General features: G+C 58.1%; 50 protein-coding genes, 1 tRNA gene, 2 rRNA genes and 2 pseudogenes (2 of these 55 only partly in view). 22 read left to right on the forward strand and 33 right to left on the reverse strand.

The genetic code is table 11. The features are described from left to right. The 4 genes from ACN6KF_RS27570 to ACN6KF_RS27585 all read left to right on the forward strand — a co-directional run. A 23S ribosomal RNA gene (locus ACN6KF_RS27570) occupies positions 1-725 on the forward strand; it begins 2101 nt to the left of the window's first position. An 86-nt stretch (positions 726-811) separates the two neighbouring features. After that, positions 812-926 (forward strand): 5S ribosomal RNA (rrf, locus tag ACN6KF_RS27575). A 40-nt stretch (positions 927-966) separates the two neighbouring features. Continuing rightward, positions 967-1043, forward strand: a tRNA-Met gene (locus ACN6KF_RS27580). 7 nt (positions 1044-1050) lie between these two features. Then, a complete protein-coding gene (locus ACN6KF_RS27585; protein ID WP_434960105.1) occupies positions 1051-1290 on the forward strand; it encodes a hypothetical protein in 240 nt (79 codons plus the stop codon). A gap of 324 nt (positions 1291-1614) precedes the next feature. Here ACN6KF_RS27585 and ACN6KF_RS27590 read toward each other — a convergent pair. After that, a pseudogene (locus ACN6KF_RS27590) lies at positions 1615-2646 on the reverse strand (recombinase family protein); the annotation flags it as partial. A gap of 55 nt (positions 2647-2701) precedes the next feature. Here ACN6KF_RS27590 and ACN6KF_RS27595 point away from each other — a divergent pair. Further along, positions 2702-2836: a hypothetical protein gene (locus ACN6KF_RS27595; protein ID WP_434960106.1), complete on the forward strand. Its 135-nt coding sequence runs from the start codon at positions 2702-2704 to the stop codon at positions 2834-2836. Positions 2837-3043: 207 nt separating this feature from the next. On the opposite strand, the gene ACN6KF_RS27600 is transcribed toward ACN6KF_RS27595, so the two are convergent. Then, positions 3044-3697, reverse strand: a complete 654-nt coding sequence (locus ACN6KF_RS27600) for a hypothetical protein (RefSeq protein ID WP_434960107.1) — start codon at positions 3695-3697, stop codon at positions 3044-3046. Here ACN6KF_RS27600 and ACN6KF_RS27605 point away from each other — a divergent pair. Continuing rightward, positions 3696-4001, forward strand: coding sequence for a type II toxin-antitoxin system antitoxin (locus tag ACN6KF_RS27605; protein ID WP_434960108.1), 306 nt, complete (start codon positions 3696-3698; stop codon positions 3999-4001). The genes ACN6KF_RS27600 and ACN6KF_RS27605 overlap by 2 nt on opposite strands. 181 nt (positions 4002-4182) lie before the next feature. On the opposite strand, the gene ACN6KF_RS27610 is transcribed toward ACN6KF_RS27605, so the two are convergent. The 3 genes from ACN6KF_RS27610 to ACN6KF_RS27620 all read right to left on the reverse strand — a co-directional run bounded on the left by ACN6KF_RS27610 (position 4183) and on the right by ACN6KF_RS27620 (position 7424). Then, complete coding sequence (locus tag ACN6KF_RS27610; RefSeq protein ID WP_434960109.1) at positions 4183-5304, reverse strand: DUF6998 domain-containing protein; 1122 nt, start codon at positions 5302-5304, stop codon at positions 4183-4185. Between the two features lie 403 nt (positions 5305-5707). Further along, positions 5708-7150, reverse strand: a complete 1443-nt coding sequence (locus ACN6KF_RS27615; protein ID WP_434960110.1) for a P-loop NTPase family protein — start codon at positions 7148-7150, stop codon at positions 5708-5710. A gap of 19 nt (positions 7151-7169) precedes the next feature. Next, positions 7170-7424 carry a hypothetical protein gene (locus ACN6KF_RS27620; RefSeq protein WP_434960111.1) on the reverse strand — a complete coding sequence of 85 codons (255 nt, stop codon included), beginning with the start codon at positions 7422-7424 and terminating at the stop codon, positions 7170-7172. A gap of 329 nt (positions 7425-7753) precedes the next feature. Here ACN6KF_RS27620 and ACN6KF_RS27625 point away from each other — a divergent pair, with 329 nt between their 5' ends. Beyond that, positions 7754-8428, forward strand: coding sequence for a uracil-DNA glycosylase (locus ACN6KF_RS27625; RefSeq protein WP_434960112.1), 675 nt, complete (start codon positions 7754-7756; stop codon positions 8426-8428). A gap of 2 nt (positions 8429-8430) precedes the next feature. Here the strand turns inward: ACN6KF_RS27625 and ACN6KF_RS27630 are convergent, their stop codons facing one another. From ACN6KF_RS27630 to ACN6KF_RS27640, 3 genes are read right to left on the reverse strand one after another with little or no spacing between them, the layout of a single operon-like run. Further along, entirely contained in the window at positions 8431-9606 is a 1176-nt protein-coding gene (locus ACN6KF_RS27630) for a nucleoside triphosphate pyrophosphohydrolase family protein (protein ID WP_434960113.1), read from the reverse strand. A gap of 17 nt (positions 9607-9623) precedes the next feature. Further along, positions 9624-10307, reverse strand: a complete 684-nt coding sequence (locus ACN6KF_RS27635) for an Nmad2 family putative nucleotide modification protein (RefSeq protein ID WP_434960114.1) — start codon at positions 10305-10307, stop codon at positions 9624-9626. After that, a complete protein-coding gene (locus ACN6KF_RS27640) occupies positions 10282-10773 on the reverse strand; it encodes a TIR domain-containing protein (protein ID WP_434960115.1) in 492 nt (163 codons plus the stop codon). Before ACN6KF_RS27640 ends, ACN6KF_RS27635 begins: the two co-directional genes overlap by 26 nt. 140 nt (positions 10774-10913) lie before the next feature. Here ACN6KF_RS27640 and ACN6KF_RS27645 point away from each other — a divergent pair, with 140 nt between their 5' ends. Beyond that, on the forward strand, positions 10914-13523 hold the full coding sequence (locus tag ACN6KF_RS27645) for a patatin-like phospholipase family protein (protein WP_434960116.1): 2610 nt from the start codon (positions 10914-10916) through the stop codon (positions 13521-13523). Positions 13524-14058: 535 nt separating this feature from the next. On the opposite strand, the gene ACN6KF_RS27650 is transcribed toward ACN6KF_RS27645, so the two are convergent. Beyond that, a complete protein-coding gene (locus ACN6KF_RS27650; RefSeq protein WP_434960117.1) occupies positions 14059-16002 on the reverse strand; it encodes a UvrD-helicase domain-containing protein in 1944 nt (647 codons plus the stop codon). Beyond that, positions 15999-18284 carry an ATP-dependent nuclease gene (locus ACN6KF_RS27655; RefSeq protein WP_434960118.1) on the reverse strand — a complete coding sequence of 762 codons (2286 nt, stop codon included), beginning with the start codon at positions 18282-18284 and terminating at the stop codon, positions 15999-16001. The genes ACN6KF_RS27650 and ACN6KF_RS27655 overlap by 4 nt, the downstream gene beginning before the upstream one ends. 376 nt (positions 18285-18660) lie before the next feature. Between ACN6KF_RS27655 and ACN6KF_RS27660 the strand changes: the two genes are divergently transcribed. Continuing rightward, positions 18661-19293, forward strand: a complete 633-nt coding sequence (locus ACN6KF_RS27660; RefSeq protein ID WP_434960119.1) for a tyrosine-type recombinase/integrase — start codon at positions 18661-18663, stop codon at positions 19291-19293. A gap of 321 nt (positions 19294-19614) precedes the next feature. Here ACN6KF_RS27660 and ACN6KF_RS27665 read toward each other — a convergent pair whose 3' ends face one another. From ACN6KF_RS27665 to ACN6KF_RS27730, 14 genes are all read right to left on the reverse strand, one after another. Beyond that, the gene (locus tag ACN6KF_RS27665) at positions 19615-20496 is read right to left on the reverse strand and encodes a hypothetical protein (RefSeq protein ID WP_434960120.1); all 882 of its coding nucleotides are present in this window, start codon (positions 20494-20496) and stop codon (positions 19615-19617) included. A 506-nt stretch (positions 20497-21002) separates the two neighbouring features. Then, positions 21003-23837 (reverse strand): peptidoglycan-binding domain-containing protein, encoded by a 2835-nt coding sequence (locus ACN6KF_RS27670; RefSeq protein WP_434960121.1) that lies wholly within the window; start codon positions 23835-23837, stop codon positions 21003-21005. A 179-nt stretch (positions 23838-24016) separates the two neighbouring features. Beyond that, positions 24017-25081 (reverse strand): COG3904 family protein, encoded by a 1065-nt coding sequence (locus ACN6KF_RS27675; protein WP_434960122.1) that lies wholly within the window; start codon positions 25079-25081, stop codon positions 24017-24019. Positions 25082-25361: 280 nt separating this feature from the next. Next, entirely contained in the window at positions 25362-25604 is a 243-nt protein-coding gene (locus ACN6KF_RS27680) for a DUF3761 domain-containing protein (protein ID WP_434960123.1), read from the reverse strand. A 125-nt stretch (positions 25605-25729) separates the two neighbouring features. Beyond that, positions 25730-25978 (reverse strand): phospholipase D-like domain-containing protein, encoded by a 249-nt coding sequence (locus ACN6KF_RS27685; RefSeq protein ID WP_434960124.1) that lies wholly within the window; start codon positions 25976-25978, stop codon positions 25730-25732. Between the two features lie 181 nt (positions 25979-26159). Next, the gene (locus tag ACN6KF_RS27690) at positions 26160-26477 is read right to left on the reverse strand and encodes a Rossmann-fold NAD(P)-binding domain-containing protein (RefSeq protein ID WP_434960125.1); all 318 of its coding nucleotides are present in this window, start codon (positions 26475-26477) and stop codon (positions 26160-26162) included. A 6-nt stretch (positions 26478-26483) separates the two neighbouring features. Further along, a complete protein-coding gene (locus tag ACN6KF_RS27695) occupies positions 26484-27098 on the reverse strand; it encodes an NAD-dependent epimerase/dehydratase family protein (protein ID WP_434960126.1) in 615 nt (204 codons plus the stop codon). Positions 27099-27151: 53 nt separating this feature from the next. Further along, the gene (locus ACN6KF_RS27700) at positions 27152-28072 is read right to left on the reverse strand and encodes a LysR family transcriptional regulator (RefSeq protein WP_434960127.1); all 921 of its coding nucleotides are present in this window, start codon (positions 28070-28072) and stop codon (positions 27152-27154) included. A gap of 209 nt (positions 28073-28281) precedes the next feature. Then, complete coding sequence (locus ACN6KF_RS27705; RefSeq protein ID WP_434960128.1) at positions 28282-29544, reverse strand: CapA family protein; 1263 nt, start codon at positions 29542-29544, stop codon at positions 28282-28284. A gap of 64 nt (positions 29545-29608) precedes the next feature. After that, a complete protein-coding gene (locus tag ACN6KF_RS27710) occupies positions 29609-30454 on the reverse strand; it encodes a transporter substrate-binding domain-containing protein (protein WP_434960129.1) in 846 nt (281 codons plus the stop codon). A 32-nt stretch (positions 30455-30486) separates the two neighbouring features. Beyond that, entirely contained in the window at positions 30487-31623 is a 1137-nt protein-coding gene (gene alr / locus ACN6KF_RS27715) for an alanine racemase (protein ID WP_434960130.1), read from the reverse strand. Beyond that, complete coding sequence (locus ACN6KF_RS27720; RefSeq protein WP_434960131.1) at positions 31613-32344, reverse strand: ABC transporter permease; 732 nt, start codon at positions 32342-32344, stop codon at positions 31613-31615. Before ACN6KF_RS27720 ends, alr begins: the two co-directional genes overlap by 11 nt. 11 nt (positions 32345-32355) lie before the next feature. After that, positions 32356-33015, reverse strand: coding sequence for an ABC transporter permease (locus ACN6KF_RS27725; protein WP_434960132.1), 660 nt, complete (start codon positions 33013-33015; stop codon positions 32356-32358). Positions 33016-33028: 13 nt separating this feature from the next. Continuing rightward, positions 33029-33829, reverse strand: a complete 801-nt coding sequence (locus ACN6KF_RS27730; RefSeq protein WP_434961319.1) for an amino acid ABC transporter ATP-binding protein — start codon at positions 33827-33829, stop codon at positions 33029-33031. 376 nt (positions 33830-34205) lie between these two features. Between ACN6KF_RS27730 and ACN6KF_RS27735 the strand changes: the two genes are divergently transcribed. Continuing rightward, on the forward strand, positions 34206-35147 hold the full coding sequence (locus tag ACN6KF_RS27735) for a LysR family transcriptional regulator (RefSeq protein WP_434960133.1): 942 nt from the start codon (positions 34206-34208) through the stop codon (positions 35145-35147). A 1237-nt stretch (positions 35148-36384) separates the two neighbouring features. Next, positions 36385-36723 (forward strand): hypothetical protein, encoded by a 339-nt coding sequence (locus tag ACN6KF_RS27740; protein ID WP_434960134.1) that lies wholly within the window; start codon positions 36385-36387, stop codon positions 36721-36723. 215 nt (positions 36724-36938) lie between these two features. Here the strand turns inward: ACN6KF_RS27740 and ACN6KF_RS27745 are convergent, their stop codons facing one another. From ACN6KF_RS27745 to ACN6KF_RS27755, 3 genes are read right to left on the reverse strand one after another with little or no spacing between them, the layout of a single operon-like run. Beyond that, on the reverse strand, positions 36939-37835 hold the full coding sequence (locus ACN6KF_RS27745; RefSeq protein WP_434960135.1) for an efflux RND transporter periplasmic adaptor subunit: 897 nt from the start codon (positions 37833-37835) through the stop codon (positions 36939-36941). After that, the gene (locus tag ACN6KF_RS27750; RefSeq protein WP_434960136.1) at positions 37832-38047 is read right to left on the reverse strand and encodes a DUF1656 domain-containing protein; all 216 of its coding nucleotides are present in this window, start codon (positions 38045-38047) and stop codon (positions 37832-37834) included. The genes ACN6KF_RS27745 and ACN6KF_RS27750 overlap by 4 nt, the downstream gene beginning before the upstream one ends. After that, complete coding sequence (locus ACN6KF_RS27755; protein ID WP_434960137.1) at positions 38044-40158, reverse strand: FUSC family protein; 2115 nt, start codon at positions 40156-40158, stop codon at positions 38044-38046. The genes ACN6KF_RS27750 and ACN6KF_RS27755 overlap by 4 nt, the downstream gene beginning before the upstream one ends. 76 nt (positions 40159-40234) lie before the next feature. Here ACN6KF_RS27755 and ACN6KF_RS27760 point away from each other — a divergent pair, with 76 nt between their 5' ends. Then, entirely contained in the window at positions 40235-41053 is an 819-nt protein-coding gene (locus ACN6KF_RS27760; protein WP_434961320.1) for an AraC family transcriptional regulator, read from the forward strand. Between the two features lie 346 nt (positions 41054-41399). Beyond that, the gene (locus tag ACN6KF_RS27765) at positions 41400-41774 is read left to right on the forward strand and encodes a VOC family protein (RefSeq protein ID WP_434960138.1); all 375 of its coding nucleotides are present in this window, start codon (positions 41400-41402) and stop codon (positions 41772-41774) included. A 333-nt stretch (positions 41775-42107) separates the two neighbouring features. Here the strand turns inward: ACN6KF_RS27765 and ACN6KF_RS27770 are convergent, their stop codons facing one another. From ACN6KF_RS27770 to ACN6KF_RS27795, 6 genes and pseudogenes are all read right to left on the reverse strand, one after another. Then, a complete protein-coding gene (locus ACN6KF_RS27770) occupies positions 42108-43187 on the reverse strand; it encodes an OmpA family protein (RefSeq protein WP_434960139.1) in 1080 nt (359 codons plus the stop codon). Beyond that, a complete protein-coding gene (locus tag ACN6KF_RS27775) occupies positions 43180-44253 on the reverse strand; it encodes a hypothetical protein (RefSeq protein ID WP_434960140.1) in 1074 nt (357 codons plus the stop codon). Before ACN6KF_RS27775 ends, ACN6KF_RS27770 begins: the two co-directional genes overlap by 8 nt. 2 nt (positions 44254-44255) lie before the next feature. Beyond that, complete coding sequence (locus ACN6KF_RS27780) at positions 44256-45080, reverse strand: amidohydrolase family protein (protein ID WP_434960141.1); 825 nt, start codon at positions 45078-45080, stop codon at positions 44256-44258. Beyond that, positions 45061-46512: a hypothetical protein gene (locus tag ACN6KF_RS27785; RefSeq protein WP_434960142.1), complete on the reverse strand. Its 1452-nt coding sequence runs from the start codon at positions 46510-46512 to the stop codon at positions 45061-45063. The genes ACN6KF_RS27780 and ACN6KF_RS27785 overlap by 20 nt, the downstream gene beginning before the upstream one ends. 240 nt (positions 46513-46752) lie before the next feature. Continuing rightward, positions 46753-46947: pseudogene (locus ACN6KF_RS27790) on the reverse strand (CapA family protein); the annotation flags it as partial. Positions 46948-47012: 65 nt separating this feature from the next. Next, the gene (locus ACN6KF_RS27795; protein ID WP_434961321.1) at positions 47013-47762 is read right to left on the reverse strand and encodes a FadR/GntR family transcriptional regulator; all 750 of its coding nucleotides are present in this window, start codon (positions 47760-47762) and stop codon (positions 47013-47015) included. 475 nt (positions 47763-48237) lie between these two features. Here ACN6KF_RS27795 and ACN6KF_RS27800 point away from each other — a divergent pair, with 475 nt between their 5' ends. The 9 genes from ACN6KF_RS27800 to kdgD all read left to right on the forward strand — a co-directional run. Next, entirely contained in the window at positions 48238-48711 is a 474-nt protein-coding gene (locus ACN6KF_RS27800) for a RidA family protein (protein ID WP_434960143.1), read from the forward strand. Between the two features lie 39 nt (positions 48712-48750). Continuing rightward, positions 48751-49506, forward strand: coding sequence for an amino acid ABC transporter ATP-binding protein (locus ACN6KF_RS27805; RefSeq protein ID WP_434960144.1), 756 nt, complete (start codon positions 48751-48753; stop codon positions 49504-49506). Between the two features lie 12 nt (positions 49507-49518). Continuing rightward, entirely contained in the window at positions 49519-50187 is a 669-nt protein-coding gene (locus tag ACN6KF_RS27810) for an amino acid ABC transporter permease (protein WP_434960145.1), read from the forward strand. A gap of 9 nt (positions 50188-50196) precedes the next feature. Next, entirely contained in the window at positions 50197-50847 is a 651-nt protein-coding gene (locus ACN6KF_RS27815) for an amino acid ABC transporter permease (protein WP_434960146.1), read from the forward strand. A 35-nt stretch (positions 50848-50882) separates the two neighbouring features. Continuing rightward, positions 50883-51725 carry a transporter substrate-binding domain-containing protein gene (locus ACN6KF_RS27820; protein ID WP_434960147.1) on the forward strand — a complete coding sequence of 281 codons (843 nt, stop codon included), beginning with the start codon at positions 50883-50885 and terminating at the stop codon, positions 51723-51725. A gap of 171 nt (positions 51726-51896) precedes the next feature. Then, a complete protein-coding gene (locus tag ACN6KF_RS27825) occupies positions 51897-53987 on the forward strand; it encodes a hydantoinase/oxoprolinase family protein (protein ID WP_434960148.1) in 2091 nt (696 codons plus the stop codon). Positions 53988-54001: 14 nt separating this feature from the next. Further along, positions 54002-55639, forward strand: coding sequence for a hydantoinase B/oxoprolinase family protein (locus ACN6KF_RS27830; protein ID WP_434961322.1), 1638 nt, complete (start codon positions 54002-54004; stop codon positions 55637-55639). Between the two features lie 69 nt (positions 55640-55708). Continuing rightward, on the forward strand, positions 55709-56914 hold the full coding sequence (locus ACN6KF_RS27835) for a pyridoxal phosphate-dependent aminotransferase (protein ID WP_434961323.1): 1206 nt from the start codon (positions 55709-55711) through the stop codon (positions 56912-56914). Between the two features lie 74 nt (positions 56915-56988). Continuing rightward, a protein-coding gene (gene kdgD / locus ACN6KF_RS27840; RefSeq protein ID WP_434960149.1) for a 5-dehydro-4-deoxyglucarate dehydratase crosses the window boundary here: on the forward strand, positions 56989-57671 show its 5' portion. 223 nt of this gene lie beyond the right edge of the window; the window shows 683 of its 906 coding nt (coding positions 1-683); it begins with the start codon at positions 56989-56991; the stop codon falls past the right edge of the window.

Below are 57671 nucleotides of genomic sequence, written 5' to 3' on the forward strand. Positions count from 1 at the left end.
CCCTTGAAATACCACCCTTACGATCATGGATGTCTAACCGCGACCCGTCATCCGGGCCCGGGACAGTGTATGGTGGGTAGTTTGACTGGGGCGGTCGCCTCCCAAAGAGTAACGGAGGCGTGCGACGGTGGGCTCAGACCGGTCGGAAATCGGTCGTCGAGTGCAATGGCATAAGCCCGCCTGACTGCGAGACTGACAAGTCGAGCAGAGACGAAAGTCGGCCATAGTGATCCGGTGGTCCGTTGTGGAACGGCCATCGCTCAACGAATAAAAGGTACGCCGGGGATAACAGGCTGATGATTCCCAAGAGTCCATATCGACGGAATCGTTTGGCACCTCGATGTCGACTCATCACATCCTGGGGCTGGAGAAGGTCCCAAGGGTTCGGCTGTTCGCCGATTAAAGTGGTACGTGAGTTGGGTTCAAAACGTCGTGAGACAGTTTGGTCCCTATCTGGCGTGGGCGTAGGAGAATTGAGAGGATCTGTCCTTAGTACGAGAGGACCGGGATGGACGTACCTCTGGTGGACCTGTTGTGGCGCCAGCCGCAGTGCAGGGTAGCTATGTACGGTCGGGATAACCGCTGAAGGCATCTAAGCGGGAAACCCACCTCAAGATGAGTTCTCCCTCGAAAGCCGTGGTAGACCACCACGTTGATAGGCCGGGTGTGGAAGCGGAGCGATCCGTGCAGCTTACCGGTACTAATAGCTTGATCGGCTTGATCGCTCTCATTTATCAATACTCACTCGCGGTGAAAAATACCGACAGTGACCTGGAATATTCCATTCTTGCTTCAGATTTTGCTTCGCCGGCCTGGTGGCACTAGCGAGGAGCCTCAACCCGATCCCATCCCGAACTCGGCCGTTAAACTCCTCAGCGCCGATGGTACTATGTCTCAAGACCTGGGAGAGTAGGTCGTTGCCAGGCCTGCAAAGCAAAAATCTCGAATACCATGTAAATTACCTGCCGCGGGGTGGAGCAGCCCGGTAGCTCGTCAGGCTCATAACCTGAAGGCCGCAGGTTCAAATCCTGCCCCCGCAACCATCTTAACTTGCGATTTGCCCGCCTCTCCGGCGGGCTTTTTGCGTTCCAGGGATATGGCAAGGATTCCAGCCAGATCACCGCGAACGTCGATCTGAAGTTCGCCGTTCTCTGGCGTCAGCACGATCTCCTTTATCAACGAGCGGATCTGCTCGGCCGCCATTATGCGATGTCCCTGGGAATTGTCGTTGAGCGCCGCATAGAGATGCTCGACCTGGATCCGGTAATGCTTCGTCATGTTGGGATGTAGCAAAGGAGGTGGTTCAGCGGCGTCTTCGAGAAACTGCTGCAATTCCTTTTGCCGGCTCTCGAGTGCCAGCATTTTTGCGTTGAGCCGGTCAGCAGCTCCGCCCTTCAGGATCAGATTGACGAGCGTATCGAGCTCGCGGTCGATCTTGCGAACCTCGTCTTCTGCCGCGTCGATTGATGCCCGTCCTTGCGTGCGTAGCCGGTTCATCTCCCGGGTGAACTCTTCACAAAACTCTTTGAAGAGGGCTGGCTCCATTAGATGATGGCGCAGGCCATCAAGGACGCGGCTCTCGAGCCGGTCGCGCCGAATATTGTAGCGATTGTCGCAGGTGCCCTTGTTGCGGGCGGTCGAACAGCCGAGCAGGTCGGCCGAGATCATCGAATAGCCGCCTCCACAACAGCCACATTTGATCAGCCCGGAAAGGAGATATTTGGGCCTGCGCCGATCGCGGAAATGGTTCCCTGGCTGGGCATCGACGACGCGGAGGTCCTTTATGGTGCTCTGGCGCTTCTTTGCGGCTTGCCAGAGGTCGTCATCCAGGATGCGCAGTTCCGGTACGTCTTGCGTGACCCATTCCGACTGGGGATTGCCTCGCGCCTGACGCTTTCCCGTATCGGGATCCTTGATGAAGCGCTGCCGGTTCCAGACGAGCTTGCCGACATAGAGTTCATTGTTGAGGATGCCATTGCCGCGCTTGGGATTGCCGTTGATGGTGCTGGCCCCCCAATCGCCGCCACCAGGGCCAACAATGCCGTCCCTGTTCAACTCATGGGCAATGCGCTTAGCCGACTTACCGCCGGCGTAGTCGCGAAAGATGCGCCGGATTACCTGTGCCTGCTGTTCATTAATGGTGCGCTCGCCGCGGGCGAGTTCGCCGCCGTCGACCTTCCTGACTACGTCATAGCCATAGGCGTTGCCGCCGCCGACCTTGCCCTGCTCGATCCGGCCACGCTGCCCGCGCCTCGTCTTGTCGGCGAGATCCTTCAGGAACAAGGCGTTCATCGTGCCTTTGAGGCCGACATGCAGGTGCGAGACCTCGCCCTCGGAGAGGGTATGAAGCTTTACCTCCGAATAGGCCATGCGCTTGAAGAAGCCGGCGATGTCCTCCTGATCGCGCGAAAGGCGATCCATTGCCTCGGCAAGCACCAACTGGAAGCGGCCGTGGGTTGCGTCTGAGATCAGGGCCTGGATGCCGGGACGAAGGAGGGAGGCACCGGATATCGCATGGTCGGTATATTCCTCCTCGATCTCCCAGCCTTGCCGTTCGGCATGGCGGCGGCAGATGCGAAGCTGGTCGGCAATGGAAGCGTCGCGCTGGTTGTCGGATGAGTAGCGGGCGTAAATCGCGACCTTCAAGGATCAATCTCCCTCAGGATCAGGAGCGGGTTTTGCGGCGCCCCTTGAGTGTCTGTTGTTCGTAAACCTCGCGCGCGGCGTGACGAGCAAGCAAGCGGACCAGGTCGACCAGCCGGCGGTCGGGAACGGCGTCACGGCACTCCAAGCGCAGTTCCGGCTCGACGAGCCGATGTATATTAGCGTGCTGTGAACGAATATCGGAGACCATGGTTGCGCTGTTCCACGTCGATTGCAAGTTGACGGAACCAGGATCGATAAGAAGGAAAGCATAAGCAACTGAAATCAAAGAGAAATAGTGGACGGTTCCTGGTGGCCACAGGCATGCGTCGAGGAGATTGGCGCACGCCCGCGCGCTGTATCGAATGGAAAATGGGCGAGGGTTTGCTAGACATCCTATTCAGGCTGCCGCACCATTGTGCCTTCGATACATATGAATGAGTTCAGCACGTATGCGCCGAAGTTGTGGCCACGGCCGCTCATCCGCGTCCTCGCTAGGAGCATCGAGAGCAATCAAAGCCTCAAGCTTAGCGATAACACCGGGAATCGTGAGAGCATCGGCGGCGAATAGTTCAGCGGCGAGTCGTTCTTCGTGAGACAGGGCCAGTTCCTCCGCTCGCACAGCGGCTGAGTACCCGATCCGGCGGTCGGCTGCATCCCATTTGGCTTCTTGGGCAAACAGCTCCGCCTCGACGTAATTCCGCAAATACCTGATTGATGGTTCGGCCACCGCAAGGTCCTCGAAGGCTTCCACAGTTGCGATTTGGACCGGTTTGTCGAGTGTCGACAGGTTCAGGGTGATCGACGGAAAGCCAATCGTTCGGATGAGCTCTGTCTCCAGGCGCTGTTGCTTGCGACAGAGTGCGAGCGCTCTGCGTGAAGCTGTGTGCCAGGATTGCCAGGCGACGAGAGCTGGGTCTTGGCGCGGCGCCGTTAACATTTGCTTGGCACTCGGATGACCCACAGTAGCGCTGCTTACTGCGGCCGTTAAGGTGGAGAGAACGTCCCTCCGCGATAATCCGGGCAGACTCGTGCTAGTCTCAGAATCAACCATGATCCGAGCTCCTTACAGCTTGGGTGGTGGCCAGGCCGAACAAGGTGTTCCAGCACCGAGTTCGGCCGCACGTGCGATGCACGTGCATTTTTATGCTCTCTTCGAAAGTGGAACGCAAGCAAGAATGGCGATGGCAAAGAAGCCCTTCACAACAAGGATCGATCCTGAGATCCTCGTACTCGCCCAAAAAATTGCAGAAGCCGAGAGGCGTTCAGTCACTGCTGTTATCGAGCTTGCTCTGTTGGAATATGCCGCGAAGCGGGGGATAAACAGGGCAGAAAGCAAGGATACCTCAGGCGGCTGAGGTGAATAACGATTGCATTGCTAGGGATCAAGTCGGCGCAGCATACCCCAGACGTCAAGCGCGCGAATGACGTGCCCAGGTCGAGCGACCGCTTAGCGCCCAATGTGCCGGTTTATGGGTCCAGCAGAAAGCGCCAATAGCAGACATCCGATTGCCGACGAAGCGGCTGTCCCGCACGCCGTTAGCTGGCACGACCGGATGGTGTTTTTGCTATTAGGGCTCTGATAACTTCAGCACCCAACTGTCGGGTATTCAAGGGCGTCCCAAACTTGTTGAATAACGGAAGGCTCAATTCGTTTGCGATCGGACGTAAAAACCCCTTCACGTTTATGTTTTGGGGCATGCCAAGCCGCAAAATGCCTATCGCCAAGTTTTCATAGCGGACGATCTCGAAATCGCCGTAGTGCGCTCGTTCGAGTACCCGCAGACTTTCTGGAGCATCGACGTTTTCAGAGCGACGCCGCCTTTCCGGTACCCGATCCGATCCGAACTCCAGTACCTCTGAATTGGCAGCGAGCTCGCTACTGGCTTGGCGAAAGTCGGCCACGATCACATCGCCTTCTGGATCTTCTACTTCGGCGCGGTCGCAGAGGGCTCGAATGACATTGGCACCAAGCTGCTGGGTATTCAAACGAACACCTGAGTCCCGCTCGAGCGGTAGGCCGAGATCCAATGCGATAGGACGCAGGAACCCCTTTACGTTAATGTCCAAGGGTACTCCGTCTCGAAGAATTCTGATAGCGGCATTTTCGTATCTGACTATTTCGTACCCCTCATACGTCGCGCGTGCAGTGATACGCAGATCCCCCCGCTCGACGTTATCCCCCGAGTTATCTGGGTGCCCAATGAGGTATCGGAACAGTCCCTCTGCTTCGCGGCAAAGCGCTCTCGCTTCGGCTGCAGGCTTGTCAAGGAGCTCCTCGATCGAAATTCCCTCTTCCGGGTCCACATTCACGCGAAGAATAAGTACACGGTCTACCTCCCCGAAGGTGGAAGTGCGGAAACTCACATGAGACGATGAGGTGATTGTTTTGACGGAGATCCTGTGTCCTTCAGCCGACACGACGTCATAGCCTCTTTGATTGCTCGCCAGGGCCATCTGCCCCCGCGTGATCATGGCCGCGTAGAGCTCACCGATCCGCCCCGTCAACGCTCGCATTTCTGACGGACTTACGCCCCAGGTAATCTCCCGTTCAAACCAACTGAGAGCATCCGCGAGAGCTCGAATGATCTGAGTCTGAGACAATGTAGGCGTTTCCGGCATAAATCCCGCCTTGGTCATGGGGTGCAGTGCGACGAGCATGCTTCTCCCAGCAATCCTCCGCAACTCCTCTCGTCCCCGCTGGCAGTAGGTAAAGTCAACGACCAAACGCGAGCCGGCTGTCGAGCGCAAAAGGGAGCTTATCTAAGTGGTGTATACTTCTTCCTCAGCCGACAAGCCGGCTATGCGCCCCGTTTCAGTCGTTGAGTTCAAATTCGCCGTCAACCACAAGCAGATATTAGCGACGTGCATATGCAATCTTGTGAAGATGACCAATCCGCATATGTGGGCGATGGCGAAGCTTTAGGTCGCGGTCGTCCGAGCGGCGCCCGCTGGACATGACGGCGCGCCAGCGGTTGCTCTTGAGCGAGGAGACTCGGGCGCAGAGGTCCGCGGAGAAGTCGGTCGAAAAACACCGGTACAGCGCGATTGACAACTGGTTCCATCACCGTAGACTGCGAAATTGGTCGATCGCTTTGCAGATCGCGGCGGTCAGACCGATGGTCGCTATTTCCCAGCACGTGAAGAGCGAAGCCGTAATGTCCTGGGCTCCGTCGCTGACGGTGAGATCGCGGCTTCCCTCATGAATGACGATCGTCTGCGAGGACGAATCGATTTCAAGCTTCTGCCAGTTCCATGCGACCAGGGCGCCTTCGCCGGTGCGCATGACGCTCTCCGCGAGATGTGAATCGGAGGCCGACAAGCCGGGGGGCAGCGCCACGGCTTCCAGAACTGTTTCGAAGACGATAGTGCAGCGGCTGCATCCGACCCCATCCACTAGATGTTTGATAAGCTGCTCCCTCGTTTTCTTTTGATAGGGATCGTCGGGTCCGCCGATTTGATCCTCATCGAGCCAGGCCGTGTAGCCGAGCCGCGAGAGATCGTCGCGAAGTGCGCGCGCGGCGAACAGATGCTTGCGGATCTTGTAGCTGATGAAGGCGTCGAACCTCCATTCTGTACGCCAGTCTAGAGCTGGAAAGTCCCTCGGCCGGGTTCGGTCGCCGAGCAGAGGCGGGCCCGGTTCGGGGATCGACGGCGACACGCGCAGGCCCTGCGTCCCGCCGCCCTCGACGGCCATCCAGGTAAAGCGCGGATCTCTGTAATCAAGCAGCAGCGTCCGGCCTGCCGCGCGAAGCGATTCAACGAGCTCCTCATCACGAAAGGCGCGGCCGACTTGCAGCCTGAGCTCCAAGCTGAGATCGCGCGCGTTGTCCTGCGCCGCCAGGCTCCGAGCTGCCGCGTGGCTCACAACAATAGCGATGCCGGTGCGTTTGGCCAAGCCATCCGCTTCCCGCCTGACGATTTCTGCACGGTCGTCGAGGCTGAGCGGTTCCAGCTGTATCGCGGCGTCCAGCGCGACGGCGATGTTTGGAAACTTCGCCGCTAGCGCCCGACTCCAGTCACCGGGCGCGATCCGTTCCGCTTCCGCGAGTTTCTCGGAAAAATCGTGCGACGCGCTGAGGATCACGAGCGAATCCGGAAAAGCTCTCGAGTGTCCGTTGCCGAGCAGGAGGCCACCCGTGGCGAGCAAGAACTCGACCGCTTCCAGATTATGCTCGGCGAAATCGAAAAGCTTAAGGAAGAGAACGAGCGGCTCGGCGTTCGCTACTCTGAGATCGCGATTGAGATGCAGCTGACCATCGTATCCGACACAGGAATGTTTGACGAACCGGGAGGAGAACAACGTGTTAGCGATGCTCGCGGCGAGGAGCTCCTTGCCGACGGACGTAGGCCCGGCAAACAGCAGGCGCAACGGAAAGCGCGGCCCCGGTTCGCCACGCCAGGCGGCAATGCGCTCGCTCACCATGGCGATGGCTCGCCGCTGTCCCGCGATTGCGCGCGAAAGCGCTTCGGCGATTTCGAACGCTTCGCCCTGCAACGTCGGCATCGAACCGCCCCCGACCAAGTTAAGTCTGAAATACAGTGCGCAGACGAACTATACCCAGCCCGTCGACGCGCGCAATTGTTGTGGAATTGATCCGCGGGCACGGCTTGCCGAGTCCCTCGACCAGTGCCAGTCCTGACGAGACCTTGAACTGTTCCTCTTCGCACCAGAACGTCGCTATCACCCCCGGTTGAGCCAAGATCAGCTGAGCCGCCAGATGGCAGTTACTCTGATTATAAGCCTCTCCATCGGCGGCATCGATGGTGGCCTGAAACATCCGATACACGTGAATCTGCTATGAATGATCTAGCATGGTTTATTGGAATTAATGGTCAACGCCCTGAGAAGGACTATAAGGGGGGTCCTGATAATCTGTGAGCTCTTCCCGTCGAGCAGATCAAATACCTGCTGGACGCCCATGCTGGCTTCTGGCCTCTAGCGGTTTCCCACCCTAAGGCCGAATCCAATTCTCGCGAACGTCGCAATACCCGATTCCTTCGCCGGCTGCCTTGTGTCATAGATCGGGCCAACATTCGATGCTGCTTCATGGCGGTCAAAGTTTGAGCAGTCAGTACCGCCTTATTCGCTGGAAGGGAGATCGATAACGTGAATATCAACGATTTTATCGATGAACTTTCAAGGCTTAGCTTTCCTCACGCCTTCAATCCTTACCGTGAGAAGTGTGCCGTTCACGATATTGAAGAGGCCCCCGCTATCCGGCGCAAGAACCTGGAGGCGGTACTCATGGCCGCAACAACAAACGGAATCGATTCGCTCTGGATCGGCCGTGACCTCGGCTATCGCGGGGGCAGGCGAACTGGGCTTCCTCTGACAGACGAAGCCCATTTATCATCCCATGCTGCAATCTCCGGCTGCACCTCCCTTTCCCGTGCGACGAAAGGACCAATGGTAGCGGAACGCACTGCGACAATCATTTGGCGCATGCTGGAGACTATCGGGCTTCCCGTGTTTCTGTGGAACGTGTTTCCCCTTCATCCCCACGACCAAGGCGACCCCCTTTCCAACAGATGCCACACAAGGGCGGAGCGACATGCGTGCAGGAGCCTCCTGCTGTGGCTCCTACGGACGTTGAACCCACGGCATGTGGTTGCTATCGGTAAGGATGCGCAAAGCGCGTTAGCGGACCTCGATATCTCCGCCGTCGGCGTGAGGCACCCAAGCTACGGCGGGCAGACCGAGTTCATTACCGGGATCACTACGCTGTACAAACTACCGAAGGCCAGACGCGAGAGCCCGCAGCTGTCTCTGTCGCTAACCTAAACTCAAGGATTAGGAGAATAGGCGAGCGTTCTGTTTTCGAGATCCGCGGTGACAACACCGCCACGGTTGGCCTGGAGTTGGCGAAAGACGTCGTAGCCCGACAAGATGGCCTCCTCCCAAAGCCACAAGGGCATGCTCGCAACCTCGTATCCGTCTACAAATTCTCTTACCAACTTCAGAAGACCGTAGTCGAGCACGGGCATGCTCTCGAACAGGCTTAGCCGCTGCGCGTGGTTGAATACCCATGTGGAGACGCCCTCTTCGATCAACACCGCACGCGCACCATCCTCGACCTCGTCGATTTTCGCGATGCTCTTGCGCTTGCGTTTCAACAGGCGTCGTAGATTCGGCGACCATCCAAGCTTTGCCGCGAATGCCATATGAAAGGCATCGTGGAATCGATAGTCGTCATCTTCCATGCGGTTGTCCGTCAGCTTGTCACCGAGCGGGTTCCCTTCGTAGTAGGGCGTAACCTGTTTCTTCCCAGGTTCGCCGTTTTCGACGAGCGTCAGTGAAAACTTCCGAGGAAGCTGTTCGTGCTCAGGAAAATTCGCGTCCAGCAGCGCTGGATAGCGCTTCTGCTGTGGCCAGCGGTCATACGATTTCCTGAGATTTTCGGCTGCCGCATCCGCAAGACTGAGACCGGCTTCCTGCGCTGAATCCCTCAGGCAGCGCAGGATGGCTACGAGCCTGCCAACAATAGAGGCTTGATTGTCCTCCAGTCGGCCAGCCTGAAAATCAACGACTAGGAGACCGACCTCCGAGGCCAGTTTGAGCAAGCGCCGTTCGAACTGGCTGCTGGGTTCAGAGGCTTTGATTCCGACCGACTTCTGCAAATCGACAAACTTGAGGTCTTCGGGGGCAGAGAACTGCCAGTCTTCCACCGGTCGATCGATGTTATGCCCGATGTAGGCAAGGCTGATGTTTGACCTGCATGCGATCGCGTTCAGATACCATAACGTGTCGCCGAATTCCTCGATCACCGTCTTCTGGTAGCCTGTATAAGCGGTGCGATCCCGTTGCTTCTTTTTTACCTCGCTCAATATGCTTCCGGCTTCTCCGAAGATGCCGAGAAGGGGAAAGGACAGACCCCTGTCGGACTTGAAGAGCTTGTCCGTCTTGTGAGCGGCCTTCTGATACGCATCAAGCGTCAAAGTGCCTGCTGAAAACTCGCTCATGCGCAGTTAACCCCTTTCTATTCAACGACCTTGTCCATGCGCTTCGAGTAGCGCGAGCCGCTCTTCATGAATTGATATGGATCACCAACGACAGTGTTAATACATCCGTGGTATTGTTTTTGTATCCAGTGCAGCAATGGCTGAGCTTGATCCACAGTAAATTTTCGATGCCCTCTCCCGTTGTTGTATTTAAGTTGATCAAGAATCTTTTTCGGAAGCGCAGGAGCCGCTTCGCCAAAATAGAAAAAGTTGCGGGAGATCAATACCCGATCTGTCTGGGTATCGTTTTGAATGTTCGACGGTTCCGGTCTGCCGTCTATCTGGCTGTGATGCGAATCCTCCTGGACCCACGCGGTCGTTCCGACCGGGCGATGATAGATATTGTCGCCCATGATTGTCATGCGACTGCCGTTTCGAACGGGCCGTTTGCAGCGATACTCAGGATGATCCCAATACGCGTCGAAAGTGAGCGTGTCGGTCACTTGCATGAGATAGATGCATCGGCCGACCGCATTCAGTTTTGCACCGCCCATGCCAATGATCCAGTCGCCAACCTGAGCTTTGCGGCGGATCATGGGCTTACATGTCGCCAGAGTGCATACTCCGTGAAAAGGATTCGGAGCAAAGCCGAAGTCTCTCGCGACCACATACATATAGACGTTTGGCATAGGGCGTTCAGCACCGCGACGTTGGCGCGGCATGGACAGGCTCGCGCGGGGTACTGCTGCCTGGATCCTCGAACGGACTGTCTTTACCCTCGATGGCGTCGATGATGCTGTCCGAGTTCCAGTTCACGAGTGAGCTTCCGTAATTTTCCAAGGCAAGCGGGATGTCAGCCTTCGTACCTCCATGTGTGAAAACGCCTACAATCCGCTTCCCCAGCTCCTTCGCCTTGCGGATTTCCCAATCTACCCATGGGCGTTTATGTGTCTCTTTGCCAATCAATACGACCACGGCTCCCGCCCACGACATCTTCATCCGCAGCAGCCGCTTGAGTGTCCGCTCCGGAATTCTTCCGGCGTCCAGGCGGGCCTGGTTCGAAGGTTTCGCACGGATAGAGCTGTTGCGGATTTCGAAACCATTGCGGCCAAGCAAGCTGATCAGTTTGGTCACGTGATTATCATCAGCATGGTGGTGGCTGATGAATACATGCCGGCGTTTCGACATTTTTGACCTTCCTAAAGAGCTCTGTGAGCCCATACAAATTGTGTCACATTGTGTAACGAGTCGCGTACAAAGGCTAGTAAACCGTGCGGCGTCAGCACGAAAACTTCTGAAGCCTATGAATTGATGGGAGCACGAAAGCTTTGGCAGGCAAGAGCACGGAAACTTGGGAGAAGAAAATCCGGCCAGCGCTCTCATCCACCGCGGCGTTCGATGAGACGTTCTTCAAGGAGTATGGTGACCGGCCATGGGCTCCGAACGAGGCGGACCGCCGTGCCGCCCTATCGCTCCACATCGAACTTGTCTCGCGAGTCGCCACCCAGCCTCTCGACTACAGCCAAGGCGTCGAGGAGGCCGCCCTCACCAGCATTTTCGAGCTGTTCGGGAAGACCAGATCCTTCTGCGCGACTAGCCTGGGCTGCACCACTTTCGAAATAGTGGCGTGGCATGTACTGAACTCAAGAGTTCGCCCGTTTACCGCCCGGTGGCATGCTATCAGCCGATCAGGAGGGCTCCGCGCCCTAGACACCAGCGACGAGTTCCGGGCAGAGTTAGAGGTCATGCAGCAGGCTTTGCTCGACCTGGATAAAGCATTGCAGTTGATGGCCGGGTATGACGGTTACTCTGCGCCTCGAGCGTCAAATCCGTTGCATGCGGGCATTGATGAGGAGCTGCAACTGTCTCCGGTGTGGCGCCCCATGGGGCTTCGCAATGGCACTGAGGAGTTAGGGGCGCGGGAGCAGGACCTTGTCCTGGCCCGGCGACGTCAGTACCAGATAGACCCGGAACGGAGGTGGGCTGCGGGAATGGCGCTTTCCGGTGGGGGCATCAGAAGCGCAACATTTGCGATCGGCGTGCTCGCGGCTCTCGCGCGCAGAAATCTTCTGCCGCAGTTCGACTATATCTCCAGTGTTTCCGGCGGCGGATTTGCCGCGGGCTTCCTTACGCAGCTTCTCGGCGGACCGGACAATGACCCTCGCTTCGGACTGGATGCGAATAAACAGCCATTCGAGAGGGATGAAGGCGAGTCACTCATCCTAAGAAAAGTTCGTCATGGTGCCAGCTACCTGTCGGGTTCGTTTCTCGAACGCTTGGCGCTCGGGACGATCCAGGCGCACGGGATCTTCATAAATCTGTTGGTCATCACACTGTTGATCTCTATCTTTGCGTTTGGCGAGTTTGCTATCGGAAGTTCCATTCCCGGAAACGTTACGAGTATATTCTCGGCATTTCTGCCAATCGCTGCTGTGAGCGGCATTCTGATCATTCCGCTGGCCAGCAAGACGTTCTACCGCGACAACAAACCATCCTTTTTGATGTCGTTTTTCGGCTTGCTGTTTCTTTTGCCGCCGGCAGTTTTTTTCCTGCACCTGTTTCACGCTGCCGTGCGCTACCTCACAGGTCTATTTGTAGTCGGCATGCAAACGAGCTTCACCTACGCTCCGGTCACGCTGGGCGCCATCGTGACCTGGCTCGCACTCACCATCTCCGCTTTCGTCGCGGCGGGGGCGATAATCTCGCAATTCAATCGGCTGCGCCCAGCATTCCTGACGGCATTTTCAGTCTTATTTTTGCTGATGACCGAGTCTCTTTTTTACACCTTCTTTGTTGATGGCAGCACCTCGACCGGCATCATCTCTGCCGGGTTAGCGGCACTCATCCTTTTCTTCCTGTGGCTATTTCTCGACATCAATGTCGCGTCACTGCATCATTACTACCGCGCCAAGTTGTCGGATGCGTTTCTGCTTCGCCCTTCGGGTGAGCCCGCAGATCCGATGAATCTGAGTACGTTCGACGGGCGCCGGGCCCTGTTTCCTATCATCAACTGCGCGCTGAACGTTCCAAACTCAAAAGATCCAGTCATGCGCGGGCGTCTGTCGGATGTGTTCGTGATCACACCTGTGGCAGTGGGTGCGGGCGTCATTGGCTATCTCGAAACTTCCAGTTGGGAAAAATCCAATCCCAACCTCGATCTGGGATCCACCATCGCCTTGTCCGGCGCGGCGGTCTCACCGCAAATGGGCCTGCGGACAAAACGCTACGCGAGCTTCTGGCTCACGGCACTCAATCTTCGATTGGGCCTCTGGCTCAGTAGACCAGGGAATACGGCACGAGGGCCGGGGCTATGGCAACTGGTGAAAGAAATGACTGCCACGGCCGACGAGCATGGCGCATTTCTCAACATCTCCGACGGAGGCCATATCGAGAACCTCGGTATCTACGAGCTGCTGAAACGTCGATGCCGCTTTATCGTGGCCGTTGACGGCGAGAACGACCCGACGATGACATTCCACGCGCTGACAAACCTGCAACGGCTCGCCTATATCGATTTCGGGATCGTCCTCGATCTAAATTTGGACGACCTAAGGCTTGGAGAAACGGGCTATAGCCGGTCGCACTTTCAGCTCAGCCGGATATTCTACCCGCAAGGACCGGATCGGGCGTCTCGAGAAATCGGTTACCTGCTCTACATTAAGCTCTCCCTGACGGGCAACGAGGGAGAGTATCTCAGGCGCTACAAGCTCGATGAGCCGACGTTTCCACACCATTCGACCGCGGATCAATTCTTTTCCGAAACCCAATTCGAGGCGTACCGATCTCTTGGGGAACACGTAGGTGAAAAGCTGTTCCTGCCGGCGATCACAGGTCCGCTAGACCAGAAAGACGTTCCGCTGGAAGATTGGTTTCGTTGTCTTGGACATAGCTTGTTGCGGCCAATGCCTAGTAAGCAAGGTGATCAGACGTCAGTGTAGTCGAACAGCAACGTGGAAATATGCCTTCGTGGCTCTCCAGCGAGCAATATTCGCTGCTTGGCAGAAGCCACGTGATGGCAGCTTATTGGCGATTGCGAAACAATACCGGCCGGTCCGCTGTCGGCCCCCGAGTTGACGTGCGGTTCGACACCGCAATCTAAACGGCGGCATCGCGCCCCATCTCAGCCCTTGAGTTTGACTTTGCCGTCTCCCGACAGCAGACGTCACTTGCGGGAATGGGGGAGAACGTCAAGCGCAGTGAGCGGACGTTGGCGTAGCACCGGAAAGGGGCGTTGAGGGCGGCACTTGGAAGTTGGAGTCTGTACGCGAGCGCTCAGGGGCCTACGGGAGTAACTTGGCCAAGATCTGCGAAATCCTTGCTGGTTCAATTCAATCTTCAAGGATGCTTCGCCCAACAATTCCGAGATGTAGCTCGCCTTCCGGCAGTTGAAGAACTCGGACGAGTTAATCGCTGCCTGCGATCAAGAGGCTTGACTGTCCGATGAAATTAAGGTGTCCAGCAAGGGGCGACCTATCAGTTCAGGTCATTGAGTGTAAGGACATCGGTCGCTTCGAAGATGCCAGATGCCCGCACGGCTGCAACGCCAGCTTCGACGTTGGGCACAAAATACACGACGGCCAAATCTTTCAGCGCCCGAGTGCAACAGACATAGAGGAGCCTGCGGGTCCGATCAACGACAGTGTCATTGCCAGCCGCTGCATTTTTCCGGTCTGTGTCGGATGGTGCGGCTAAGCCAAAGAACTTGTCGTACGAGAATTGTTTGTGATCGCTGCCTTCCTCATCATCAAGAACCACAAGCACGCGCTCAAACTCGGCGCCCTTCACCCCCTGCTGGGTTGAGAACGGCGATTCATCTGTTACGTAGGTTTGGTAAGGCCACAGCTGAGTGGCAGGAGTGTTGAGAAACGACTCAACACATGCGGCCTCGGTGTCCGCGGAGTCATCCGGGGCCGTCTCTATCAGTGCGTCGTTCCCCCGACGTGGCGCGGCGCCGGCCACGTTGGCTACAGCGAGGTAAGATAAGAAGCGCGGATCGAGTTCTAGCAATTCAGTGGTGTTAACATGCTCTAATACTTGGCGAACTGTCGTTGTGGAACCGAGCCGCATCATCGGCTCGAGCGCCATGCTCGCAGCTCGAAGTTGAGCAAGGAGCTCGGCTACATTCTTCGAAGCAAGATCGTCCTTCTTCAGGAGCGGGCAATGTGCGCGAAGAAGGCTCAAAATCTCGAATTCGTCGGCCTTGGCCACCGCCGTGCAGATCGGCAGCACGAAGGTCATAAAGGGGCGAACTGGCCAAAGTGACGCCTCTCGAAACCCTTCCTTGAACGACTGAGGCGCGTTGTCGTTGAGTGCGCCGAACAGGTCTCCGAACCCTAACCGTGTTGCAGCCATCTTGTGAACCACGACAAGCATCTTCACACCTGCACCATGTCCCCTGGTCCACTCGGGGTCGTCGGTGTTCGCCGCGATCCAGTGTCGGATTGTCGCTACATACTCATCGCGCTTTCCGTCTGCTGGCAAAACGAAAACGCGGGCAGACCCAATCACTGGCCGCTCTTCGCCGCTGACGCACTCCATGCGGCCACGCGTTTGGACTAGGTTGTCGCCGCCTCGCCGAATAGCATTCGCGACCTTCAGTACCGTTTGCGAGCACCGAAAGTTCTCTTCTTTCGGGATGTCAGCCCACCCGTCACCGACCGCGATAGGGCCGATTCCAGTAGTATAAATCCGCTGCATGGGGTCGCCAAAAAACCCGAGGCAGAACTTTCCGCGGGCCTGCTCTTCTACGGCCTTGAGTGCTTCGACCACGCCTGAGGTTGTATCCTGGCTCTCATCAACAAAAACGAACGGAAATCGCTGTGCCAACAGTGTCCTGAATAGCGCCCGTTCCGTGAGGAACTGCGTTCCAATTTTGAGGATGTCATCGTGGCCTAATACGCCCTTCGGGAAATTACTGCCGGTGCCATAGTTGAATTTCGGCACAACCGCGATTTTTTCGCGATCTTTCTCATAGCGTTCGATGTCGCGCGCGTTTTTGAGCTTTGTCTTCTCTTGTACACGTGGACCAAAAGTTTCAGCGGCCGTTTTCAGCTCGTCAAGCTTCGCCTCGACGCGCTGAGCTACCCAATCCTTGATGTCGGTCTGAAACGGTCGGGCGAGCGTCCACAGGAAGCTGTGGATCGTCGAAACATGAAACAGCGATGTGGCACCGACTTCAGAGATGATCTCATTCGCCGCAATGTCAGTGTAGGTGATGCACGCAATCTTCTGTCGTCTCAGATTCAATGCTGCCCCATAATGGTCGCTGATGGCCGAGAGCGCTTTTATCAATGACGTGGTTTTTCCTGATCCAGCTCCTGCCTTCATGATGAAGCTCCGCTTGGTCGGAGCTTTCAGCAACTCAAAGAGGGCTTCGTCGGCGGGCGTATTCGGCTGACTAATCCGGCGAGTGCTCATTGGATGGCCTCGCCCAGATCAGCTTCGGCGACAGCTGCTTCTGCCAATGCGCCCGCCGCTGCTTCAACCTCTTCGGTCACCTCAAGGTCCACCCGTTCTTGCAACCAAACCAATCCATCTTTGATGTATGTGGGCACTTTCCAGTCGCCGTCGCGTCGGGTGAGGACGCCCAATGCAAATTTTGTCTTGTCGAAATTCTTACCGGTGACCCGCTTGTGCAGGCCGAGCGCAAGGGCGGCTGTATCGGCAGGAGCGGTTCGCAGCTTCAATCCTACTGACTTTTGTTCGGGCGCCTGAGACCAAGCGGCGTTTTCCAGACCAAAAGCTTCTTCGAGCGTCCGGCCGCAATGCTCACCCTGTGTACCATTCCAGCGCACCTGCACTGGGCCTTGATATGTGACGCGCACTTTGCCCTTCTCGCAGCCAGGAATGTCCTGCTGCTTGTCTGCTACTGGTGCCGCCCACAGGTCAGCGAGCGTGCGCTTCTTCGGCAGCCATTGGATCAGCGTCTGATTTGCGGTCATCGAGTCCGCTGCTGGCAAGCAGGTCCTGCCGAAGCGTTGAACAGGCGGAGCGCCCTCTCCTTCACCCGGAAGCTCAAACTCCTTGGGCGCGCCATCGTCGGGGTCTTCTTCCTGCGGCTCGTCAATCTCTGTGACGCTGTCGATGTCGGTGATGACTAAGGTAGTGATACCGAGAAATTCGATCAGCTCTTTGAAGCGGTGACCAAATGCGCCACCCACTTCCAAGATCGACAAAGCCACCGATGCGAGCCTCTTGGCCTCTTTCTCGATCATGAGTGGCAGCAATAGTCGTTCAACGTTCCCCTCGACCAAGATTACAGCATCCGCAAAAAACAGGTCGCAATGCGTGAGCTTTAGGTAGCGCTGAAGGAAGTCCCGATCCTTTGGATTCTCGCCTTTCTGGAAAGAAGACAAATTTAAAACGCGTGTTGTTTGATCGCCCACTGCCACCTCGCGGCGAAAGTAACGGATCGGCGAGAAGCCTCGCTCATACAGGAGGTGAGGCGAGTGGGTCGTAATAACCGCCTGGCTGCAGAACACACTGTCTTTCTCGTCGGGCTCATCGAGCAAGGCGAGCACGTTGCGTACAAAAACCTGCTGCATCTGCGCGTGTAGGTGCGCTTCCGGCTCTTCGATAAAGATCAAGTGCAGCGGTGGTCGACTCTCGTCTGCTTTCCAAGCGGCGTGAACGTCGAGAATTTCGACCACCATGTAGATGAGGTTTTTGAAGCCCAGCCCGTTGTAGGTGTCCGGCAGCCGCAGGCCGCCGTCGCTGTCGCCGAGGATGTAGTGAACTCTTGCGTCTTGGCTCATCACGTTTGTTGGATTGAGCCCCGACTTAATCTCAAGGCGGGGATTATAGAGGCCTGGATAGCCCAGCGTCGCGATCCTATCGAGCGTGTCCTTGAACACGTTCATGAGGTGGTCGTTTAAGCCGGCCTCTGAATCGAAAAGAGCCTTTAGGGCCGCGTGGTCCGCTGCGCGCTGCGCGAGATTTCTCTTGTAAAATCGGCTCAGCCTTTTTGAGAGATCCTCGGCACGCCCGCCACCACCCGCACCGATCCCAGATGCCGGGTCCGCAAGATGGCGTTGCGCACTCAAGCTATCAACGCGAACTAGCGTCTTGAGAAGGGTAGCACCGCCAGTTTCAGCGACGAGTGGAGCAGGCTTGTAATCGGGCTGTTCTTGGAAATGCTCATCGAACTTCGCCCGATCCAGAACAAAGTAGCGGAACTCGTATTCGCTCTGAAGCTCCCGCTCTAGGTAGTCCGTGAGATTCTTCGGCCAGGGTACATAGGCACCAATTCGTTTGCCCAGGGCTGCGGACTGCTGCTGCGCCTCGTGCCTGGCCGCGCGAAATTTTCGCATCAGTTCTTGCCCATTCTTCGGCGCAAACTCGATGCGAATACCAGCTACATCCACCGCATGCGCGGAGGTTGGCAGAATATTTAGCACGAGGTGAAGATCGATAGATTTTACGGCAAACCAAAGATCAATAGATATTGCAGGTATCGACGCGGTCTGGTCACCCGCAGCGTCGGCCTCACCGAGCGCATTCAACTCGCGCCAAGCGTGAGAACTGAAATCGAAGAGCGAGAAGCGATCCTTCCTTGCTGACAAAAACATCTGGATCGCTTGGGTTGCGGAGGTTTTTCCACTGTTATTGGCACCCACAAACACCGAAATGTCTTCTGCAAGATCGATCTGTACGTCACAAAGCCGACGGAAATTCTTCACGCGATATGTTTGAAGATACACCTAGCTCTCCCGAGATTTCAATCAAGCTAGAATAATCTGCGAGAAAAGTCGAGATAAGCAAATCTATTGGCGATGTCGATCTTAGAACGCTCCGTTTGCAGTGTCCGCCAGCAGCTTCAATGCTTGCATGCCGAAGTGCAGACGATTCTTCAGGGCTCTACGGGCAACGGAAGTACATCTAGGCATTACTACAGCGATTTCTGCCAGAAACCAGATCTTTTTCAAAGTCCCATGTGGGTTCGATTGAGCCGTGAACACCTGCTGAGCCGAATGTCCCTATCCATTCCCTGAACAGCAAAAGCCGTCAGTCAGCTTCCGGCCCCGTAGTGTCCGGCACCGTTTCTCCTCCGGCCAATCAAGGCCGAGGAGAACTCACATGGGCTATTCTCAATTTGATGATGCCAGCCGCGAGCGTGCAGCTTGGAACGCTGGCAAACAGGTCGGAACTAAGCGTCCACTCACACAGAAACAGATTTGGGCTGTCCGCTTCTTCCTCGATCGCGAGCGCCGCATTCGTGACCGCGCCCTTTTTGATCTTGCGATCGACAGCAAGCTTCGCGGCTGCGACCTGGTCAAGATCAGGATTCGTGATGTAGTCGCCGGCTCGGAGATCAGGACCCGCGCGATCGTCGTGCAGCAGAAGACAGGGCGGCCCGTCCAGTTCGAGATTACCAGCGACGTAAGAGCAAGCCTACTGGCTTGGCTTGAACGACGCGGCGGCGCCGTCGAGGATTATGCCTTCCCGAGCCGAATCGATCACGCGCACCATATGAGCACAAGGCAGTATGCACGCCTGGTTGACGAGTGGGTGACCGCGATCGGCCTGCGTTCAGAGGAGTATGGCACTCACTCGCTCCGTCGCACAAAGGCGTCCATGATCTACAAGGCGACGGGCAATATCCGAGCCATCCAGATCTTGCTCGGTCATTCCAAGATTGAAAACACGGTCCGATATCTTGGGGTCGACGTGGAGGACGCGCTGCTCCTAGCCGAGCGTACGGAAATCTGACGTCGAGCGGTCATCCGACGCATCACGGATGGCCGCTTGGGTACGCGGAACGGCGTGCCGCCCGAGCCACTAATGGGGTGGGTATCGACCTGTCTGCTCTTTGTTAGGGCGGCGCCACAACGGACGTTCTATGATCTCGCCGATGCGGCACACTATCGGGTCTGCTTCGCCCTCCGCGCCCTCAGCCCTCGGCTACAGTGGCATTGTGGACGCCGCCGTAACTTGCATTCCTGATTCCACGTTGAAAAGCGGGGGTCTTTGGCGGAACCAAACCGCGCAGCGACCTGAAATCAAACGCCGGTTGCGACCGTTGTCCGCCTTTCAAGCAGCTAGAAACTGGCCCGGAAATGCCCGTCTTATTTCCATGACTTCCTCGTTCATGGCATGACGAAGAACAGCATACATCTCGGCCTCATGCCCCTCCCACTCCGTTCTGTCGGTTAGCTTGATGCTTCGCCCGGATGGCTGACGCAGCGGGGAATAAACATATCCGGTACGCGCTTGGAGTAGGCACACGCCCATCACCGGAATGTCGCTTTCCGAATGAGGCATCACCGACAGCTGAAAATGTCCCTCGCCGGAATAGACCTCCTCTACCGATTGATGCGTCTCCTCTCCCCACTTTAAGGCCGGGAATTTGAAGGTGTAGAATCCCGAACAGCCGAGATAGCGGTGTCCCTCCGACGTGGCTTCAACAGCTGTGGGAAAACCGCCGATATGGTCGCCCAGGTCTTTGTTGGTCATTAGCCTGTCAATGAACCGCGACCGGAGGTCGCTACGCCCGAGGGGGCCGCCTTCCGTCGAAACTCGGGCGGCCTCAACACGCTCGTAGAATGGAGCGGCATCGCCGATTGAACAGATGTCGGGTACGTCTAAAGCTACCCCCCCACGTATACGAAGTAATCGAGCGCGCGGCTGATGGGAGGCAGTGATGAAGTCAATGTCGTGTTGACGGGACCATCCCTTTAGGCACTCGATGGCGCCCTCGAATTCCTTGGCCGAAATGAGCTTAGCCAATTGCCGTATGGCAATGTGTGCTGGATCGGCGGCGCCTGCGAACGCCACGGTAAAGCGATTACCTAGCGTCACGATCTTAAGTCGTCCTGGCATCGTGTCTGGCCCCGTTTCTTTGGGGTCTTCCACTTTTGTATCGGCTTGAACCAATATTTCCTCATTCCGGATTTGAGCGATTACAACGGACATTCCTGATTATCCCTTGAGGCTCACCTCGCATAAATCTATGCGGGCTATCGCGGTGGTAGCGCTCGTGAAGCCTGCGCATTTTGGCTAGATCAAGGCATTGCGGCGACTGCCAACAGTCAGGCACCTTTCGGGAAATATTCTGGCATGCTGGGAAGACCGCAACGGGGTCGGCAACAGAATGGCAGCTATCCGCTGAATAGCATTCCATACCCGACCGTCCGCTTGCGGCCCCATTTCGGAAATTCGATTAGGCCAACATCGATGATCGCTCTTAATCCATTGTGGATGTCCAAGACGTCGGCTTTCCGCCGATCGAGGCAAAACCGCGGACGTCCATTTTCAAGCTGATAGGAAATGATCAGCTTGTGGACCTCGTGGATTCAAATGGCGATCATTGCACAAAAGCGATGGATGAAAGGCGAATGATCTCCACAGATGAGCCCGCCGATTCCGACGCCCGACGGAGATGCCCTCGATGCGATCATCGGGAACCTGCGCACCACGCCTCACCGGGCGACCCATGAGCTCCTGAAGTCGTGACCTGTTAACCAGGCCGCCGAGGTGTCATCGCTGCAGGGGGCTTCGTAGGGATCACGAACCATCTGGAATTCGGTGTCGATCACAGTCCCGAAGATAAAGCAGGCGTCCTTATATTCGCCTCGCTCCGCACTTTTCATCTTCACATCTGCCTGCACGATGATCGCCTGCAGATTCCGGCCTTTCCAGTTGGCGCTGCCGTAGTCCTTGGTCGTGACAATGACGTCCGTGGGCTTCCAGGCATCGTGTTCCAAGCCCGCATTCCAGGCTGCAAATTTTGGAAAGCTGCTCGCGATATCGATTGATGGCCCCGTAGGCTGATTGCCGTTTTCATTCAGGACGGATTTGCGTAGCCCATATGATAGTAAATTCGAAAGGCCACTCGCGGCCGGGCCGTTCTGCTGCCGTAGCTGCAACTCTTGCGCCGCCTTTGATTTTTGATCCTCAGCGAGCTTCATCTCACTGAGTTTTTTTGCCTCCTCAGCGGCGAGACGCGCCGCCTCGGCGGTCTTGAGCTGGCTTTGCTTTTCCGCATCAAGCTTCGTCTGCTCGGCGGCGAGGCGAGGTTGATCGAACCAAACCGGTGCGTAGCTGAACGAAATCCCATCGCGCGACAGCGCCTCACCGATCTTCTTCAGCGTTTGGTCGGAACCATAGAGCACGCGGCATTGATCCCTACGCAAAGCCGCATAGGCCTCGTCAACGGCTGTGGTTCTCTGCCGAGGAGCAGAGATCGGGATGGACTGCACGATTTCGTCGATCGCTGGTTGGTGAACACGAAGGTCGCCATCGGCGACGATGCAAACGCCAAAAGAGGAGTTACTCAGAATGAGACCTGCGAACCCCGGTCGCGTGCCGGCTTCGACGTCATTCGCTATCTGTGCAACCCGCGCAGAATCCTGGTCGATAGCGGCCTTGAGATCGGCAAACTTGAAAGGCTCGAACGGCCGAAGCTTTTTCTTCTCGAGGGCATCGAGATAGATGACGATGTAATCGGCATTGGCTTCGATGAATTTCTTGCGCTGAAGGAGAAAGAGATCGGATCGATCGATATCTTCGACCGCGCACCCCGCCTTCACATGCAAGGTCTTACCACCCAGTGGACTCACCGCATGGCGAAGTGCGCGCTCGAGCGATGGATTGACCTCTACGCCCAGGACGCAAACCGAAGCCTCGTTGGTCGTGAACGAGAAATCGCCCGATAAGGTCCGCAAAAGCGAAGGCGCAGTCGGCCCGGCGTTGTAAAGGACGACGACGTCTTCCAGCGCTCCCTTCAAGATAACCCGGTTGAGCTCTGTCTCCTCGATCCGGGGAGCGCTGACGGCGCGGGTGGTTGGAGCAGTGCTGGCTGTTTCTGCCGCCAATTGTGTCAAGTCCTTCGACAGGCCCTGATTGGCGATCAGGGCGCGCAGGCCTTTTTGAGCCTCGAGAAGAGTGTCCAGATCAGTGGATGCGCTAACCGCGTCGAGATCCTTGACCTCGGCAACCACGGCCGGGAGACTTGGGGATGTGAGGTGTCCAGCCATCCACTTCTTGAGTGCCTGCTGGCCCGCAGTGAGTTCCGTGTGAATCTGTTCTCTTTGCTTCTCGATGGCGTCGGTTCGCTCCTTTTCGCGCGTCGCCAGGAAATCACCGTAGCCGTTCACCGCCAAAAGCAAGCTGTTCAATTGGCCTGTCGAGGTCGCCAGTGCGTCGGTGGACGTCGTCTGCAGTTGGGCATTAAGGGCTGACGCCTTGTCTGCGATATCAATCAGATTGGGGAGCTGCGGATTGAGGCGCAGAAAGGTCTGAGCGTCAGACAGCACAATTACCGCGGCATCCTTCGCTACCTTCAGCCGCTTGGATTCCGCCTTATCGTAGGAGGCTTTGTCGGCAAAGCCTTTCTGCATGGCAGCGCGATATTCATCGGGATCAGAAAAGCCCGAGGATTGGAATGCTGCGAGTTCGCGCTGCGTCGCGAAACCGAGCTTTTGGGCCGTCCTAAAATCTTGGGCGGAGGTAAACCCTGTGGTCTGTGCCTTTTGGAAATCCGCCTTGCTGGCAAAGCCGGCGGAGGTTGCTACATCGAACTCCCTCTGGGTCCTAAAACCCATATTCTTGGCCTGAATGAAGATATTCGCAGACGCGAAACCACCAGCCCTGGCTTCGTTGAATGACAATGCATCGCTGAAGCCTTGCGATTGCGCCAGGCTGCGTTCGGGATCGTTCCTGAAGCCGTCGCTCGCGGTGCGTTCGATCTGCGCCAGTGCGTCCATCGTGATGACATCGGTGTTCGGCATGCCAAATTTTGCCGCATAGGCGTTGAAGGCGTTGACGGTGGTCCGCCCGATCAGTCCGTCAACTGGACCTCTATAAAGTGAGAGCCTCGTCATGGCAGCCTGCAGACGCTGAACGACCCCGCGATAGGCCGACTGCGACATGAAATCGAGCGGCGTTCCCCTATCGAATCCAAGCCAAACGATGCGATCGAGATTTTCGCCGTGAGACAGAAAAGAGTCCTGCGGGATGATATGAAGATCCTTGAGCGTGATGAGATTGGGCTTCGCCTTGTCGAAATTCAAAGTGCCGGCGACAATTGCATAAAGTCCATTCTGACTCTGGACGACAAATATTGGCCCTATGGTCGCGGAATATGCTCTGGCCAGATCGACCGCTTCTTCCTGTGTCGGTCTGCTCGCCACAACAAGCCAAAAGGTGTTCGCTTGCGGCGGAATAAGGTTGACACGGACAATATTACCGTTGTCCCGATAGATTTGTTTCGGCGCCGGCGGTATCGGTTGAGCGCAGCTGGCTGAGCTATCCAAGAAGATTGCCGATATCGAAAAAATGAGACCAATAGTAACTCGACGCATTGCCTTCAATCCAACATGAGGATGTTGTACGATAGTTGTTCGTGGTAGCGAGGCATGGGATTGGTCTTGCTGTTTAGATTGCAAGATTCGGCCCCATGTCAAACGAAGCGAAAGGTTGGGTACTCCATCGATCAATTCTTCGTTCTGTTCCTCTTGAGTACGGTACCCTTTTCGCCAACGATCGTGGGCTTCGCGCCCGCGAAGGTCACGACGAATTGGTATTCCGCGACGCCTACTGACGTGATCGATGCGGCCGGATTGAAGGCTTTCCACTCCAGGGTGCCCGATACCGTGCATTGCACTGTGGCTACATTGCACGATGCACTGATTGTGCCAGGACGAGGCCGATAGTCTCTCGTCGGCCAACGTTGGGCGAACTTGGTCTTTTCTGCCATGACGTCAGCCTTTGACTTGACGCTTCCATAATAGTCAATCTGATCGCCATAGAGCGATCCGAGGTAAGGCAGCGCGCTAGTATTCTCCAAAGACCAGTTTCGCTCATACTCGCTGTAGAAAGCCATCGCCTGTTGCTCAAGAGACGTTGAGCTTGGTGGGCTCGAAGCCAAGGGCTCTTGCGCAGGTGCTTGATATTGGGCAGATGGCGAGGCAGGCCGGTCGTCCGCATCAAACGACTTTACATCAATGCTGACCCGCGATGCGTCTGAAAATGACAACCACTGAATATCATCCGGCCCAGCGCTCGTGACATAGACGATCGCGCCGTCAGAAAGGCCAAGTTGCGCCATGTACGCGCCAACCAGAGCGTTGCCGGTCGCCGTGGGGATCTTCAAGCCATCGTTGTCGAGATATGCCGCGTGGAAGCCAACGTGAGCACCAGCTGCCATGTATCGTTGCGGGCCACCGAGCCAAGCAATCGCGCAAGCCGAGGCACAAGTATTGCGTTCGAGAACGAGCGTCTTAAATCCCTTTAGCCGGATCGCCTTGCCAATGTTGATTCCGGCCATGAGGTTGCCGCCGTTGCTATCGAAAGCAACAATGGCATTGTCGATCGGCAGCGCTTCAGTCGTAAACTTCTTGTCGTCACCCGGGACTAAATCTCCGGCTATGCCAATAAGCCACAAATTCTCGGATATCTTCTTTGAAAAAAACTGCGAAGCGCTCGCGGACGAAGAAGCGAATACGCTCAAGATAGCGCCGAATGTCGAATACGCGATAGCTCTCAATTTGTAATTCATAACCGGTTCGGCACTAGACTTTGTATGACCTAATTTCCTGGAGCATGTAGGGAGCAGAGTAATTGGGATTACGCCCGGACCATATTGTTGCCTTAAAATGGCCCTTATATTGCCCAATATAGTTAGCGCAAATCTGGCCTTTCTAAAAGACCTTATGTGGCCTGATAGTCGCAGGCGCTCACCCACATTGAGATGATGTATTCAGTCGAACGGCGAAGTGGCTCGATGATCTGCTTCCATGCATGAGTAGCCCGCAAGGGCGCATGGGTGCCCCCGGTTGTTACGCTCTGAGCCACGTGCGCACCCCGCCATGGCGAGAGCGGGTACCTCGACGATGATAGGAATGGCTTGTCGTGCCATCCCTGCAAACGGCGACTTGATGTTTGCGGTCGCGATGGTTTGGGGCATGGACCCGCACGCTGTTGGAATTGATATAGGATCGATAGCGTGCCTCGGCCTGAACTATGCCGATTGTCAAAAAGACAAGAATTAGAACGAACAATTGTTTCAAGAACCTGCCCACCCAGGTTAATCCTCAAAGGTTATTCGCCCGGCGTTGCAAACCAATCAAGCGCAATCTACGGTTCAAAGCAGTTCATTTCACGTCTCTGTCACGTAAAGATGAACGGGTTGGACTTTGACACCTAGTCATTCGCATTTTTGCTCAAAACCGGATGCATCGTACGATCTTGATGCCTTGAATCGTGCGCTCCAGTTTGCTTCGAAGCGAAGTGCCAGGGGGCGACTCGTAATCAGAAGCAAGTTCTCAGCGTTCCTACTCTTAGCGGCTTTTGTGAAATTGTAACTCCCCGCCAGAACGACTTCCCGGTCAAAGATCTTCGCCTTTGTTGTGGACAATCCCCGTTGTGGTATCGATCCAGACGGGAATGCCGGCATTGCTGAGGATAGGTTGCGGCACTGTATCGGCCTCGGTCATTACTTTTGTCGAGAATGATGAGGACTTCGATGCCTCGGCCAGCCGCCGCTCTGACGGCCGAAATAATCGGACCGAGATAAAGCCGTAGGCCTGGATGAAAATCTGGCACTTGGCAGCTATAATGGCTGCCACGATCCTGGCTTAAGCGACAGCCCACGCATAAGTGCGTAGCTCGTCGATGATCGATGCCAGCGAGGGATTCCACCCGAGTTCACGCTTCGCCTTCTCGCCTGAGATGATCTGATCGGTGGCGATCGCATCGGCGAAATCCCATAGGACCTTGCGTGCCTCGTCGAGTGGCCATGCCGCTACCCGCCCCCCGGCACCGCCTAATTCGCTCGCTGCGCGTGCGATCTCGACGAGCCGCAGCGCCGAACCGTGCGCGCCGTTGTATACGGATCCCGCCGGTGCCCGCTCAAGCACGAGCGCATAGAGATCGGCCAGGTCGTCGGCATGCACGGTCGACTAGCGATTTTGACCGTCACCGACATGTAGAGCCGCGCCATGTTCCCTGGCAGCTGCGACCATCATCATCGCGGCGCCACCCCCGTTGCCATATACCCAGGCAGGCCGGATAACGACCGAATGGACGCCCTCGGCTTCGGCCGCGAGGATCTCGCGTTCTAGCGTCTGGCGCCAGCGGACCATCGCGACCGGCTTCAGTGGAGTGTCCGCGGTCGCCGACTTGCCGCCCGTAGAGCCGTAGACCAAGCTGCCACTGGTATAGATGAAGCGCTTACCCGTTCCACGCTGGACTTCAAGGATTGCACGCGACGCAATCTCGTCGAGAGACGCAGCGTTTCGGTCGTTCGGCGAAGCGGCATGGACGACGGCGTCCACACCCCGCACCGCCGAGGCTAAGCTCACCGGGTCAGCAAGCTCACCTATCTTCACCACGAAGCCTCGCTCAAGCAGCTTGGCCGCGCTCGCTTCCGACCGGGCGAGCCCCACGATTTCATGACCTCCCTCTTTCAATCGATGCGCTACCGCACCGCCGATCAAGCCAGTCGCGCCAGTTACCAAAACTCGCATGTCGATCACCCCTTCAATTTCGGTGAATTCAACAAAACGGAACGGCAATGCGGATGGAAATCGCGATTCCTGATGTGGCGCTATCGATCGTGCCGATGGTGTCAAGCCGAGGCGGCGATTTTGGTAATGATGCCGCGCAGCCAGGCGACAGCCCCGTGTGTATCCGCCCGCCGGAGCCACATTAAGTGCAGTGACCAGGTGGGCAGTTCGAGCGGCGGATCATACATTGCTATGCCAGCTCCGGTATCGGTGAACTTTCGTGCGACCCGGGAGGCCAGCGTCGCGACGAGGTCGGTTCCTGCGATCACGAAGGGTGCAGCCAGAAATTGCGGCAGGCTCAGCACGACGCGCCGTTCGAGGCCGAGGTCGGCAAGCCTTAGATCGACGATCCCGGAGCGGTCGCCTTCGGGAGAAATCAGGAGATGCGGCGCTGCTGCGAAAGCCTCCAGGCTTGGGCCACCGGCGAACGCCGGATGTCCCTCCCGCACGACGCAAGCGAAACTCTCAAAAAACAGCGGGCAACTGATAATGCGCGCCGACGTCTCGACGGGGAAACCAATCGCGAGGTTCGCCTCCCCGCTGTCGAGCGGAGTGATGGCTTCGTCTCGTTCGAACATCCCGTAGACACGCACGTTGATGTGTGGGGCATCGGCGCTGAGGCGGGCCATGAGCGGCGGCAACAAGACAAATGCCGCATAGTCGGTCATCGCGGGCGTGATGGTATTGTCCGCCGTCGCGGGGTCGAAGCTATCGGCCTGTAGCGCGCTCCGGAGAAGCCTGAGCGCATCCGAGACGGGACCAGCAAGATCATGGGCGCGGGGCGTCGGCTGCATGCCTGAAGGCGTTCGCACGAAAAGCTCGTCCCCAAGAAGCTCTCGCAAGCGCGTAGGGGCTCCGCTCATCGCCGACTGGCTGAGGCCGATCTGCGACCCGGCGCGCGTCACATGACGCTCCGCGTACAGCGCATCAAAGGCCTTCATCAAGTTAAGGTCGAAGCCAGCTATATCCATATGGCCGATCATAAGAGGATACGCTCAACGGCGATAGCGGCCGTGCGTCGAGCGCGCACCCTCTGACGGCCCCGATTGGCCTGGACCCGATCCGTCGAGGATGGCGTTCCGGCAAGTCATTCATCAACTGGCAGTCCGCACTTTCACAGCAGCGGACAGTCTGCTGGGCGCCCCTAAGCGGAGAACTGCAACTGCTCTTAGCTCAGATGCTAGATTTCCGATTAGCAGATCTTCTCAATTCCTGAGGAGTGACACTGATTTATCGTCCCACGATTGTTTTCGAAAGAAATCGACACCCCGTGTGCGTGTGAGCGGGCCGCTAGGTCCTCCATCATCTCGGTTGCCAGAACCTTGGGGGCTAGAACGGGCACGATGCGCTCATGATAGTTTTGGGCGCCCAAGTGCTCGCCGCCGATTACGATGGGATGGAGATCGATCGATTGGAGCTGAGCGTCGGCGTCGAAGCGGCATGTTGCGACGACACTCTTCCAAACCTCCGGCGCACTCCACACCACCTCGCCCTCATTGAGATGGAACAGGAAATTGCCGAGCCCGTAGAAGATCGGTGCACCACGATAGATCTCTATGGGCTGCAGCACGGGAGCGCCGTGGCTGACGAACACACCCGCACCCGCATCGATGCAGGTACGTGCGAAGGTCTGGACCCATACGGGGACATCACGCCAGCTTGGTTCCCAGTGGTGGTGGTGGAGATAGGCTATGACGAAGGCACCCTCCGCGGCGGCCCTGCGGATCGCCGACAGTTGATTTTCCAAGCTGGCTTCGTCCACGAGGATCCTGCGCCTGTTTTCGGACGCGCGGCGAAAGATCGTGCCATAGAAATCGATGTCGCCTGCTGATCGTAATTCAGGTGGATCGTGGGGCTGGGCATAATTGCCCCGTTCCATGGGACTGCTCTGGAACATTGCTTGAATGCCACTCAGGGCATCAAAGCTCGACCTGTCCACCTCGAACACCCTTGAAACCTCAAGGCCATTCACGCCGGGCCGTGCGGGTCTTCTGTCCGTTGCGTCGGCGGCATACATCGTCGCCGGCCCGGGCCCGGCATCCATTGCCACGAGTGCCACCGACCTCTCGCCGAAGGTCTTGATACCCGGCCGGCGTGCTTTGGATAAATCGGTGCCGATACCGGCATGAAGGAAGTCCCTGGCCGCAACCTCTTCGAGGGTAGACAGGATGCCGGGCGGACCCAGGTCGAAAGCATGGTTGTTGGAGAGCGCCAGGGCATTGAAGCCGATGTCCTGTAACGCATCCAGAACCACGGGCGCCGAGCAACCGAAATAGCTTCCCTTCATCGGCCATCCGCCGTGTCGGCCGAATATTGTGGTCTCGAAGTTCGTGAAGGCGATGTCGGCTCGCCGGATCAACGACTTGATCGCGGCAAACCCCTCGTCGGAAACCTGTCGAACATCATGATGAATCAGGGATTGCCCGGTCAGGGCGAGCGTGAACGGCGAAGACATGATACTTACCTTGGAGATGGGTTCGAAATGAGGGGCCATCAGGCCACCGGAAAGGGGGGAACGGTCACTTCCCGGTCTGCGGAGAAATATCGATCCCGAACCACTTCACGCTGATCCTGCCGAGCGACCCGTCCTTGGTGCTTGCCTCAATGGCTTTGTTGAAGGCCTGCGCGAGATCGGCGTCCTCCTTGCGAAGGCCGATCCCGACACCGGGACCCCATGTGCCTCCGGAAAGCTGGGGACCGAAGAAGTCGACAGCCTTTCCTTCCGGCGTTTCCAGGAACTGCTTCCAGACGAGATAGTCTCCCAAACCGCCGTCGATGCGCTCGGACGTGAGATCGAGCTTCAGATTTTCCTGGCTGTCATAGCTGCGCACCTGCGCGATATCGCCGAAGAGTTCCCGGACAACGGCCTCGGAATTCGAGGATCGAAGCACGCCGAGCGTCTTGCCCGTCAGGCTTTCCCTCAGCTTGCCGATGAGCGCCTTCTTTTCCGCGTCGATGTCCGTTAGATCAAGCTTGGCCTTGGTATCGCCGGGCGGCAGGCCAAGGTTGCGGCGCATGACGATCTGGTTTGGCCCCACCGCATAGGGAACGGAGAAAGCGATCGATTTCTTGCGCTTTTCCGTGATCGACATGCCGGCGATGATCGCGTCGTACTTCTTGACCAGAAGGCCGGGGATGATGCCGTCCCAATCCTGGGCGACGAAGGTGCATTGCAGTTTCATTCGAGTGCAGAGTTCATTGCCCACATCGATGTCGAAGCCAACAAGTGCACCGTTCGCGTCGATATAGTCCCAGGGCGGCGAAGCCCCTTCCGAGGCGATGGTGATCGCCTTGCTCTCCCCGGCATGGGCGAGGCTGCCGGCGAGCAGGATTGCCAGAACGGCCAAAGCCAGATGTCGTTTCATGGTGTTCCCCTTCTTCTTGGTTCGGTTCTTGATTATCCGCCGAGGTGTATCCGCCGCAGGTTCTCGCGGAGGCCGCAGGCGGCACCCGTTTCGTCCATGTCCCAGGCAGATGCGAGGTCCTGCAGTGTGATGCGCTCGGCACCCGCGGCGCCCAGTAGGATCGCCTCGTCCCCAAGCGCGGCTTCGGGAATATCGGTGACGTCGATGCGAAGGTGCTCGAGGTGGGCAGGCGGCACGATCGGAGCGCGCTGCCCTCGGAGGAGTACAGTGGCCTTCGGCCCGAGACGTCGTGGCACCCCATGCCCCCAGCCGATGCCCAGAACCGCCAGGCGCATGGCCCCATGGTATCCTGGAAGGTCCGGTGGCGTGCCCATGCTGTCGTCGCTCGCTTTAAGCGCGACGATGCGTGCCTTAATCGCTGACAGGGCAGGGCGGATAAGCAGCCCTCGGCGACCTGCATGGGCACCGGTTAGTCCGAAAAGGAGCGCACCCGGATCGACCGCATCCATGTCGAACTCCGGATGGCGAAGCAGGCTTTCGCTGCTCGACACCATGACCGCCGCGGGACGGTGGCCTGTCGCCTCGAGTCCCTTGAGAAGAGGTGTGAGGCGCGCAACCTGCTCTTGCGCCGAGGCTCCAGCCTGGCCGAATTCGCTGAGATGGGCATAAAGACCCTCGACCACGATATTGGCCTGCGACGTGCACAGATCGATCAGGGACCGAAGGCCCGAGGGTGCCACGCCCGCGCGCCAGAAACCTAGATCCACCTTCACGAAGATCTTGAGGGGCACGCCGGTCGATAGCCAGCCACGCAGATCCTCCTCACCGGAAATCGAAATCGTCAGATCGAGCTCCCGGACAAGCTCGATGGCGTTCGGTCCAATGCCCGGATACATCAGGATAGGCTTTCGCGGCGCCGCCTTTCGTACCGCCAGGGCATCGGCGATCGACACGACGCCGAAGGCATCGACGCCAGCCGCACACAAGAGGGCGGCCACCTCTTCCGCCCCGCATCCATAGGCATCCTGCTTGAGGCAGGCGATGATTTTCGTGTTCGGGCCGATCGCTGTTCGAATGGCGCGGTAGTTGGAGGCAATCGCCGACAGATCGATCTCGCGCCAGGCGGTCTCGCCGAGCTGAAGCGGACTTTGGTGAGACCTATTGTTCATGGGCCACCTGCGCGAGGGCGACCCGGCCCGGTTCGGATTTGGTCCGCGGCGCACCGTTCAATCGCGTTTCCAGCAGGTGGAAAGCACCGGTCAGCACGAATGTCAGGCCAAGATAGAGCAAGCCGGCGGCGATGAAGATCTCGTAGGGCGCGAAGGTCTCTGCAACCAGCTTTCGCGATAGCCCAGTGATCTCGAGTAGGGTCACCGTGCTGGCCAGCGACGTTGCCTTCACCAGGCTGATGACTTCATTGGCGTAGGAGGGAAGAACGCTTCGGAAGGCGATCGGGAAGATGATCCGGCGCTTGATCTGCAAGGGCGACATGCCGATCGCCTGTGCCGCCTCGACCATGCCAGGGGCGACGGCCTGGATCCCGCCGCGAAAGATCTCCGTCGTGTAGGCGGCGCCATTGAGCGAAAAGGCGAGCAGACAGCACCAGAACGGATCGCGCAGCAGAACCCACAGGATGCTCGAGCGGATGAGGCCAATCTGGCCGAGGCCATAATAAACGATAAAGAGCTGAACGAGCAGCGGCGTGCCACGCAAAACATAGGTGTAGGCGAGGACAGGCAAGGACAACCAGCGCCGAGACGATGCACGCATGAAGGCTAGCGGCACCGAGAGGACGAAGCCTGCAAGGAGCGATACCAAGGTCAGGAGAAGTGTCAGCGGAATGCCGCCGGCAAGCGTGACGGTGCTGGTGAGGAGGAGGGGGATATCCATCGTTGAACGCCTCACCGCCCGGGAACGGCAAAACGCCGTTCGAGCAGATTGAAGATCACCAGCGCCAGGCTGGTTAGCGTGAGGTAGAGGGCCGAAGCGGCCAGATAGAAGCTCAGCGGCGCGCGCATCGAGCCCGCGCCAATGGCGGCGACGCGCATGATATCGGTCAGTCCGACGATCGAGATCAGCGAGGTCTCTTTCACGAGGGAGATCCACTGGTTCGCAAGCGCCGGCAGCGCGATGCGCAGCATTTGCGGAAAAGTGACGAGCAGCCAGGTTTGCCAGGGATGCAGCCCAAGCGAGCGGGCCGCCTCGATCTGTCCCGCGGGTATACTGCGCACCGCACCTCGGAAGATTTCCGCGGTGTAGGCGCCGAAGACCACGGTGAGGGAAACCACTCCCGCCAAGAACGCATTGACCTCGACATAGCGGCCGAAGAAGGCGCTGATGGCGACCGTGCCTCCGAAATAGATCAACAGGATGATGATGAGTTCGGGCACGCCGCGAATGATCGTGGTGTAGAAGCCGACGGTGAGGCTGATGGCTTTCCACCGCGATAGCCGCCCGGCGGCAGCGAGCAGACCGAGCGCCATGCCGAGCATGCCGCTGACAAGCGCCAGCAGTACCGTCGTCTTCAGGCCGTTGACGAATTGCACGGCAAAGCCGTCCATGCGGGAAACCCCTCTATCGATGTGAGGCAAGAAAACTGCGAAGCCGGCTGGAAGCAGGCGTGGAGAAGAACTCCGATGGGGGACCTTCTTCCTCGATCAAGCCTTGGTGCATGAAGGCTGCCCGTGTCGAAACCTGCCTCGCAAAGGCGAGTTCGTGGGTGACGATCACCATCGTTCGCCCTTCCTCCGCCAGTGCCGCCATGACACGAAGCACCTCGCCTACCAGCTCTGGATCGAGGGCCGAGGTCGGTTCATCGAAGAGCAGAACGCGGGGCTCCATGGCGAGCGCGCGAGCGATCGCCACGCGCTGCTGCTGGCCGCCGGAAAGATGGCGGGGATAGGCGTCCGCTTTGTCGGAGACTCCGACCTTGGCGAGGTAGCAGCGCCCGAGATCGGCTGCCGCATGGCGCTGGAGCCCTTTGACGAGGATGGGACCTTCCGTGACGTTCTCAAGCACCGTCTTGTGGGGCCAGAGATTGAAGTTCTGGAACACCATGCCCATCGACGCTCTGACGCGCCGCACCTGCCGATGATCGGTGATGCTGGGCTCGCCGCCTCGCTGCGATGCAGCCTGGATCGCGAGCTTCTCGCCGTGGATCCAAATGTCGCCCCGGTCGGGGACTGTCAGGAGATTGAGGCACCGCAGAAGCGTGCTCTTGCCCGAGCCGCTGCTGCCAAGGATAGAGAGAATTTCGCCAGGCCTTACGTCGAGATCGACGCCGCGCAGGACCTCGTTGCCGCCGAGCCGTTTTTCGATCCGCTGGGCTCGGATACCGCGCGTCACGGCCCGGGGGAACGTCGCTTCACTTTGCATCAGGCACCCCGCGCTGGAGGCTGGGTGCCGCCGGTACGGGGGAATGCTGGACATGGCAAAGCGCTTGCTGCACGCATGGAGCTGCACCACTCTTTTTTGAGTTCTGTTGTCGATGTGTGGGACGCCCCTCTGCTCCAGAGGCGGCGAGCGCTTTTGGAACTGCGTCTTGACCCAGAATTGCCCGCGCGCTTCCCGAGATCAATTTATAAGCGAAATTATTTTTCGATAAGTTCAGCTAATAGGGCCTAACGTCGCCCCAACGCGAATAACCATCTATTGCTCCGTGGTAGACAATCGGAGTGGCACGATCGGCAGGACTGTATAAGTTGATCTTTGTATCGAAAGACGACAACGGCAGCTGCGCGAAAGCCATATCATGGTGGAAATCTCAAAGACGGGCGTCACGCTTCGCCAGCTTCAGATCCTGCGCGAGGTCGTCAGATCGGGCTCGGAGCGCAGTGCTGCCAAAGCACTTGAAATCACCCAGCCTGCCGTCAGCCAGCAAATTCGGATATTAGAGGGCTTGCTCGGCGTGCAATTATTCGTGCGCGACAAGGGGCGGCTTGTTCCGACGGCCCACACGATGACCCTTTTTCGCGATACCGACGCCACCTTCGTCCAGATCGAAAGGGTCGCCAAAACGGTTGCGTCCTTGAAGGGGGTCGATAGCGACACGATCAGTATCGCCGCGCCGCACATCTTCTCGCTCCGACTTTTGCCCGAGGCTTTCCGCAAGCTGCGTTCACACCAACCGATCGCAGGGATCGTGCTCAAATCGGGCACCTACCCGGAGGTGGCCGAGCACGTCCTGGAGGGACGGGCCGACCTTGGAATTGCTCGGCTGCCCTTGGACGGCAATGTCTTCGACTGGTGTTCGGCAACAACCGCAACCAATGTCTACATTTGCCCTCGCGGTCACCGGTTCACCCACAAAGATATCATCAGGCCTGAAGATCTCGTGGGGGAGCCGCTCGCGGATGTCGAACCAGGGATGCAGTCCCATCTCATGAATGAGAACGCTATGAGATATATGGGGGCGGAACCGCATCTGGCCATCCAGGTCGACGTCATCGGCCAGGAGGTGAGTTTCGTTGCTGCGGGTCTCGGCATATCGAGTAGCAACACCTTCGCCGCCAGCCAGTTTGCGTCTTTCCCGGTCGAAGTTCGCCCCTTCGAGCCGAGCGCCCTCTATCACTATGTCGTATTCTGGCAGAAGGGGCGCAGGTTCGGAACGCTGCTCCAAGAAACGATCAAAGTGCTGGTGGAATGCGCGCAGGTCGATGCGGAAGATCGTGAAGACGCCGGCACGTACCCATAAGGCACACGAGGATCGCCCAGACTCTTGATTGGCAATGTTTCCATGCGCCGCGCGTCAATAAGCATTCCATGAACTCTTGAGATCGTGGCCCGTTGACCAGGCGGCAGTGGTATCGCCACTGCTCGGTGCTTCGTAGCGATCACTAATCATCGCGTGACAGTATCGCGGATCATTTTCAGCGTGGCGGCGGCCACATACAGTTGCCGATAGAGCATGCTTCACTCGATATGTTGCTGCACATCGATCACTCCATCGCAGGGCGATGACCAGCATGTACCGAGGAACCGGACCGCCTGGCATTCCGCCTGGATTTCAACGTCACATCATCCGTTGAACAGCCAACCCCAAATCTCGGAACCACAGAGCGAATGGTGTTCATGCAGCCGGGATGCCTCAATGCCAACGCCGGCGGCCAAGACTGCTCCTGCGTCAATGACCTCTCACAGAGTGTCATGAATGAAAGCCGAATGTATCTTCTTCTTGTGTTGAGAGAAAAATCGGAAGAGGCATTTTATTATTATTTCAAATTTTATCTAATGTCTAAGAGTGCTGACATCATCTATCGGGCTCTCGGTCGATACGCCATTGAAAGACTAATCTTGGACTCGAATACAATAAGCATCATGTGTCACTTCAAGCCGCATATTTTTGCATATTTGGCTGGCAAGCGCAGCCATTCATCCGTGAGCTATGAAGCTTCGACCTCGCCGGCCGTGCTTGCATGATCAAGAATTCCGAGAGCGAACCTTCATGTCCAAGCTTAAACAGTTGGCCTTTTACGCTTTGGTGCTCGTGTCGAGCTGCTTGGTCTCTCGCGCTGTCTTCGCCTGGCATCATCTTGTATCGAACGTGATCGATACGCTGCATGGATCTCTGATTGTTGGATTGGCCGGCAGCATTCCGCTTACGATTCTGACCAACCTAGCCAATCGTAGGCGGGGGAAGAAATAGCGCTATATCAAGCAGGATTAGACCACTCGCTACCCATCCCGGCTTGCCTGCGCCTTCGGTGGTTTGGCGCCGAGGGGGCGAGGTCGCCCCCTTGCTCCCACATCCCGGCGCGGACATACGGGCCAAAGCCTCGTCCGTCTGCCTGCTTGAAACAAAAACCCGCCACCGTCTCCCAGGCGGGCTCGAAACATCGTGCTGTCACCCAGAAACCGGGCCATCGAAATTATTCAGGTTGCGTTCAGTGCGGGCTTACTAGGATTGCGCGAATATCAGTGGGAGAACAACGATGTCTCGCTCGATGATTTTCGGCCTAGCTTTGGGAGCGGCAACAGCTCTGGCTTCGACAGCAAGTGCAGCTCCTGTAGTCCAGTTCGCGCCCAATGGCGCCTCTCCCGTTGCAATGCAGATCCAATATTACGGCTACGGATGCCCCCCGGGGTACAAGATCACGAGCTATGGCGGCTGCAAGCTAAGCCATTATCTTCGCCGCCATCCTTATCAGATGCCCGGCTATTACGGCTACCGACGCCAGTATGACAGCTACTATTACAACGACCAGCCTCGCTACTATCGCCGCTATTATCGACCGTATCAAGGCGATGATGATTATTACGGTGACGATTGATCAAGCGGTGCGTCCGTAAGCCCTAGTCTTATACCATAAACGGAGTTCCCCGAGCGGGCGCGTTCTAATTCATTGATCTCGACCTTGGAGGTTGAGATCGCGCGCTTTGACTTGACGGATTTCGAGCGGTCGGTGATCGAGCCGCTTCTGCCGACGAAGGTGCGTGGGGTTGGGTTCGAATAAAGCCCACTGATTGGCACTAGACCATCGCCATCTCAGTTCGCCGCGCTAGCAGACTTGGCGCTAGCGGGGATGATCTCGACGGTCGCGGTACGGCCGGAGATCAGCCTGATGCCGGCGGGAACGGGGGTGATGCGGATGCGGACCGGGATGCGTTGCGCGAGCCTGACCCACGAGAAGGTAGGCACGACCTTCGGCAAAAGATTACCCGTGTCGCCCCGCTGGTCGTCGGCAATGGCGGCGGCGATGCTCTCCACGCGGCCGGTGATCTCGGCATCATCTCCCATCAGCCGGACTCTGGCTTGGTCGCCGATCGCGACCTGCCGCAGCTTCGTCTCCTCGAAGTATCCCTCGATGCGCAGCGAGGCGGTGTCGACAAGGGCCACCGCTTGCACCCCGGCCGCCAGAAAGTCTCCTGGATGGATGCCCAGATTGGTGACGATGCCGTCAACCGGAGCCTTGACCGAAGATCGTGCTAGATCGAGCGCGGCGAGGTCACGGTCGAGTTGCGCCTGCCGATAGTTTGCCCCAGCCTGCCGGGCGTTGGTCTCCACCTGTTCCAACTTTTGCCGGGTGGCGCTCGCGTCCCCGAGCTGGCGATAACGCACGAGATCGCGATTGGCCATGTCGAGCGCGGCCTTGCTGCTGTCCGCTTTGGCTTCCGCCGTTTTCAGGGCAAGCGCATAGCGCGCCTGATCAATGCGGAAGATCACGTCGCCCGCATGAACCTGTTCATTGTCATGCACCAGCACCTCGCTGACGAGGCCGGACACGTCGGGCGCGAGACGCACCACATCAGCGCGCACGCGCCCGTCCCGTGTCCATGGCGTCTGCTCGTAGCGCCCCCACACCGGCAGCGCGATTAGAGCGGCGGTCGCGACGAGGCAAAGGGTCAAGGCGTAACGGCCGAGCAGGGATAGAAAAGGCTTCATTGAAGTAACCCGATCGATGGCAGGTGCTGCACGAGCAGACCGTACATGATGGCGAAGATGGCGAGCTCGGCGAGCTGCCGGTATGCGAACACGCGATAGATACCCGCGACGGAGAGGATGCGGATCACCGCAATGGTGCCGACGAGCGCTGCGAACGCGAGCACCAGGAGGCCGGGGATGAGGACGCCGCCAACATTGAGATCAACGATCATGAGCTGCGTCGCCCATCTGGCGTGCCACTGGAACCGAGCGCGAACCGAAGGTCGATCAGCAGGTCAAGCATCCGCAAGCGGTTCTTGATCGAGCTGCCCGCGATCATCGTCGTCAACGTCTGGATGCGATGATCAAGGTCGATGTGATCGACCGGTCCCATCAGGCCTGCAGCGCTGAAGCGTATGGCGATCGCGGAAAGAAGATCGCTCACCTTGTCGCCAACTTCGCCCTTGGTGCGCGGGATCGTCTTGCGAAGCCGACTAACGGCGTAACCGATGCGAAGATGGTGCAATGTATCGTCGAGAACGTCCGAATAGTCTTTCTCAGACACGCGCAACCTAGGAAGCAGCAGCGCTGTCCGATCGATCATGAGACTCATCCAGTGTGCTTCGTCGGACGCGCCAACAAGGGCTCGTCGTCTGACGTCTCTCCGACTTAAGCGAAGCAGCCGGTTGATCGCCGCATCGACTGGTACGGTCTGGAACAGGGACAGGCTCACCGCCCCGAAACCGACTGCCGCAAAGAGCGCGATGACGGTGTTGAGAGACGCGGCGAAGTCGCCGGTGTAGTTGGCGTTCAGACCCGAGAGGATCGGGATGGTGAGGGTGATTCCAAGCGCCATGAACGTCGTCGGGGGACGTGCTTGCAGGGAACCAGCGAACAGGAACGCCGGCGCGAGCACCGCGATAAGGACGGCGAAGTCCGTGACTTGGGGAAGGATGACGAAGCTGTAGGCGAGACTGATCGCCACCCCATAGATCGAGCCGACCATATACTTGACGACGTTAGGCGCCGGCGCGTCGACATTCCCGAACAGGGTGCAGCATACCCCGAAAATGGAGACGGCCGTTCCGCCTTCCGGCCAGGCCGACCAGATCCAGAAGGCGCAGCCGATGAGGATGCCGAGAATCGCGCCCAGCGCGGCGCGGCCCGCCATCTCCGGATCCCGGTGATAGACGTATCCCTTCGCATGCACTGGCCCATGGAGCGATGCCGCTTCGTGCGAGCGGTCGGCAGTCGCGATATTCCGCCCAAGCCTGTCGCAGTCCTGAAGCAGGCCGATCATCTCGGCCAGATGGCCGGCGAGATTGGCGGCGAGCCTGGCGTCAGGTGTCGCGTCCTCCGCGCTGAAACACTTCTGGATCGATCGCGCGCGCGCGATCAGATGGACTGCGGCGCTCTCCCGCGCGGCCGCCTCGACGATTGTGATCCAGATCCCGACCTCACCGAGGAAGGCGATGAGTTCATCGGGCGGGTTGTCGCCCTCGGCGCCAAAAGAATGGATCCGGTCCTCAATCTCGGTTGCGAGCAGAAGCAGTCGGGCGAGCCGGTCATGGACCAGTTGGAGCTTTTTGGCATCCGGCGTTACGGGCGTTGCGTCATACGGCAGGTGCGTTGCAAGCCCCTGCAGGGCGAGGAGGTCCGCTGCGAGCTGGTAACGTTCGCTGCGATTCTCTCCGGGCGTTCCAGTGAGCGCGTCGCCTGCCAGCCGACGGACATCCCGCAGCGTTGCCGACAGTTTGCCGGTGAACTGGCCGGTCATGCGCTTCGGCAGGACGTAACGATGCATCAGCACGGCGCAAACAATCCCGATCGAAATCTCCTGGACCCGCACCGAGGCCGTATCGAAGACCGCGCCGGGATCGAGCACGCTGGGGAAACCGATCAGGCTCGCTGTATAACCGGCAAGAACGAAGGCGTAGGCTCTTGGCGTGCGATCAAGCAGCGAGAAAAAGAGGCAAAGGCCAATCCAGCAGGCAAGAGTCGCGCTGCATGCGATCGGATCGTTCACGAAATTGGGGACGATCGCTACCGTCGCCACGGCGCCAATAAGCGTCCCTGCGAACCGATAAACGCCGCGGCTGAGCGATGCGCCGGCGGAGGTCTGAGAGACGATATAGACGGTGACGATGGCCCAGAAAGGTTTGGGCAGCCCGATACGCAGCGCAATGTAGTAAGCCAGTATCGCCGCGGCGAAGCTCTTCACAGAGAACAGAACCGCATCCGCATCCGACTTCGTGGTGTGGGCTTGCCAGAAATGCGAAACCGAACCCGCTATTGCAGTGGCGGCCTTCTCTATCGATCTGTTCGCTGCAAGTAAGATGCTCATGCGAGCCATTATCGCTGCGTTGCAAACGCGAATAAATTCGGTATTCTGTCAAAAAATATTCAAAAGCTGCCAATCGATGCTCCTTTCGCGATCAGCCGTTTCCGTCTTCAACCCAGACCTTACGGATCAGCCGGCCGTCGCGCGGCAGCTCGACTTCGCGGATTACGAGGCGGAGGTGCCGATGCATCGGCATCGCAAGGGCCAGGTGATCCTCGCGCTGCATGGGGCAGTCACCTGTACCGCGGACAACGAGATCTGGATCGTGCCGCCCAACTGCGGAGTCTGGATCCCGGGCGGAGTGCCGCATAGCGCCCGGGCGACAGTGAATGCCCGACTCAACTACCTCTTCGTGGAGCCAGGAGCGGCTAAGCTACCCGAGGATTGCTGTACTCTGTCGATCTCCCCGATGATCCGGGAAATGGTCAAGCGGCTGGCTCACGAGCCTGCCGACTATCCTCCGGATAGCCATGCGGCCCGGCTTGCGAGGGTGGCCCTCGACGAACTGGCCGAAATGCCGCGTGAACGCTTCAAATTGCCCATCTCCAGCAATCCGAAGATCCTTACGATAGCGGATGCCCTGACGGTTAAACCTTCCGACCGCAGTACGTTGGCCGAATGGGCGAAGCTCGTGGCGATGAGTGAGAGGTCGCTCGCCCGTTTGATGATCGCGGAGACAGGCCTGACGTTCGGACGCTGGCGGCAGCAACTGCACCTTGTCGTCGCACTTCGAGAATTGGCCAGCGGTGCGACGGTGCAGACCGTAGCGGCCGAGCTTGGCTACGACTCGGTCAACGCCTTCATCACGATGTTCAAGAAGGCTCTAGGAAGCACACCCGCGCAGTATTTTGCGCAACGCAGGGCGACGCTGCTTACAGCCCCTAACCCGTGCGAATGATATTCGGATTCTCGGCGGTGCTCCCGGTCCGCGAATTGTACTTCGTCGCGCCATAATGCCTTCCATCACAGCAGTCGTACTAAACGGCACTGAGAACCGCCGATTATGTGCGAACCCGATTTATCCTGAAGATCGGCCGTGGCGGCTAGTAATCCAATCCTGGACGTTCGTATCGACGGCCGTCACTCCTGAAACCGGACCCTTTATGGAGGCCATTGTCATCAATGGCTTTTTTGCAGAAGCCAGGTGCAGAACCGTCGCTTTAGCCGGGATTTTCGCAGCTGCCCATGGGTACGTAGGATACGTTAGGTTGGGGATCCATTTTGTATATTACTGGAGATGAAATATGTTCACGCACGTCATGATCGGCAGCAACGACCTGGAGCGGGCAAGAGGCTTCTACGACGCCACGTTCGCTGCGCTGGGAGGCAGGCCCGGCGAGATGGATGCGAGAGGCAGGCTGATCTATACCCACGAGGGCAGTCGACTGATGATCACGAAACCGATCGACGGCAAGCCGGCCACCGTGGCTAACGGTGGGACGATCGGCATCGACGCCGCGAGTCCCGACCATGTTCTGGCATGGCATGAGGCCGGTACCAAGCATGGTGGCACAGCGATCGAGAGCCCGCCCGCGGAGCGTCCAAACGGCTCATTCGTTGCCTACCTACGCGATCCGGACGGAAATAAACTCACCGCACGGTCTCATCCAACGAGGTGAGAGCGGCGCCAGCAGCGCCCGCGATCATCCGCCCGCTCTGATGGATCGATCAGCCGGGTCTGCGCTTGAACAAAAATGTAGAATTGTCAGCAGATGAAAGGCGTCGCCCCGGCGGCTATCGGCGGTGATCTTGGTATCTGCGTGGCGGAAAGGGGAGAGTTGGCGCGCCGGACGAGATTCGAACTCAGACGTCGAAGTCGTGGTGCGGCGCGCAGGCGATGTTCGCTTTTGAGAGTCGTCCGACGCAACGTCAACGGCAGCTAAGAGGCGCTAAGCGGCCACATGCAGCCGCTTACTTGGGAGTCCTTATGGGCCACTATAGCGATATTCACATTAGGGCTGCATCTCAGATTGAGGTGCGGGGCCGTTTGTCAGTTTGCTTGTCGAGCGTCTCACTCTAATCTCGATCCTGCGCCGTTCCTTCACGTCTCCCTTGCTGGTGCCATCCGTGACCTTGTCACCGGGCAGGATCATCTGCCCTCCCGACAGCGGCAGGACAGCAACGCCCTTTAGCCGAGGGTCGCCCTCCAAAACCCTGGCGACAGAAACTGCGCGGGCCATGCCAAGTCCTGCATTATCCGCTGGGGTCAACCCATCTATTTGAACCTTGCCGGCGAGGGCTGGGACGAGTTTGCCATCCAGGTTGGAAACGCGATTGTTGACGGCCTGTTCGTCGGTGTGGCCAATCACCTCGACGACATCGACGTTATACTCGGCGACAATCCTGGCCACCTGATCAACGACGCTTGTCTTCAGCTTCTTGTCGAAATCCGCCGAGAGATCCGCACGTCCGATCGCAAAATTATAGCCGCTGGCTTCGCTCAGATTGATGATGGGTGGCCAATCATGCTCGCCGCGGCCTTGCCGCATCGCCTGGCGTGTCTTTGCCCCTTGGACGAGCACATCGCTCAAGTCGGAAACAGCAAGCTCGCCCAGACCCACCGTCGCCATTCGGTTCTTGGCCTCGACGATCTGCCGCCAAGCCGCCGCAAGATCGGTTCCCGAGGCATCGGTGGTGAGTGTGGGCAGGAGGTCCTTGAGTTTCAAAGCCTGCTGGGTCAATTGCTCCGGATCGACGCCGCTTTTTTGCAGGTTGTTGACGATATCGCGGGCTTCGACCAGTTTGCGCCAGCTATCGTCAACTTGCTGAGGAATAGCCCCTGCGCGCTTGAACTCATCGAGGAGAGCGGCCAGATCCTTTGACGTTTGCTGTTCCTTGGCGAGCGCAACTTCGGCCTGCTTCAGGCGAGCGGCCAGATCCCTGCCGCGCTGTTGTTCTCGACTGAACATTGCGGTCAAGGCGATCAACAGGCAGAAGACTAGCAAGAGCATGATCTCGGCCATCGTCAGCCCAAGCACGATGCCGCGCCGATAGGCTGCCCCATCGGATGCGATTGGGGTCGCCTTAGGCATCGACCGCTTCCGATTTGCGAAAAAGGCGCTTGATGTATCGCAAGGGTCGGCTCTGCTTGTCGGCCGCCGCCGCTTCCATCTGTTTGGTCAGCCTGCCGATCGCGTCAGCCAGGCTATCGATGCGCTCGTTGCGCCTGGCTTCGGCGTCGAGAACCTGCGTGGGCGTCATGGGCGAGTTGTGCTCGATGAATGTGGCCAGGCTTCGGCTGAGCTGCGCAACAGCCTGCGTCAGTTCGCCGACCGAGGGCTGGAGCTTTTCCTCGATGACGTTTGCGGGGACCTGCAGGCTTTTCAGATGATCCGATACAGATTCCAAGGTCGTTGCGAGTCTGTCCGTTCCCTCCGATAATTTGGCTGTTTCCGCAGCGAACTTCGTGTTGGCAGCCTCGACACTCTCAAAGGCTGATTTTGCGAATGCCTTCAGGATCGTGGTGCTGGCATCGGCGCTCGCTTCGATCGGTCCGGCCGCCTTTTTCGTCAAATCCTGGAAATCACCCAGTGCTCTGCTCGCTGCATCTCGAACGCCCTCGCGCGCATCGGCGAAGCCTTCGATGACCATTTGCTGGGAAGACCGGCGAAAATTGGCGATTTCGACGACGATGGTGTCCAGTTCCCGGCGCACCCGCCGCGTGGCCTCCGACAGCTCCAGACGCGAGGCTTGCTCCACCTCATAGGGGTCTTGGCGCATCTGTCCAAACAGCACACGGAGAGCGACGCCGGCGATGGTTGAGGCGATCGCCACACCGAAGTTGCGGACGATTTCCTCGACCGCGCCTTCCGCCTGGAACTGATAGAGCGATACGCCAAGGCTCGTCAGCGTAAACAAAAAGCCCATGTAGTAGATGTTGTCGCCCGCCTGGTCCAAGCGCAGGCGAAAGCGCCTCAGCACAATGATCGCCAAGGCGTAGATCACCATCACGACAACGGGCACCGACGTTACCAGAAAGGACGGGTAATGCAGGAGCTTGGCGGCGATGATATAGGCGCTGCCGGCCAGCACGAACACGCTGAAGAGGCTGGCGCTGATGGCGCTGTCGGTCGTCGACCAGCTCTTGTCCTTGGCCATCCTCAGTTCACTCCCTGCAGCCGGTCGGCGCTGTCGAACTTGCCGTTGTTGTCGGCGATCCACTCCTGCCAGAAACGGATATGGGCAACGCTATCGATTGGCGGCTTTTGGCGCTGCACATATTTGATCTTCACCTCGGCGCCGTGGAGATCGGTCCGGTATTGCCGGTAGGCGAGGGACTTCTTGAAACGCGCGAACGAAAGATCGCCGCGATACTGGTTGTAATCGCGTTCGTTCTCGATCATGTCGGAGACGACGACCAGCTTTTTGGCAACGTCGTCCGCCTTGGCGCTTGTAAACTGTTCGACCGCAATCGCCTGGATCGTGGCCATGATCGGCGAGTTGTCGGACGGCACACCGCCCAGATCGGCGGCAAGCGCTTGTTCAAGAGGCAGCTTGAAGCCTTGCGTCCACTTCTTCCTGGCAAGTTCCTTGTTGCCGGTCAAAGCGTCCACGCCCGATCCGTCTCCGGGATTGCACGCATGAAATTTCACGGCACCGCCCGAGGCGTTCGGCTCCAGGACACGCAGTTCGAACAGGCCATAGTCGGGTGTGGACTCAGCCAGATCGGTGAGCTCCGTCATCAATTGCTGGCGGCCGATCGGCGGCAGCGCGTCTGACGCGTCGAGCAGCACGATTGTCATGGAGGTCGGTCCATCGAGCGGGCAAAGCGTCGTTTTATCCAGTTTTGGCGGAACCTTTGCCGTCAGCTTGAGATAGGCAAACCCACCGGCGACGGCGGCAGCGATGAGCAAAAGAACAGCGCCAATTAGGTAGCTCGATATGCCACCCTGGCTGCGCGAGCGTCTACGCCTGTTTCGAGCCATCACCCACTCCCGGCTCGGGAACGACGTCGTCGAGTTGCTGATATTCGTCCATCGTGGTTTGATAGGCGGTGTGAATCTCCTTCACCTCAGCCGTCAACATTGCCTGGATTTGCTCGATGCGTGATCTGAGGTCGCGCAGGCTCCATTCGCCGTCGGTGTTGGCCTCCACGCTCACCTTGGTGAGCGAGAAAGCCGTGGCGAACCGTGTCGGCGGCGGCGCCTTGCGGGCCTTGGTATTGGCCTCGCGATAGAGGCTGATCAGCGCGTTGGCGGCCCGCTCCAGATGCTCCTGATGCTGGGCAAAGAGCTTCAGCATGCGCGAACGATTGGCGACAATCGCCTCATACTCACCGCGGCGCACCGACAGGTCTCGGCTGATGTCCTCCATTTTCTCCTGATATTCGTCCCGGACGTCCTTCAGGTTCTCATCGAGCTCAGCCCGGCGGTTGCGATAGGCATCCCTGCCATCTTCGAGCCGCTGCTGGACATCGGCATAGCCCGGATAGGCATCGGAGAAGGTCAAACTGTCGATGAGAGCGACCACCGAAAACAGAAGGCCAAGTCCGAAGAAGAGCCAGGAATTGATATCGCGCAACTGGAACGGCGTCGCAGCCATGGCTTGCATGACACGATCGCCGCCGCCGTCCAGTAACTGGGCTGATACATCGCGGTAGTGCGCCAAGGCGAGGTTGAGGCCGAGGGCAAAGGCCAGATAGAAGCAAAAGGCGAGCACACCAAGGCATTTGCGGACCACGCTGTTGTGCGCGATCTGCTTGACGCCGAAATGCCCGATGATGAAGGTGCCGAAAATGTTGAGGGCGGCAAAGGAGATGGCCTCGGTGACGCCGCCGAGCAAGCCCTGCTCATTGCCCTTGGCCAGGAAGTTGCCGTTCGCAAAGGCCTCGACCACGAACATCACGATGAGAAGGGCGACTTTGAGGAAGGTCGCCCCTCCGCCATGGACACGTGCGGTGCGGTCGATCTTGTGCTTGCGGCGGAACGATTGCTGTTCGGCATCGAGGTCGCGCAGGTTTCGCCGCAAGGCATAAAGGTCGTCTCTGCCTGCGCGAGCCTCCAGCTTGAAATCACCCACGGCCGCAGGTGCTGTGTGCTGGATCTGCGTGAACCTATCCTCGAAATCGAGCGCTGCCAGACGCTCGGCATAGGTGCGCAGCTCATCCTCGATCGTGGCGTGGGCGGCTTTCTTGGCCGCTTCGATCCGCTCGATGATCTGAGCCTCGACAGGATCGGCCATTACCGACGCGGTGGGAGGCTCATCCTTCGATCCGCGTTCTGCCCCTCGATTGGCGAGATCGAGTTCGACAGCGAGCCGGTCCGTGTCGATATCCGCAAAGGTCTCGATCGATGGACGCTGGTCGTGAGAAGGCTTCGTGATCCCCTGCAACAGGCGGGCGAGGGCAGTGCTCTTCAAGATGAATTATCCGGAAACTCAAACGTGACAAAGGGTCGAGATTATTCGCGACGTCATCGTTATACAGGCAGTGCCAAGCGTATCATAGCGGCGGTTCTGCGGCGGGAAGTGCCTTGCCGTTACCCCTTGAGCCAACTTCGTACACCGCCATGACGCGTGCATGTGCCTCAAGGGTGATAGGAGTGGCTTGTCGAGCCGTCCCTGCAGACGGCGATCTGGTGTTTGCGGTCGCGATGATTGGATACCGGCATGAAGGAAGTCCCTGGCCGCAACCTCTTCGAGAGTGGACAGGAAGCCGGGCGGGCCCAGATCGAAGGCATGGTTATTGGAGAGCGCCAGGGCATTGAAGCCAATGTCCTTCAACGCATTCAGAACTATAGGCTTCGAGCAACCGAAATAGTTGCCCTTCATCGGCCATCCGCCGTGACGACCGAACACCACGATATCGCCGTTCAGCAGCGAACAGCGGTCTTCCGCCCGCGCTCGTGAGGGGGCCTCCGTCATTCCCCAGCGATGTTGCTCAACGGAGATGCATTGTCATCGGAAAACCCTCGATAGCGCAAATGACTTCTATTCAAATGAGCCCGCATCGCTTCGCGCGCTAGTTCTGGATTTCCGACGCTGATCGCCTCGCATATGGCACGGTGCTCGACAACGGTGTTTTGGATATAGCCCGGTGTGATGAGCGCCGGGTTGAGTTCCCGGGAGAAAGCCGGTTGGGGCAAGATCTTCAAGCTCATCAGATTGAAGAACTCGATGAACGCACCGTTGTTCGTTGCCTCGGCAATGGAGCGATGAAAGACGAAGTCGAGATCATCGAGCGAGTCTTCGTCGTCCAACGACGCTTCGAATTGGCGGGCGGCATTCCAGATGTTTGATTCCTGAGCCCAGGAGCGGCGCGAAGCGGCCAGCCCGGCGGCGTGCACTTCGAAGGCCATTCTCAGCTCCAGAAGATCCATGAAAGACGTCTTCAGCCGTGCGAGCGGGGCCAGTGCAGCTTCGGCCTCAAGTTCGGCATGCGTCTCAGAGGCGGGCGTGGGAGGAGCCACGACAAACACGCCCACTCCATGACGAGCCTCGACGATACCATCCGAGCGCAGTGCGGATACGGCTTCGCGTATGACCGTCCGGCTTACGCCAAACGTCTGCGACAATTCGTTGAGTGATCCGAGCTTGTGTCCTTTGGCAAGCTGTCCCTCTGCGATATGCGTTTTCAGCGCCTTGATTGTCCGGCCTGTCAAAGTATCCAAATGCCACCCGTCCAATTCGTTCCACCACATCCAGCCTGCTGCCTTTGTGGATAGGGATTTCACGATCCAGCACAAGGTAGCACAACGGCGATTGGTGGTACTACCTCAATACGAATCTACGACCGCTGAACGGATGCTCACTGATAGTATCACCCGTGGTATTAGCGCTCACTCGGGCCTGTCTGACGTCAGAAAGCGAAATTTTTTTCGACATTGGGCTGGTTCCGGATTTTGGAACGCAATCTGTAATTTTCATATCTTATTGAAAATATATATGTTTTCTCAATATGGCTCATAAAATCGCAAAGAGATAATATCTCTTTTGCTAAGGTTGACATGAGATACTATTTCTATAATCTCCACCTTCAGAAAAAGGTGCGCCAACCGCAATTTCCGGGATCCTTCCGGACGTAGCGAGCGGCCCGGGAGCGAATCTGGGCGCATTCGTGCGTTCAAAAACAGGTGCAAAACGACGATGGGTGATGTTTCTGCACGCCTTACCAAGTTGGGGATCGTATTACCTGCGATAGCCTCGCCTGCGGGGAATTATCTCCCCTGCCGCTTGGCTGGAAATCTTCTCTATGTCTCCGGTCAGGTTCCGAAGATCGACGGCGTGGACCATTTTCCTGGCGTCGTGGGCGAAGACGTAACACCGCAGGAGGGCTATCAGGCGGCCCGCCTTTGTGCGCTCAACCTCCTGGCACGCGTCCACGCCGCGCTTGATGGCGATCTCGACCGCGTGGTCGCCTGTCTCCAGCTTCGTGGTTTCGTCAATGCCCGGCCCGACTTCAAAGGCCATCCTGCCGTCATCGATGGCGCCTCCGATCTGCTCGTCGAGGTCTTCGGCGACAAAGGGCGGCATGTCCGCACCGCGCTTGGTGCCGGATCGCTGCCGCGTGGCTCCTCGGTAGAAGTCGACGCCATATTCGAAGTCACACCGAAATCCTGACGGCAAAAATCCTGACAACAACAGGAAGGGGAACTGGTCATGGGCCAGAGCGGTATATTGGAAAAAGCCATCGAGATGGTCGATGTCAACAAGTGGTACGGCTCTCTACAGGTACTGAAGGGCATCAACCTGAACGTCGCTCGTGGCGAGCATATCGTTTTGTGCGGCCCGTCCGGGTCAGGCAAGTCGACGCTGATCCGCTGCATCAATCACCTGGAGGAAGTCCAGGAAGGCGCGATTACCGTCAACGGCACGCAGCTCAGCCAGAGGGGCTCGAACGCCGATCATATCCGCCGCGATGTCGGCATGGTATTTCAACAGTTCAATCTCTTCCCCCATCTGAGCGTTCTTGAAAACTGCATGCTGGCGCAGCGCCGGGTGCGCAAGGCTTCCATGGCGGAGGCCAAGGTGAAGGCCATGCGCTATCTCGAACGTGTGCACATTGCCGAGCAAGCGCTGAAATATCCCGCGCAGCTGTCGGGGGGGCAGCAGCAGCGCGTCGCAATCGCTAGGGCTCTGTGCATGGACCCCAAGATCATGCTGTTCGATGAGCCGACCTCCGCTCTTGACCCCGAGATGGTCAAGGAAGTCCTCGACACCATGATCTCGCTTGCCGACGACGGCATCACGATGATCTGCGTGACTCACGAAATGGGCTTTGCCCGTGCAGTGGCCCATCGCGTTATCTTCATGGACCGCGGTGAAATCATCGAAAGCGCCAAGCCGGAGGACTTCTTCGGCAATCCGCGCCACCAGCGCACCAAAGCCTTTCTCAGCCAAATTCTCAATCATTGAGCGGGGAAGGGGATGCACTATACCTTCGATTTCGCTCCGGTTTTTGCCGCCTGGCCCTTGTTTGTGGAGGGCGCCATCCAGACATTGCGGATGTCGGCGATCTCCATGGTCGCGGGCCTGGCGCTTGGCATCATCTTCATGCTGATGCGCATGAGCAGGCTCACCCCACTCCGGCTGCTGGCAATCTGCTACATCGAACTGATCCGCAACACGCCCTTTCTCGTCCAGGTGTTCTTCATCTATTTCGGCATGCCGTCTCTCGGCGTGCGTTTGGGCGGCGAGGAGGCTGCGGTCCTGGCCATGACGCTCAATTGTGCGGCCTATGCGGCCGAGATCGTCCGGGGCGGCGTGCAGGCGATCCGACCAGGCCAAATCGAGGCGGGCAGAGCATTGGGCCTTCATACCCTCGATATCTATCGCTTCATCGTGTTTCGTCCTGCAATCCGTGCGGTCTATCCGGCCCTGTGCAGCCAGTTCATCCTGATGATGCTGAACTCGAGCCTGGTCGCTTCGGTGTCGGCCGAAGAACTGACCTATGTTGCTCAGACGCTTGATGCGCAGACCTTTCGCAGTTTTGAGATCTATTTTGTGCTCGGGGCGATCTATCTCTTGCTGTCGCAGTTCTTCGCCGTCGCCCTCCGGCTCGTCGGCAAAACCTACTTCTCTTATCCGGCAAAGTGAGGTGTGGCGATGATCCGCGAATTTGGTTTCGGCGAGTTTGCGTTTCTGCTTGAAGGGGCTCGCTGGACGATCATCCTGTCTTTGCTCGCCTTTGTCTGCGGAGGCGCCCTTGGCCTTGCGGTTGCTTTGTGCCGCACCGCAAAATGGACGATGCTGCGCGGGCTGACGGCCGCCTATATCCAAATCTTCCAGGGCACGCCGCTGCTGGTTCAGCTCTTCTTCGTCTATTTTGGTCTGCCGCTCCTTGGCATGAAAGTCGACATCTGGATCGCGTTGACGATCGGTCTGTCGCTGCATGCCAGCGCGTTCCTGGGCGAAATCTGGCGCGGCAGTATCCAAGCCGTTCCCTCGGGCCAGAGTGAGGCTGCTCGCGCTCTTGGCATCGGCTATTTCCACCGGATGGTCGACGTCGTCTTGCCGCAGGCGTTTCGCATCGGCCTTCCCGCAACCATTGGTTTTCTCGTCAACCTGATCAAGGGCACCGCCCTGGCGGCGCTGCTGGGTCTGACCGAGCTTACTCGTTCGGGCCAGTTGATGGCGAACATCACCTTTCAGCCCCTGCAAGTCTATGGAGCAGTCGGGCTGGTATACTTCTTCATCTGCCTGCCCCTGACCTATTTCGGCGCAAGTGTCGAACGGCGCCTCAATGCCGCTCGATAACAAAGAACGCATGATAATCAACCAGAGGTAACCACATGTTCAATTCGGCATTGTTGACTTTGCGCACCAAGATCGTATCGGGGTTCACGGCAATTTTGCTGGCGACCACTTTGACGACCCCTGCACAGGCGATCAGCCCGGAGGAGATCAAGGCCAAGGGCACGGCAACCATCGGGGTTCAGATGGACCAGTTTCCCTGGGGCTTCATCGACCAGAATGGCCAAAGCAACGGCTTTGATATCGAAGTCGCAAAGCTCATCGCCCAGGAACTGGGCGTGGAGGTCAGGTTCGAGCGCATCACCGGCCAGAACCGTATTCCTCTCCTGGCCAACGGCAATGTCGATTTCCTCGTGCCCTCGATGACGATCACGAAAGAGCGTGCCAAGGTGATCCAGTATGTCATTCCCTATTCTTCAAATGACATTACAGTCTGGGCAAAGAAAGATGCCAAAATCAAAGGTAACGAGGATCTAGGAAACTATGTCATCGGCGTAAATCGCGGCAGCGTATTTGAACCGGTCTTGGCCAAGGCTGCGCCGCCCAATACCGAAATCAAGCGTTTCGATGATGATGCGACGACCGTCCAAGCATTGCTCTCAGGCCAAGTCGACGCGATCTTAGGCAGTGTAACCTATGGTCTGGTGATCACCAAGACGGGCCATGGCGCCGATTATGAGCGCAAGTACAAGGTTGCGGATAACTTCCAGGGCATGGCTGTGCGCAAGGGTGACCAGGAAATGCTCGCCTTCCTGACGGATTTCGTGACCCGCCACAGCGCCGACGGCACCCTGGATGCACTCTACAAGAAATGGATCGGTGTAGACCGCGCCAAACTCCCCACCGCGTTGCCGGACATCGACTTTACCGGCAAGCAATAACGTTCGAGCCCTGCGCGAGCGTTCCAGCCGCCGCATAGGGCCACCAAAACACCAACGACCAAAAGACCTGTGGCTCCCGCTTGATCAAACAGGCGGGGGACGGGCACCGCATGTCCAAAACACGCCCGCACGCGGCGCAACAGCAGCTTGATTACGGAGCATCGTAAGTAAATGGCGAAAGATGGGGAACAAATCAGGGTCGGCGTCGATATCGGCGGTACCTTCACCGACGTCGCGATGGAGGTCGGCGGCACCCTCCATTCGGTCAAAGTGCTGACCGACTATTCCTTTCCTGAAAATGCGATCGTCAAAGCGATCCGCGAGGTTGCCGACGTCGCGGGGGTGAACCTTGCCGCCATCGATACGATTATCCACGGCACGACGCTCGCCACCAACGCCCTGATCGAGCGTCGCGGCGCGAAAACGGCCTTCATCACCACCAAGGGATTTCGTGACGTCATCGAAATGCGCACCGAAAGCCGTTTCGAACAATATGATCTCGACATCGTGCTGCCGGCACCCTTGGTCGCCCGCAATGAGCGCTTTGTCTTGGACGAGCGTGTTGGTGCGGACGGATCCGTGCTCAGGGCTCTCGATATCGCTGAAGCCGATGCCTTGTGTGACCGTATCATTGCCGATGGTTATGAGAGCGTCGCGATCGGTTTCATCCATTCGTATCTGAACGGCCATCACGAGAAGATCGTGCGCGAGCGCCTGCTGGCCAGGAAGCCCGACATCTCCGTGTCGATCTCGTCCGAAGTCTCGCCCCAGATGCGTGAATTTCAGCGCTTCAACACGGTTTGCGCCAATGCCTTCGTCAAGCCGCTGATGGCGTCCTATCTGAACCGCCTGGTTGGACGATTGAGGGAGGAGGGCACCTGCTGCCCGGTTTTCATGATCCATTCTGGCGGCGGGATCATCAGTATCGAAAGCGCGGTCGAATTTCCGGTTCGCCTGTTGGAGTCCGGTCCTGCCGGCGGCGCGATCTTCGCCGCGCATATCGCCAGCCGTTATGGCCTGGACAAGGTGCTGTCCTATGACATGGGGGGTACGACGGCCAAGATCTGCCTGATCGAAAACAAGACGCCGAGGACATCCAAGACCTTCGAAGTCGCCCGCACCTATCGTTTCAAGAAGGGGAGCGGCATGCCGATCTCCATTCCGGTCATCGAAATGGTCGAGATCGGTGCCGGCGGGGGGTCGATTGCAACCGTCGACAGCATGCGCCAGATCCGTGTCGGGCCCCATAGTGCAGGGTCGGAGCCAGGTCCGGCTTGCTATGGCCGCGGCGGGGCAAGCCCAACCGTCACCGATGCTGACCTCGTTCTGGGGCGTCTTGATGCCGGTGAGTTCGCCGGCGGCGCCATGAGGCTCGATCGCTCAGCCTCCGATCGGGCCCTGAACAACGATGTTGCTGATAGGCTGGGCACAGATGTTACCGCCGCCGCCTATGGTTTGAGCGAAGTCGTCGACGAGAACATGAGCAATGCCGCCCGCATGCATGCGGTGGAGAACGGCAAGGAGCTCTCCGAGTTCACCATGATCGCCTTCGGCGGCGCGGCGCCGATCCATGCTGCCCGGCTTTGCGAGAAACTCGGCATTTCGCAGCTGTTGATCCCGCCGGGCGCGGGCGTCGGCTCGGCCATCGGCTTCTTGCGGGCACCATTCGGCTTTGAGTCCGTTCGCAGCGCCTATAGCAGGCTTAGCCGCTTTGAGGCTGAAGCCATCAACGCCACGATCGCAGATCTGATTGCGGAAGCAACATCCTTCGTGCGCGCCGGTGTGCCGGATGCCGATCCCGATCTCGAATGCACAGCTTATATGCGCTATGTCGGGCAGGGCTGGGAAGTGCCGGTCGCCATCTCAGTTCGCGACTACGCCGACGCCGATGGCGCCCTGTTCCGAAAACTATTTGACGAACGATATGAGAGCTTCTTCGGCCGCCTCATCGATGGCCTCGATGTTGAGATCGTCGGCTGGTCGCTGCGAGCAACCTCCAAGACGGTGTCACCGCAGAAGATCGGCAGGACCGAAAAGGCCGCTGACGCAACGGTGCGTGGCACTCGCGCTATCTTCGACGTGCAGCAAGGCAGCTTTCAAACGGCTGCGATCATTTCGCGCCATGACATGAAGCCGGGAGATTGGGCCGCAGGCCCCGCGGTGATCACCGAACGCGAGACGTCCACCATCGTTGCCGCAAGCCGCGAAGTCATCATGCAGGCCGATGGCTGCCTGCTCGTGCGTCTCAAGCAAGACGCTTGAACGGAGGAATATCCATGAAGGCCAATGCACTTTCCAACGTCCGCATGCAGATCATGTGGAACCGGCTGATTTCCGTGGTCGAAGAACAGGCTGTCACACTCATCCGCACAGCGTTCAGCACCAGCGTGCGTGAATCGGGCGATCTTTCTGCTGGCGTGTTCAACCGCAGTGGCAAGATGATTGCCCAGGCCGTGACCGGCACGCCCGGCCATGTCAACGCCATGGCCGAAGCCGTGGGCCACTTCATCCGTGACATTGGTTCGGAGAGTATTTTCGAAGGCGACGTCTACATCACCAACGATCCTTGGAAGGGCACCGGCCACTTGCACGACTTCACCGTCGTATCGCCGAGCTTTCGTGAAGGTGCCCTTGTCGGATATTTCGCCTGCACGGCGCATGTGGTGGATGTCGGCGGCCGCGGCTTCGGCCCCGATGCCAATGAGGTCTACGAAGAAGGCATCTTCGTTCCGATCATGAAGTTTGCCGAGCGAGGCGTGGTCAACAAGGATCTCGTGAACATCCTGCGCAACAATGTGCGCGAGAGCCACCAGGTGGTTGGCGACGTCTATTCGCTGGCGGCCTGCAACGAGATTGGCCATCGCCGACTGATGGACATGATGGATGAGTTCGAGCTCGCCGATCTGGAGACGCTTGCCGAATTCATCTTCAAGCGCAGTTATGATGCCACGCTGGAACGGCTGGCGGCTCTGCCCAAGGGTTCCTATTCCAATGTGATGCGCGTCGATGGCTATGGCTCGCCGATCGATATCGCCGTTCGTCTCGATGTTGCCGAAGACCATATACTCGCCGACTTTCAGGGCACCTCGCCGCCAAGTCCAAAAGGCATCAACTGCCCGCTGATCTATTCGGCCGCCTATGCGTGCTATGGCCTGAAATGCTCGATTGCTCCGGAAATCCCCAACAACCATGCATCGCTGCTGCCATTCCGTGTCACGGCACCCGAAGATTGCATCCTGAACGCACAGCATCCGGCCCCCGTCTCGGTTCGACATGTGTTAGGCCACCTCGTTCCGGATGCGGTGCTGGGCGCCGTCCACAAGATGCTACCCGGCAGAGTACCGGCGGAGGGAGCGGGCGCGCTGTGGAACCTCCATGTCAGTGTAAGGCCACTAACGGGCGAGGAAGCGCCCGCAGATGGCGGACAGCGCGCCGAGGTCCTGCTCTTCAATAGTGGCGGTGCAGGGGCTCGGTCTCGTCTCGATGGCTTGAATGCGACCGCTTTTCCCAGCGGTGTTCATTCAATGTCGATTGAAGCCACGGAGCATGTCGGGCCGGTGATCTTCTGGCGCAAGGAATTGCGAGACGGCTCCGGTGGCGCGGGACAGTTTCGTGGTGGGCTCGGTCAAATCGTGGAGATCTCGCCGACCGAAGGTCACGAAATGCACTTCAACGCAATGTTCGATCGCATCGAGCATCCCGCTCGTGGCCGCGATGGCGGTGAAAGCGGCGCGCCCGGCGCGGTATTGCTCGATGACGGCACCCGCCTCGCCTCCAAGGGACGGCAACATGTACCGGCAGGCCGCCGGCTCATCCTCCAGCTTCCAGGCGGCGGTGGATATGGTCCCGCGGACAAGCGTGACTCTTCTGCTTCGCAGCGCGATCGAGATTTTGACTACGTCTCAGTGAAGTGACCCTCCATGACGCCGGGCACGGCGAAAGCCTTTTCGGCATTACTGATCAAACAGTCCAAGGAGATTGAGATGGCGATCGAGAACAAGCGCGCCGCAGGCATCAAATCCTCGCCCAGCATGGCGATTGCGATGGCCGCCAGGAAACTTGCAGCGCACGGCCGCGACATCATCGACCTCTCACTGGGTGAACCGGATTTCGAGCCACCGCCTCATGTAGCCGAAGCGGCATGTGCGGCCATCCGAAAAGGCCGCGTGCGCTATGGCGCGGCCGCCGGCACGGAGGAGCTTCGCCAGGCGGTCGTCGATAAGTTCAGGAGAGAGAACCAACTGGACTACGGCCTCGAAGAGGTGATGGTTGCGAACGGAGCAAAGCAGATCCTCTTCGATGTCTTTCTGGCGACGCTCGAGCCCGGTGACGAGGTCATTATTCCAACCCCTTGCTGGGTATCTTATGGCGACATCGTTGCCTTGCATGGCGGCACGCCCGTTTATGTGACGTGTGGGCGGGAAATCGGCTTCAAGATAACGCCGGAGAAGCTGGAAGCATCGATCACGCCGAAAACGCGCTGGCTGATGCTCAATTCGCCATCCAATCCAACAGGCGCGATCTATTCGCAGGAAGAATATCGAGCGCTTGGGCAGGTGCTCGCCCGCCATTGCCAGATTCTGGTGATCTCCGACGAGATCTACGAGCACATTTTGTTGACGGATGTTGCCTTCATTTCTTTCGCCAAGGCCTGCGCTGGGTTGCGCCATCGAACCTTGATCGTCAACGGGGTTTCCAAGGCCTATGCCATGACCGGCTGGCGGGTGGGTTATGCGGCAGGGCCAAAAGCCCTGATCGCGGCCCTCAACAAGATGCAGTCGCAAAGCGTCACCTCCGTTTCAACGGTGGCGCAGGCGGCCGCCCTCGCCGCGCTGACAGGCGATCAGAGCTTTGTCGGCAATGCCGCAGCGATATTCACCGCACGCTCAAAGATCATGGCCGATAACCTGGCTGGTATCGATGGGATCGATTTCACGCCGCCTGAAGGGGCCTTCTATGCCTTCGTCGGCATCGAGAGGCTGCTTGGCCGGAAGACCGCGGCAGGCGAAGTGATCACGGACGACACGGTGTTTGCTTCTCACCTGCTGAATGAATTCGGTCTGTCTGGCGTTCCCGGCGTGGCGTTCGGTACGCCTGGATTCATCCGACTGTCGATCGCGGCGTCAGACCGCGAACTTGAAGGTGCCTGTGAGCGCCTCGCTGCCATGGTGCACTCGCTCGGGCTCTAACGACATGCACCCATTCAAAGTTCAACGAGAGAGCGGTGCTCTTTCGGTGCTTTCTCCAGACAAGGACTATACTTATGAAGACTGAAGAATTGAAGCATGTGTTGGGAGCGGGCCTGCTTTCCTTTCCTGTGACGCATTTTCATGCCGATGGCAATTTCAACGCCAAGAGTTACGCGGAGCATGTTGCCTGGCTTTCGGGTTTCGAAGCCGCAACGCTGTTTGCCGCCGGCGGCACTGGCGAATTCTTCTCGCTGACCCCGCAAGAGATTCCCGAGATCGTTCGCGTAGCCAAGGATGCCGCCGGAAATACACCGATCGTTTCGGGATGCGGCTATGGGACCGAAATCGCCGTATCGATCGCCAGGTCGGTGGAAAAGGTCGGAGCGGATGGCATTTTGCTTTTGCCGCACTACCTCATCGACGCGCCGCAAGAAGGTCTGTACCGACATATCAAAGCCGTGTGTCAGTCGACCGGTTTGGGGGTGATGGTCTACAATCGCGACAATTCGGTCCTCCAGGCCGATACATTGGCTCGGCTTTGCGACGAGTGTCCGAATCTCGTCGGCTTCAAGGACGGCACGGGGGACATCGGCCTCGTACGTCAAATCACGGCCAAGATAGGCGAGCGGCTGACTTATCTAGGCGGAATGCCGACCGCAGAACTGTTTGCGGAAGCCTATCTTGGCGCGGGCTTCACGACCTATTCTTCCGCCGTGTTCAATTTCGTTCCCGGCCTTGCGATCGAATTCTACAAGTC

The organism is Labrys methylaminiphilus subsp. lupini (assembly GCF_051161885.1).
Lineage (GTDB): Bacteria > Pseudomonadota > Alphaproteobacteria > Rhizobiales > Labraceae > Labrys.

Bases quoted from the DNA above. Each gene is read 5' to 3' on its own strand.
- ACN6KF_RS27605 (WP_434960108.1), top strand. From the start codon at position 3,696: ATGATCCGAGCTCCTTACAGCTTGGGTGGTGGCCAGGCCGAACAAGGT.
- ACN6KF_RS27600 (WP_434960107.1), bottom strand. From the start codon at position 3,697: ATGGTTGATTCTGAGACTAGCACGAGTCTGCCCGGATTATCGCGGAGG.
- ACN6KF_RS27610 (WP_434960109.1), bottom strand. From the start codon at position 5,304: ATGCTCGTCGCACTGCACCCCATGACCAAGGCGGGATTTATGCCGGAA.
- ACN6KF_RS27615 (WP_434960110.1), bottom strand. From the start codon at position 7,150: ATGCCGACGTTGCAGGGCGAAGCGTTCGAAATCGCCGAAGCGCTTTCG.
- ACN6KF_RS27620 (WP_434960111.1), bottom strand. From the start codon at position 7,424: ATGTTTCAGGCCACCATCGATGCCGCCGATGGAGAGGCTTATAATCAG.
- ACN6KF_RS27630 (WP_434960113.1), bottom strand. From the start codon at position 9,606: ATGAGCGAGTTTTCAGCAGGCACTTTGACGCTTGATGCGTATCAGAAG.
- ACN6KF_RS27635 (WP_434960114.1), bottom strand. From the start codon at position 10,307: ATGCCGCGCCAACGTCGCGGTGCTGAACGCCCTATGCCAAACGTCTAT.
- ACN6KF_RS27640 (WP_434960115.1), bottom strand. From the start codon at position 10,773: ATGTCGAAACGCCGGCATGTATTCATCAGCCACCACCATGCTGATGAT.
- ACN6KF_RS27650 (WP_434960117.1), bottom strand. From the start codon at position 16,002: ATGAGCACTCGCCGGATTAGTCAGCCGAATACGCCCGCCGACGAAGCC.
- ACN6KF_RS27660 (WP_434960119.1), top strand. From the start codon at position 18,661: ATGGGCTATTCTCAATTTGATGATGCCAGCCGCGAGCGTGCAGCTTGG.
- ACN6KF_RS27665 (WP_434960120.1), bottom strand. From the start codon at position 20,496: ATGTCCGTTGTAATCGCTCAAATCCGGAATGAGGAAATATTGGTTCAA.
- ACN6KF_RS27675 (WP_434960122.1), bottom strand. From the start codon at position 25,081: ATGAATTACAAATTGAGAGCTATCGCGTATTCGACATTCGGCGCTATC.
- ACN6KF_RS27685 (WP_434960124.1), bottom strand. From the start codon at position 25,978: ATGCCGGCATTCCCGTCTGGATCGATACCACAACGGGGATTGTCCACA.
- ACN6KF_RS27700 (WP_434960127.1), bottom strand. From the start codon at position 28,072: ATGATCGGCCATATGGATATAGCTGGCTTCGACCTTAACTTGATGAAG.
- ACN6KF_RS27705 (WP_434960128.1), bottom strand. From the start codon at position 29,544: ATGTCTTCGCCGTTCACGCTCGCCCTGACCGGGCAATCCCTGATTCAT.
- ACN6KF_RS27710 (WP_434960129.1), bottom strand. From the start codon at position 30,454: ATGAAACGACATCTGGCTTTGGCCGTTCTGGCAATCCTGCTCGCCGGC.
- alr (WP_434960130.1), bottom strand. From the start codon at position 31,623: ATGAACAATAGGTCTCACCAAAGTCCGCTTCAGCTCGGCGAGACCGCC.
- ACN6KF_RS27720 (WP_434960131.1), bottom strand. From the start codon at position 32,344: ATGGATATCCCCCTCCTCCTCACCAGCACCGTCACGCTTGCCGGCGGC.
- ACN6KF_RS27725 (WP_434960132.1), bottom strand. From the start codon at position 33,015: ATGGACGGCTTTGCCGTGCAATTCGTCAACGGCCTGAAGACGACGGTA.
- ACN6KF_RS27730 (WP_434961319.1), bottom strand. From the start codon at position 33,829: ATGCAAAGTGAAGCGACGTTCCCCCGGGCCGTGACGCGCGGTATCCGA.
- ACN6KF_RS27735 (WP_434960133.1), top strand. From the start codon at position 34,206: ATGGTGGAAATCTCAAAGACGGGCGTCACGCTTCGCCAGCTTCAGATC.
- ACN6KF_RS27740 (WP_434960134.1), top strand. From the start codon at position 36,385: ATGTCTCGCTCGATGATTTTCGGCCTAGCTTTGGGAGCGGCAACAGCT.
- ACN6KF_RS27745 (WP_434960135.1), bottom strand. From the start codon at position 37,835: ATGAAGCCTTTTCTATCCCTGCTCGGCCGTTACGCCTTGACCCTTTGC.
- ACN6KF_RS27750 (WP_434960136.1), bottom strand. From the start codon at position 38,047: ATGATCGTTGATCTCAATGTTGGCGGCGTCCTCATCCCCGGCCTCCTG.
- ACN6KF_RS27755 (WP_434960137.1), bottom strand. From the start codon at position 40,158: ATGAGCATCTTACTTGCAGCGAACAGATCGATAGAGAAGGCCGCCACT.
- ACN6KF_RS27760 (WP_434961320.1), top strand. From the start codon at position 40,235: ATGCTCCTTTCGCGATCAGCCGTTTCCGTCTTCAACCCAGACCTTACG.
- ACN6KF_RS27765 (WP_434960138.1), top strand. From the start codon at position 41,400: ATGTTCACGCACGTCATGATCGGCAGCAACGACCTGGAGCGGGCAAGA.
- ACN6KF_RS27770 (WP_434960139.1), bottom strand. From the start codon at position 43,187: ATGCCTAAGGCGACCCCAATCGCATCCGATGGGGCAGCCTATCGGCGC.
- ACN6KF_RS27775 (WP_434960140.1), bottom strand. From the start codon at position 44,253: ATGGCCAAGGACAAGAGCTGGTCGACGACCGACAGCGCCATCAGCGCC.
- ACN6KF_RS27780 (WP_434960141.1), bottom strand. From the start codon at position 45,080: ATGGCTCGAAACAGGCGTAGACGCTCGCGCAGCCAGGGTGGCATATCG.
- ACN6KF_RS27800 (WP_434960143.1), top strand. From the start codon at position 48,238: ATGGGTGATGTTTCTGCACGCCTTACCAAGTTGGGGATCGTATTACCT.
- ACN6KF_RS27805 (WP_434960144.1), top strand. From the start codon at position 48,751: ATGGGCCAGAGCGGTATATTGGAAAAAGCCATCGAGATGGTCGATGTC.
- ACN6KF_RS27810 (WP_434960145.1), top strand. From the start codon at position 49,519: ATGCACTATACCTTCGATTTCGCTCCGGTTTTTGCCGCCTGGCCCTTG.
- ACN6KF_RS27815 (WP_434960146.1), top strand. From the start codon at position 50,197: ATGATCCGCGAATTTGGTTTCGGCGAGTTTGCGTTTCTGCTTGAAGGG.
- ACN6KF_RS27820 (WP_434960147.1), top strand. From the start codon at position 50,883: ATGTTCAATTCGGCATTGTTGACTTTGCGCACCAAGATCGTATCGGGG.
- ACN6KF_RS27825 (WP_434960148.1), top strand. From the start codon at position 51,897: ATGGCGAAAGATGGGGAACAAATCAGGGTCGGCGTCGATATCGGCGGT.
- ACN6KF_RS27830 (WP_434961322.1), top strand. From the start codon at position 54,002: ATGAAGGCCAATGCACTTTCCAACGTCCGCATGCAGATCATGTGGAAC.
- ACN6KF_RS27835 (WP_434961323.1), top strand. From the start codon at position 55,709: ATGGCGATCGAGAACAAGCGCGCCGCAGGCATCAAATCCTCGCCCAGC.